The 57,671-nt window shown below is 41.0% G+C and carries 51 protein-coding genes (2 of these 51 only partly in view); 35 read left to right on the top strand and 16 right to left on the bottom strand.

Annotation, left to right across the window (positions count from 1 at the left end; translation table 11 throughout):
• The 4 genes from CLV32_RS04045 to CLV32_RS04030 all read left to right on the top strand — a co-directional run.
• A protein-coding gene (locus CLV32_RS04045) for a S41 family peptidase (protein ID WP_166641875.1) crosses the window boundary here: on the top strand, window positions 1-398 show its 3' end. The gene continues 1,222 nt to the left of window position 1, outside the view; the window shows 398 of its 1,620 coding nt (coding positions 1,223-1,620); its start codon lies beyond the left edge, outside the window; the stop codon is at window positions 396-398.
• A gap of 4 nt (window positions 399-402) precedes the next feature.
• Entirely contained in the window at window positions 403-1,557 is a 1,155-nt protein-coding gene (locus CLV32_RS04040) for a TlpA disulfide reductase family protein (RefSeq protein WP_133552632.1), read from the top strand.
• A gap of 121 nt (window positions 1,558-1,678) precedes the next feature.
• Window positions 1,679-2,572 (top strand): bestrophin family protein, encoded by an 894-nt coding sequence (locus CLV32_RS04035; RefSeq protein ID WP_133552630.1) that lies wholly within the window; start codon window positions 1,679-1,681, stop codon window positions 2,570-2,572.
• A 14-nt stretch (window positions 2,573-2,586) separates the two neighbouring features.
• On the top strand, window positions 2,587-3,210 hold the full coding sequence (locus CLV32_RS04030; RefSeq protein WP_133552628.1) for a carbonic anhydrase family protein: 624 nt from the start codon (window positions 2,587-2,589) through the stop codon (window positions 3,208-3,210).
• A gap of 86 nt (window positions 3,211-3,296) precedes the next feature.
• Here CLV32_RS04030 and CLV32_RS04025 read toward each other — a convergent pair whose 3' ends face one another.
• Window positions 3,297-3,782, bottom strand: a complete 486-nt coding sequence (locus tag CLV32_RS04025) for a hypothetical protein (protein ID WP_133552626.1) — start codon at window positions 3,780-3,782, stop codon at window positions 3,297-3,299.
• 292 nt (window positions 3,783-4,074) lie between these two features.
• On the opposite strand from CLV32_RS04025, the gene CLV32_RS04020 reads away from it, so the two are divergent.
• The 17 genes from CLV32_RS04020 to CLV32_RS03940 all read left to right on the top strand — a co-directional run bounded on the left by CLV32_RS04020 (window position 4,075) and on the right by CLV32_RS03940 (window position 30,031).
• On the top strand, window positions 4,075-5,091 hold the full coding sequence (locus CLV32_RS04020) for an LLM class flavin-dependent oxidoreductase (protein WP_133552624.1): 1,017 nt from the start codon (window positions 4,075-4,077) through the stop codon (window positions 5,089-5,091).
• 133 nt (window positions 5,092-5,224) lie between these two features.
• The gene (locus CLV32_RS04015) at window positions 5,225-5,818 is read left to right on the top strand and encodes an RNA polymerase sigma factor (protein ID WP_166641874.1); all 594 of its coding nucleotides are present in this window, start codon (window positions 5,225-5,227) and stop codon (window positions 5,816-5,818) included.
• 107 nt (window positions 5,819-5,925) lie between these two features.
• On the top strand, window positions 5,926-6,945 hold the full coding sequence (locus CLV32_RS04010; protein ID WP_166641873.1) for a FecR family protein: 1,020 nt from the start codon (window positions 5,926-5,928) through the stop codon (window positions 6,943-6,945).
• 41 nt (window positions 6,946-6,986) lie between these two features.
• The gene (locus CLV32_RS04005; RefSeq protein ID WP_133552618.1) at window positions 6,987-10,577 is read left to right on the top strand and encodes a SusC/RagA family TonB-linked outer membrane protein; all 3,591 of its coding nucleotides are present in this window, start codon (window positions 6,987-6,989) and stop codon (window positions 10,575-10,577) included.
• A gap of 11 nt (window positions 10,578-10,588) precedes the next feature.
• On the top strand, window positions 10,589-11,986 hold the full coding sequence (locus CLV32_RS04000; RefSeq protein ID WP_133552616.1) for a RagB/SusD family nutrient uptake outer membrane protein: 1,398 nt from the start codon (window positions 10,589-10,591) through the stop codon (window positions 11,984-11,986).
• A gap of 60 nt (window positions 11,987-12,046) precedes the next feature.
• On the top strand, window positions 12,047-14,044 hold the full coding sequence (locus tag CLV32_RS03995; protein ID WP_133552614.1) for a TlpA family protein disulfide reductase: 1,998 nt from the start codon (window positions 12,047-12,049) through the stop codon (window positions 14,042-14,044).
• The gene (locus CLV32_RS03990; protein ID WP_133552612.1) at window positions 14,044-15,126 is read left to right on the top strand and encodes an alpha/beta hydrolase; all 1,083 of its coding nucleotides are present in this window, start codon (window positions 14,044-14,046) and stop codon (window positions 15,124-15,126) included. The genes CLV32_RS03995 and CLV32_RS03990 overlap by 1 nt, the downstream gene beginning before the upstream one ends.
• A 124-nt stretch (window positions 15,127-15,250) precedes the next feature.
• On the top strand, window positions 15,251-16,516 hold the full coding sequence (locus tag CLV32_RS03985) for an aspartyl protease family protein (protein WP_133552610.1): 1,266 nt from the start codon (window positions 15,251-15,253) through the stop codon (window positions 16,514-16,516).
• Between the two features lie 77 nt (window positions 16,517-16,593).
• On the top strand, window positions 16,594-17,160 hold the full coding sequence (locus CLV32_RS03980) for a sigma-70 family RNA polymerase sigma factor (RefSeq protein WP_133552608.1): 567 nt from the start codon (window positions 16,594-16,596) through the stop codon (window positions 17,158-17,160).
• Between the two features lie 65 nt (window positions 17,161-17,225).
• Window positions 17,226-18,230 carry a FecR family protein gene (locus CLV32_RS03975; protein WP_133552606.1) on the top strand — a complete coding sequence of 335 codons (1,005 nt, stop codon included), beginning with the start codon at window positions 17,226-17,228 and terminating at the stop codon, window positions 18,228-18,230.
• A gap of 114 nt (window positions 18,231-18,344) precedes the next feature.
• Window positions 18,345-21,410, top strand: a complete 3,066-nt coding sequence (locus tag CLV32_RS03970) for a TonB-dependent receptor (RefSeq protein ID WP_133552604.1) — start codon at window positions 18,345-18,347, stop codon at window positions 21,408-21,410.
• A 9-nt stretch (window positions 21,411-21,419) separates the two neighbouring features.
• Window positions 21,420-22,703, top strand: coding sequence for a purple acid phosphatase family protein (locus CLV32_RS03965; RefSeq protein WP_133552601.1), 1,284 nt, complete (start codon window positions 21,420-21,422; stop codon window positions 22,701-22,703).
• Window positions 22,704-22,855: 152 nt separating this feature from the next.
• Window positions 22,856-23,386, top strand: a complete 531-nt coding sequence (locus CLV32_RS03960; RefSeq protein ID WP_133552599.1) for an RNA polymerase sigma factor — start codon at window positions 22,856-22,858, stop codon at window positions 23,384-23,386.
• A gap of 58 nt (window positions 23,387-23,444) precedes the next feature.
• Window positions 23,445-24,467 carry a FecR family protein gene (locus CLV32_RS03955; RefSeq protein WP_133552597.1) on the top strand — a complete coding sequence of 341 codons (1,023 nt, stop codon included), beginning with the start codon at window positions 23,445-23,447 and terminating at the stop codon, window positions 24,465-24,467.
• A 23-nt stretch (window positions 24,468-24,490) separates the two neighbouring features.
• Complete coding sequence (locus CLV32_RS03950; protein ID WP_243732228.1) at window positions 24,491-27,484, top strand: SusC/RagA family TonB-linked outer membrane protein; 2,994 nt, start codon at window positions 24,491-24,493, stop codon at window positions 27,482-27,484.
• 18 nt (window positions 27,485-27,502) lie between these two features.
• The gene (locus CLV32_RS03945; RefSeq protein WP_133552595.1) at window positions 27,503-29,023 is read left to right on the top strand and encodes a RagB/SusD family nutrient uptake outer membrane protein; all 1,521 of its coding nucleotides are present in this window, start codon (window positions 27,503-27,505) and stop codon (window positions 29,021-29,023) included.
• A gap of 3 nt (window positions 29,024-29,026) precedes the next feature.
• Window positions 29,027-30,031: a metallophosphoesterase gene (locus CLV32_RS03940; protein ID WP_133552592.1), complete on the top strand. Its 1,005-nt coding sequence runs from the start codon at window positions 29,027-29,029 to the stop codon at window positions 30,029-30,031.
• A 125-nt stretch (window positions 30,032-30,156) separates the two neighbouring features.
• Here the strand turns inward: CLV32_RS03940 and CLV32_RS03935 are convergent, their stop codons facing one another.
• From CLV32_RS03935 to CLV32_RS03920, 4 genes are all read right to left on the bottom strand, one after another.
• Window positions 30,157-30,525 (bottom strand): VOC family protein, encoded by a 369-nt coding sequence (locus tag CLV32_RS03935; RefSeq protein ID WP_133552590.1) that lies wholly within the window; start codon window positions 30,523-30,525, stop codon window positions 30,157-30,159.
• Window positions 30,526-30,619: 94 nt separating this feature from the next.
• On the bottom strand, window positions 30,620-31,192 hold the full coding sequence (locus CLV32_RS03930) for a Crp/Fnr family transcriptional regulator (protein ID WP_133552588.1): 573 nt from the start codon (window positions 31,190-31,192) through the stop codon (window positions 30,620-30,622).
• A 121-nt stretch (window positions 31,193-31,313) separates the two neighbouring features.
• On the bottom strand, window positions 31,314-33,506 hold the full coding sequence (locus CLV32_RS03925) for a TonB-dependent siderophore receptor (protein ID WP_133552586.1): 2,193 nt from the start codon (window positions 33,504-33,506) through the stop codon (window positions 31,314-31,316).
• Between the two features lie 133 nt (window positions 33,507-33,639).
• Window positions 33,640-33,903: a hypothetical protein gene (locus CLV32_RS03920; RefSeq protein WP_133552584.1), complete on the bottom strand. Its 264-nt coding sequence runs from the start codon at window positions 33,901-33,903 to the stop codon at window positions 33,640-33,642.
• A 682-nt stretch (window positions 33,904-34,585) separates the two neighbouring features.
• On the opposite strand from CLV32_RS03920, the gene CLV32_RS03915 reads away from it, so the two are divergent.
• From CLV32_RS03915 to CLV32_RS03895, 5 genes are all read left to right on the top strand, one after another.
• The gene (locus CLV32_RS03915; RefSeq protein ID WP_133552582.1) at window positions 34,586-35,281 is read left to right on the top strand and encodes an ABC transporter ATP-binding protein; all 696 of its coding nucleotides are present in this window, start codon (window positions 34,586-34,588) and stop codon (window positions 35,279-35,281) included.
• Window positions 35,278-36,693: an ABC transporter permease subunit gene (locus tag CLV32_RS03910; RefSeq protein ID WP_133552580.1), complete on the top strand. Its 1,416-nt coding sequence runs from the start codon at window positions 35,278-35,280 to the stop codon at window positions 36,691-36,693. Before CLV32_RS03915 ends, CLV32_RS03910 begins: the two co-directional genes overlap by 4 nt.
• Before the next feature lies 1 nt (window position 36,694).
• On the top strand, window positions 36,695-38,125 hold the full coding sequence (locus tag CLV32_RS03905; protein ID WP_133552578.1) for a DUF3526 domain-containing protein: 1,431 nt from the start codon (window positions 36,695-36,697) through the stop codon (window positions 38,123-38,125).
• Window positions 38,126-38,308: 183 nt separating this feature from the next.
• Window positions 38,309-39,082, top strand: coding sequence for a CPBP family intramembrane glutamic endopeptidase (locus tag CLV32_RS03900; protein WP_133552576.1), 774 nt, complete (start codon window positions 38,309-38,311; stop codon window positions 39,080-39,082).
• A gap of 51 nt (window positions 39,083-39,133) precedes the next feature.
• Entirely contained in the window at window positions 39,134-40,465 is a 1,332-nt protein-coding gene (locus CLV32_RS03895; RefSeq protein ID WP_133552574.1) for a putative sensor domain DACNV-containing protein, read from the top strand.
• A 13-nt stretch (window positions 40,466-40,478) separates the two neighbouring features.
• On the opposite strand, the gene CLV32_RS03890 is transcribed toward CLV32_RS03895, so the two are convergent.
• The 6 genes from CLV32_RS03890 to CLV32_RS03865 form a co-directional block, all read right to left on the bottom strand.
• Window positions 40,479-41,528 carry an aldo/keto reductase gene (locus CLV32_RS03890; RefSeq protein ID WP_133552572.1) on the bottom strand — a complete coding sequence of 350 codons (1,050 nt, stop codon included), beginning with the start codon at window positions 41,526-41,528 and terminating at the stop codon, window positions 40,479-40,481.
• Window positions 41,529-41,602: 74 nt separating this feature from the next.
• The gene (locus tag CLV32_RS03885) at window positions 41,603-42,598 is read right to left on the bottom strand and encodes a Fic family protein (protein WP_133552570.1); all 996 of its coding nucleotides are present in this window, start codon (window positions 42,596-42,598) and stop codon (window positions 41,603-41,605) included.
• Window positions 42,599-42,620: 22 nt separating this feature from the next.
• Window positions 42,621-43,082: a hypothetical protein gene (locus CLV32_RS03880; protein ID WP_133552568.1), complete on the bottom strand. Its 462-nt coding sequence runs from the start codon at window positions 43,080-43,082 to the stop codon at window positions 42,621-42,623.
• Window positions 43,083-43,119: 37 nt separating this feature from the next.
• Window positions 43,120-43,677, bottom strand: coding sequence for a peptidoglycan-binding protein (locus CLV32_RS03875; protein WP_133552566.1), 558 nt, complete (start codon window positions 43,675-43,677; stop codon window positions 43,120-43,122).
• Complete coding sequence (locus CLV32_RS03870) at window positions 43,596-43,970, bottom strand: hypothetical protein (RefSeq protein WP_133552564.1); 375 nt, start codon at window positions 43,968-43,970, stop codon at window positions 43,596-43,598. Before CLV32_RS03870 ends, CLV32_RS03875 begins: the two co-directional genes overlap by 82 nt.
• Window positions 43,971-44,079: 109 nt before the next feature.
• A complete protein-coding gene (locus tag CLV32_RS03865) occupies window positions 44,080-44,724 on the bottom strand; it encodes a DUF6266 family protein (protein ID WP_133552562.1) in 645 nt (214 codons plus the stop codon).
• A gap of 615 nt (window positions 44,725-45,339) precedes the next feature.
• Here CLV32_RS03865 and CLV32_RS03860 point away from each other — a divergent pair.
• From CLV32_RS03860 to CLV32_RS03835, 6 genes are all read left to right on the top strand, one after another.
• The gene (locus CLV32_RS03860; RefSeq protein ID WP_133552560.1) at window positions 45,340-46,257 is read left to right on the top strand and encodes a hypothetical protein; all 918 of its coding nucleotides are present in this window, start codon (window positions 45,340-45,342) and stop codon (window positions 46,255-46,257) included.
• A 26-nt stretch (window positions 46,258-46,283) separates the two neighbouring features.
• Window positions 46,284-46,526 carry a helix-turn-helix domain-containing protein gene (locus tag CLV32_RS03855; protein ID WP_133552558.1) on the top strand — a complete coding sequence of 81 codons (243 nt, stop codon included), beginning with the start codon at window positions 46,284-46,286 and terminating at the stop codon, window positions 46,524-46,526.
• 463 nt (window positions 46,527-46,989) lie between these two features.
• On the top strand, window positions 46,990-47,625 hold the full coding sequence (locus CLV32_RS03850; protein WP_133552556.1) for a DUF6266 family protein: 636 nt from the start codon (window positions 46,990-46,992) through the stop codon (window positions 47,623-47,625).
• Window positions 47,626-47,657: 32 nt separating this feature from the next.
• Complete coding sequence (locus tag CLV32_RS03845) at window positions 47,658-48,743, top strand: hypothetical protein (protein WP_133552554.1); 1,086 nt, start codon at window positions 47,658-47,660, stop codon at window positions 48,741-48,743.
• 122 nt (window positions 48,744-48,865) lie between these two features.
• Entirely contained in the window at window positions 48,866-49,342 is a 477-nt protein-coding gene (locus CLV32_RS03840) for an HAD domain-containing protein (protein WP_133552552.1), read from the top strand.
• 178 nt (window positions 49,343-49,520) lie between these two features.
• On the top strand, window positions 49,521-50,129 hold the full coding sequence (locus CLV32_RS03835; protein WP_133552550.1) for a hypothetical protein: 609 nt from the start codon (window positions 49,521-49,523) through the stop codon (window positions 50,127-50,129).
• An 18-nt stretch (window positions 50,130-50,147) separates the two neighbouring features.
• Here the strand turns inward: CLV32_RS03835 and CLV32_RS03830 are convergent, their stop codons facing one another.
• Entirely contained in the window at window positions 50,148-50,888 is a 741-nt protein-coding gene (locus CLV32_RS03830; protein ID WP_133552548.1) for a ThuA domain-containing protein, read from the bottom strand.
• Window positions 50,889-51,056: 168 nt separating this feature from the next.
• Between CLV32_RS03830 and CLV32_RS03825 the strand changes: the two genes are divergently transcribed.
• Window positions 51,057-51,419 (top strand): VOC family protein, encoded by a 363-nt coding sequence (locus CLV32_RS03825; RefSeq protein ID WP_133552545.1) that lies wholly within the window; start codon window positions 51,057-51,059, stop codon window positions 51,417-51,419.
• Between the two features lie 14 nt (window positions 51,420-51,433).
• Entirely contained in the window at window positions 51,434-51,898 is a 465-nt protein-coding gene (locus tag CLV32_RS03820) for a MarR family winged helix-turn-helix transcriptional regulator (protein WP_133552543.1), read from the top strand.
• On the opposite strand, the gene CLV32_RS03815 is transcribed toward CLV32_RS03820, so the two are convergent.
• The 3 genes from CLV32_RS03815 to CLV32_RS03805 are packed head-to-tail and all read right to left on the bottom strand — an operon-like array spanning window position 51,893 to window position 55,869.
• Window positions 51,893-52,819 carry an AraC family transcriptional regulator gene (locus CLV32_RS03815; RefSeq protein ID WP_133552541.1) on the bottom strand — a complete coding sequence of 309 codons (927 nt, stop codon included), beginning with the start codon at window positions 52,817-52,819 and terminating at the stop codon, window positions 51,893-51,895. The genes CLV32_RS03820 and CLV32_RS03815 overlap by 6 nt on opposite strands.
• Before the next feature lie 29 nt (window positions 52,820-52,848).
• Window positions 52,849-55,362: a tetratricopeptide repeat-containing sensor histidine kinase gene (locus tag CLV32_RS03810; protein WP_133552539.1), complete on the bottom strand. Its 2,514-nt coding sequence runs from the start codon at window positions 55,360-55,362 to the stop codon at window positions 52,849-52,851.
• 45 nt (window positions 55,363-55,407) lie between these two features.
• Window positions 55,408-55,869, bottom strand: coding sequence for an Lrp/AsnC family transcriptional regulator (locus CLV32_RS03805; RefSeq protein WP_133552537.1), 462 nt, complete (start codon window positions 55,867-55,869; stop codon window positions 55,408-55,410).
• 151 nt (window positions 55,870-56,020) lie between these two features.
• Here CLV32_RS03805 and CLV32_RS03800 point away from each other — a divergent pair, with 151 nt between their 5' ends.
• Window positions 56,021-56,953, top strand: coding sequence for an EamA family transporter (locus tag CLV32_RS03800; RefSeq protein ID WP_166641872.1), 933 nt, complete (start codon window positions 56,021-56,023; stop codon window positions 56,951-56,953).
• On the opposite strand, the gene CLV32_RS03795 is transcribed toward CLV32_RS03800, so the two are convergent.
• Window positions 56,950-57,671, bottom strand: partial view of a bifunctional YncE family protein/alkaline phosphatase family protein gene (locus tag CLV32_RS03795; protein WP_133552533.1) — the 3' portion only. 1,717 nt of this gene lie beyond the right edge of the window; 722 of the gene's 2,439 nt are visible here — the last part of the coding sequence; its start codon lies beyond the right edge, outside the window; it ends in the stop codon at window positions 56,950-56,952. The genes CLV32_RS03800 and CLV32_RS03795 overlap by 4 nt on opposite strands.

Genomic DNA, 57,671 nt, shown 5'->3' with positions numbered 1-57,671 from the left:
GGATGGCTAAAACAATGAATAGCGGGTTGACCTTGAAAATAGCCTTTGAGTATGCACAGAAAAACCGGAATTCGCTTTTAGCCACTTACAAAGAGTTCCCGGCATTCAATGCTCAGTTCAACGTCCCTGAATCAGCTTTGGATCTTCTCCTTATTCAGGCCCAATCGGCTGGAATTGCTATTTCTGCTGCAAATCCAGTTGTGCGAAAAGAGCTACGTACACAATTAAAGGCAGAAATAGCCGGGCAATTATACGTTGGCAAGGGATATGAATTACAGGTTAGAAATCAGGCAAGCGAAAGTTTTATACAGGCTGTAGCACTGTTAAATGACCAAAAGACCTATGACTCGCTGCTGCAAAACCAAGATGTAAAACAAAAGAAAACAAGTAAAAAATAACGACATGAAATTGAAATTTAGAATTCTTTTAAACACACTTCTGACTGTTACGCCGTTTTTAGCTACGGCGCAAGGCAGCTATACCATAAAAGGACAGGTTGGTAGACTGAATAAACCTGCTATGGCTTATCTGCTCACCAATAATGACGGCAAAGTTAAGGCTGATTCTACGACCATCCTGAACGGGAAATTCGAATTTAAAGGCTCAGTAGTTTCCATTACTGATGCCGTTATCAGAATCAGACATAATGCCACTGGCGTTACTATGGGTACTAATTCAAGTGATGGAAAAGCATTTTTACTAGGCAATGAAAATATCGAGTTGACTGCTAAGGACTCGATCTCGAAAGCTGTAATAACAGGATCGGCACTTAACGATGAAGTCTTGAAAGTTGACGAATATCTTCGCCCAATTTATGCAAAATACAAGTTGTTAGAAGCTGAATTCAGTGCAAAACCAGAAGCCACAAAACAAGATAAGGCCTATCTTCAGACCCTGGAAGAACGAGCTAAGGTAATTGCTGACGAAATCATCACAGCTAAACTTAAATATGTGAAGGAGAATCCGAATCAGTATATGGCACTGATGGCGTTGAATTCCACTCTGGCACCAGGCTTTGACGCCATTGCCATGGAAAAGGTCTTTGACGGCATCAACCAAAATCTAAGAAATAGTTTTCTTGGTAAAAAAGTTGCCGCAAGGATTGCTACAACTAAGAAAACTCAGGAAGGGGTAGAGGCAGCAGATTTTGCTCAGCCAGATGCAAATGGCAAAATGGTTAAACTTTCCGATTATAGAGGCAAGTATGTACTCCTTGATTTTTGGGCTTCCTGGTGCGCGCCCTGCAGAAGAGAAAATCCAAACCTGATCAAAGAATACGCGCTTTACAAATCAAAGGGTTTTGAAATTCTCGGTGTATCGATGGATAAACCTACCGATAAAGACAAATGGCTAAAGGCTATTGCCGATGACAAGCTCACATGGACTCAGGTAGGGGATATGAAAGGTTGGGATAATGAGGCAGGCCGACTTTATGAAGTAACAGCTATACCAATGAATTTTCTGATAGATCCAAGTGGTAAAATCGTGGCGAAGGATCTCAGAGGACAAGCCTTAACGGATAAGTTAAAAAGCATCTTTGAAGGACAATCGAAATAATAGTTAGTTTAAGTATATAGTGGAATGCAGGTTGATGGATGTCGCCTGCATTTTTTTGTTCTAATCTCGTAGTTCATTTTGGCAAGTATCTTGCTGTATACAGTCTTCTTCAACTGCGTTTATGTTATTAAAAAAGCCCCTTCCATTAAGTTATATCTTTAATAAAGTCAAATACGAATTAACCTATGTGCTGGTTATCGGGCTGGTGGTTTATTATCTGACAACGAGATTTGACTCTTTTATCCCCGAAATGCCGCTCGGAATACCTGCCTTTCTGGGTACTGCAATTTCTGTGATTCTCTCTTTCAAACTTAACCAGTCGTATGACAGGTGGTGGGAAGCCCGTAAAATTTGGGGAAGTATTGTAAACGAAAGCCGAACCTTCATTTTGCAGTTACAGTCATTTGTAGACAAAAGCAGGCATACAGATATCAAGCAGATTGGATACAGGCAAATTGCCTGGTGCTATAGTCTCAGCCAGTCCTTAAGGGGACTAGATCCAGTGGCCAACATTGATGATTTTTTGTCGGAAGAGGATCTTCTGCATATTGGTAAACACAATAACAAACATCTGGCTATCTTACAGTTGAATACCTTACATATTACTGATCTTCGGGAAAAGGACAAGCTCCACATTTTTGGGCACGTTCAGATTAACAACACACTGGTTAATTTTTCCAATGCCATGGGCATGGCAGAGCGGATAAAAACAACAGTATTTCCTGTAACTTACCGTTACTTCCTGCATTTAACTATATATTTATTTCTGATCACACTTTCCATATCTTTACGTGATATTGAAAGTTATTTTGAGATACCTTTGTTGCTGGTAATTTCAGCGGCCTTTTTTTTGCTCGAAAAAACTGCAAGCCACCTGGAAAATCCTTTCAGTAACTTGCCTACCGATACTGCTATGACAACAATCTCACGGACAATCGAAATCAATATTAAACAACTCCTTAATGAGCAGGATATTCCTCAGCCATTAAGTCAGGAATCATTTTACATCCTTTAACCGAATTTATATTTATGCGTACACATTCTAAAGAAACACAAGATCATTTAACGCCCGATCTGGCACTGGAAATCTTAAAAGAAGGAAATCAAAGATTCGTTAATAACCTGAAAGCAAACCGAAACCTTTTACAACAAGTAAACGAGACGTCTACAGGTCAGTTTCCGTTCGCCACGATTTTAAGTTGTATGGATAGCCGTACTTCAGCAGAGCTTATTTTTGATCAGGGCCTGGGTGATATTTTTAGCATCCGTATAGCAGGAAATATTCTGAATGAAGATATCTTAGGTAGCATGGAATTTGCCACCAAAGTTGTAGGTACTAAAATCATCGTAGTTTTGGGGCACACGAAATGTGGCGCCATCGTTGGTGCCTGCAACCATGTTGAAATGGGTAACTTAACCGGACTTTTAGCTAAAATTGCTCCGGCTATCGAACAGGAAAAGACCACGCTTGTAGATCGGGATGGTAAGAATTCCGCCTTCGTCAATAACGTAACTGCAATCAACGTAAAACTGACAATTGACAGAATCAGAAAGGAAAGTCAGATTGTCGCAGATCTGGAAGCAGAAAATGTGATTAAGATTCTTGGCGCAGTCTACGATGTGGAGACTGGTAAAGTCGACTTTTTTGAATAGTTAATGCATCCCTGCTACTGCCACCATTTTACTGGCAGTGGCGTTTTTTGTTGTCATTTCTATATGGCTAATATTAGAGCCACTATCTAGTTAAGAGATTCTTCTATTAATTCTTTAGGTAGGATTTTTTCCATGATTATGCGTTGAGAAGGCTCTACATTAACAAACTTCCATCCATCTTGTCCATTAGTTGAAATTGCCCAGGATCGTTTTGGCGTGGTTATAATATAGGTTTCTGTATTTTCATCGATTGCAACATGATCTGACCCGAACTTATTGGCAAATGCAGCCTTTGTCATCGATATCCGTAGTGCTTTAGTATTTGGAGACTCAGTAGTGTCTGCGTTCATCTTCATACTGATCACAGAAACATACCTGATATGTGCATAATAAGATGAATCAATTTTCCTGCTATTGCTGATTTCTTTGATCTCAAAGCTGATCAGTTTTACTTCCATACTTTTATTATTGAATAATTGCTCAAAAAGAGCTACCATCTGTGCCCGGGGCGCTACAGTAAATATTGCTTCTGGTACAAAGTCTAAGGCCTTGTTGAATTCCCTATCTTTCATATGTTGGGAATATGCAGTGAAACGTTGTTTTATACTAGATTTATAATCCTGTGCAATGCCGGCTAGGCTAAAAAAAATAAAAACAAGAAGGGCAGCTGAATATTTGAATTTCATATGAACGTTTGACATATCAAACATACCTATTTTTGTTTAAATGCATTAATAATGTAAACATTCGATTTCCCGCGATATTTGTTTGTTTAAGTTTCTTAACTTGTCTTCAACTCAGGGATAAAAGCTATGTCCCGAAACCATAGCGACTAATTGCGAATTAACATTTAATAGCAAAAACATGGAAATAGGGATAGACAGCTTTGCCTCGGCAATGTATGGCAGTAATGCATTGAGCAGTGTTGACGCGATGGAGCAACTGTTGGAAAGGATTGTTTTGGCCGACGAAGTCGGGCTGGACGTATTCGGCATTGGTGAACACCATAAAAAGGAATTTTTGGATTCCGCACCTGTAGTGATTCTTGCTGCTGCGGCAGCGCGCACTAAAAAAATCAGACTTACCAGCGCCGTGACTGTTTTAAGTACCTCCGATCCTGTACGGGTTTATCAAAGTTTTGCTACGCTGGACCTAATCTCAAAAGGGCGTGCGGAACTGGTAGTAGGGAGGGGCTCAGCGGTAGATGCTTATCCACTTTTCGGGTTTGATCTTAAAGATTATGATGCGCTATTTCAGGAGAAACTTGACTTACTCCTCCAAATTCGGGATGAAGAGTTTGTTACCTGGTCTGGCAGATTCAGGCCCGCATTAAAGAACCAGCCCGTTTATCCGCGTGCCCTCCAGGAAAAATTACCCATTTGGCTGGGCGTAGGGGGAACTCCAGAATCATTTGCACGGGCAGGTAGATTGGGCCTTCCGTTAATGGTAGCCGTGATTGGCGGACAGACCGCGCGCTTCCGCTCCTTAGTTGATATCTACCGCGAAGCTGGACATGATGCTGGCTTTGCTCCAGAAGATTTAAAAGTTGGCCTGCATTCTCCAGGGTTTGTAGCAGCTAATGATGGTCATGCCCTGGAACAATACTATCCGGGTTATGCTGAGCTATGGACCAGGCTGGGCAAAGAACGTGGTTGGCCACCAGTTACAAAATCTCAATTCAACAACCTGATAGGCCCCCAAGGGGTACTTGTTGTCGGCGGTCCCGAGCAGGTAGCCGAAAAGCTGATCAGGCATAGTGACGCACTGGGAGGTGTAGACCGATTTACCTTTCAGATGGATAACGCCGGACTTACTCACAAGCAACTCATGCAGTCAATAGAATTAATTGGCACTAAAGTCATCCCTTTATTGAACAAATAGCTTATCGTAAGCACTTACAATCTGGTTTTTACCAGATAAACGGATTCTTAAAACTAATACGACTGGTAATTTTATGTGAATCTGCGGATTTAACGTAAAATTTATATTACTTTGAGAATCCGTATCAATCTTAGTGGAAAAGGAATATAACGATTACGACCTCTGGCAGCGTTTGTTGAAAGGAGATAGGTTGGCGTTGGATGAAATTTATAACAAAAATTTCTCCCCGCTCTATCACTATGGAATGCGTATGCTCTATGATGAGGAAGCCGTGAGAGACTGTCTTCATAATCTGTTCGTTAAGTTGTGGGAAAATCACAAAACACTAAAACCAACAGATAACATCAGATATTATCTGTTATCAGCACTCAGAAACAACATTATAAATTATCGGGTAAAAGAAAATAAATACCAAAAGGTCGACCTGGAGAGCAATGAAGTGTTCGATCTTAAGTTTAATGTCGAGTCAGAATACATCAAAAAGGAAGAGCAGCACGAAAAGATGAATCAGCTTAGCGAAGCCATGAATAAACTCACAGGCCGTCAAAAAGAGATCATCTACCTGAGATATTTTGAAGAAATGGATTATGATGAAATCGCTGAAATCATGAATCTCAGTAAAAAAGGGGCTTACAAATTAAGCGCACGTGCACTTGAAGCCCTCCGTGAGCTATTGAAAATCGATAAAGCCATGCTTTTAGCTATTCTATTGGCTGTAAAAAGATGATTCTTTCAAATTCAACAATAAAATTTCAAAATATTAATATTTCCGTGGGGTAATTTTTATTCTCTTACTGTTTGTATAATTGAATGGTCGATAAATCATTCAAAATTATGCTAAACAAAACATTTACATCTTTTACCATTACTGATTTTTTAGATGATGCAGACTTTCTGCGTTATATAAAATACAATGCACCTGCCGATGTCGCTTTTTGGGACAAGTGGCAGGCCGAAGCACCCGCAAACCTGGAAATTTTTCATGCGGCGAAATTGCAGCTCCATCTTATTCTGAGCGATCGGCGTACCGAAGTGCAAGCGAGTTTTAAAGATTCCCTGTTGAAAGACATCAACTTCTCGGTAAATAAATTCCAAAGCAATCAACGGAAAAAAGTTGTCCGCTTAATCTGGACTTCCGGTATCGCCGCATCTATGCTGCTCATTGCCTTTGTTGCCTGGTTCTCGCAATCTATAATTACCGTGAAAGCTGAGTTCGCTCAAAATAAACTGGTACACCTGCCAGACGGTTCGGAAGTGCAGTTAAATGCTAATTCCGTTCTTACTTACCCGCGTGCATTCAATTGGAAAGCCCGCAGGGAAGTTCACTTAACCGGTGAAGGTTATTTTAAAGTAAAACACATCAACGTCAATCCAGAACAGATTGAAAAAGGTGAATTGTTCGTAGCGATTACCAAAGCTGCACATGTTCAGGTACTCGGGACAGAATTTAACCTTAAAGAGCGTCATAACAGAACCAATATTGCGCTGGTAAAAGGTAAAGTGAGGGTAACCGCATTGAAAACTGGTGCTAACTACATGATGAAGCCCGGAGACCTGATCAACCTTGGTGAAGATGGTAAGGAAGTTACCGACGGAAACCAACTTGGCAACCAGACAGCCTGGATCACCGGAAAAATTATTGTCAATCAAACCAGCGTCAACGATATCCTGAAAGAATTTGAAGATCTCTATGGATACAAAGTGGTGCTCGACAATCCGGCACTTGGGAATAAGAAAATAGATGGAGCAATCTCGATAAAAACTGAAGAAAGCCTGCTCTTCACCTTGAAAAATATTTTGAATGTCAACATTAAAAAAGAGGGCAATACGATCTACCTGAAAAACAGACATTAACTAACTGTTTATCAACAAACCAAACCAACTAAACTCACACAATGAAAAAAAGATTTACCCGACTACTCAGTTGCATCTACATGCTATTGTTTACTGTTTTCGCAGTGTCTCCCGCTCAGGCACAGCAATCAGAAAAAACAATGACTGTAGAGGCTGCTCTCAATGCCATTTCCAAAAAATACAATACCAAATTCGCCTACGAACATGATGTTGTTCAGGGTAAGACTACCACTGCTGCAAGCCTGAAGGCAAAAAACCTGGAAGAAGCACTTAAGCAGGTGCTTTATCCTAATAACCTGTTGTTTTTATATGTAAGTGACGGTAACTATACCATCGTTACCAGAGATCAAACCTTGTTTTCTCCAAATAGGGCCAATAATCCTATAGCGGCAACAAATCAGGATGGAATCTACATCACCGGTAGGGTGGTCGATGAAAACGGAAAACCATTACCCGGGACTTCTGTTAAAGGGAATAGTTCCAATAGCGTAGCCATTACAGATGCCAATGGCCGTTTCAATTTGCGTTTGGAAAATGGTGCTACATTGCTGGGCTTCTCTTTTATAGGCTATCAGAATTATTCCTATCCTGTAACTGGATCCATTAGTAATCTGGTTATTAATATGAAGCCTTCAGCGGCAAACCAATTGGAAGAAGTTGCTGTAATATCAACAGGTTTACAAAAAATATCAAAAGAACGTAGTACTGGTGCCGCAGAATTGATTACTGCTGAGCAACTGGGAAAAGTCCAGGTGCCAAACTTGTTATACAGGCTCGAATCTATGGTTCCGGGTGTGAAAGTAACCATCAACGCCGGCGACAATAGCTTTGTGTACGGAAATACCCGTGCTTCGATTAACGGTGGTACACGTACCAGAGGTGCAAGTGATTATAACTTTATGGTTCGTGGCGCCAGTACCTTACAAGCCGAATCCATGCCGTTAGTGGTTGTTGATGGTGCGATAACAGAGAATGATATCTCTTCTATAAACCCTAACGATGTTGAAACTGTGACTTTCCTAAAGGATGCTGCGGCAGCGTCAATCTGGGGTACAAGAGCGGCAAATGGCGTTATGGTAATTACCACCAAAAGTGGTAAAATTGGTCAGGCACCAGCAATTAGTTTTTCTATTACAGGATCAGTTTCAAATCATCCGGATCTTGGTTATTTAAGAATGATGAACTCAGCACAAACGATCGCTTACGAACAGGAACTTGTAGCCAAAAATGTCATCACTGCACCTAGTGCCGGAACTCCGTTTAGCACGCCTGTTGCAGATGTAACCGACCTGACCTTTAAATTAAGAGCAGGCACAATATCCCAAACAGCCTACAACAGCTTGATCGCTCAATATTCGGCCAGAGATAGTCGCGCTCAAATAGAAGATAACCTGCTTAGGCCCGCAACGTCACAAACCTATAACTTCTCCGTAAGTGGCGGTAGTAATGCCTCCACCTATTTTTACGGCGCATCCTACTCAAAAGAAGATCCATACGCTGTGGGAAATAGTGGTAGCCGCTTAACAGTGACCTTAAACAATACGTTCAAACTGTTCAAAGTAGCCACCCTAACAACTAATCTGAAAGGAGCATTCTTAAATTACAAAAATAACGGAGTAAGTCTGAACAGTTTATTCAACCCGAGTTCGGCCACTTTTATGCCTTATAATCAATTAATTGACGATAACGGAAATCGTGTGTCCTATTCCAAACGCTACTACAGTGGATGGGTGAATACGTTATATCCAAGTGGATTTTTAAACTGGGGGTATAATGCACTGGATGAGATTGATAATGCCAGTAACATACAAAAAGACAACAACTACTCGGCAAACTTCAATCTCAATGTGCCCATCGTCAAAGGTCTTTCCGCAAATGCTTTTTACAATACAGAACGGAGCTTTACAACTGCAAGGAATTTCTATAATGAGAACACCTATTATTACCGTGATTATATTAATGGGTTCACACCAATTCCTACTACCGGAAGAGCAACAAACAGCTTAGGACTTGCTTCTGGTGGCGGCGGTATATATAACACTGCAAATGCAAGTACTAACAATTACACCGTAAGGGGACAATTGAATTACGACACCACCTTAGGCACAGATCATCAGATTAATGCAATCGCCGGTTCGGAGATCAGACAGACTCAACAAGGTGAGGGTACGTCTACATTATATGGTTATAATATGGGCACAGGTATTTCCCGTCCCGTCAATTTTTTCACCCCATATACTACCATTGCCGGCTATACATCAGGCATCGGCGGTGCTGCGAATCAACAGGATAAAACCCGTAGATACCTTTCTTACTATAGTAACGCAGCCTACACCTACAAATCAAGGTACACGGTTTCTGCAAGTGTCAGATATGACGACTATAACAATTTCGGTGTAGACCGTTCATTCAGGGCAACGCCACTCTACTCATTTGGAGGTAAATGGGATGCTTCAAGAGAATCTTTCTTTAAAAATGTAAACTGGATTTCTAACTTAAGCTTAAAAGCAACTTACGGTGTAAATGGTAATATTTCAACTACGGTATATCCTTTTACTTATGTAGCCCTGGGAAGTGCAGATGGTGCTACAGGGTTACCAACAGCAAGTATTATTTCGCCAGCCAATCCAGAGCTGCGCTGGGAGAAAACCTATGTCAGCAATCTGGGCCTTGACTTCGGCTTCCTGAAGAACAGAATTACAGGTAGCGTAGATGTATACCGCAAACATGGAAAAGATCTTTTCTATTCTTTCCCCATCAGTGGAACTTACGGTGTAACAGCGCTCACCAGAAATACAAGTGAATTAAATGGTAAAGGAGTAGACCTGTCTTTAGGAGGGGTCTTCCACACTTCTGATGCGTGGGATGTTAACGGACGCCTAACTTATGCCTATAACAACAATACAGTGATAGATACACGTTTTGTGCCTACCTCATCGTTCTATGCCAGCCCGGCCTACAGCTCGTTAATCGCCGGCTATCCTACAGATAAAATTCTGGTTTATCGTAACGCAGGTCTGGATGCTACAGGTATGACACTGATCTATGATCAGAATGGAAACAAAATAGCACCCAACGTGAACCTGAATTCTTTGGACGCCTTAACCTATGCTGGAAGAAGAACAGCGCCACATTTCGGTAGCTATACACAGTCTGTTAGATTTAAAGAATTCACGCTGATGGCAGTCGCTACCTACCAGTTTGGAAGTGTATTTCTAAAACCAACGGTTGCCGCTTACCCATCTGCAAGAACCGGTACTACCTATGATCTGAGTGGAGACGTAGCTAAGCGTTGGCAAAAGGCTGGTGATGAAGCTATCACTAACGTTCCAGGAGTAGCCGGTACCTATGCCACTATCAGTTTAACACGTTACCAGCAGTCAGACATCAATGTGTTGAAGGGCGACTATATCAGGTTAAGGGAACTATCGTTATCTTATAGAATTCCGGTTCAGCACATCAGCAAATCCATTAAAGGTGCAAACTTTGCTTTTGCGGCAAGAAACTTGGGTTTACTTTGGACAGCAAATAAAGAAGGTATCGATCCCGACTTTACCAGTGGCTTAAACACAACCACGCTTGGCTTGCCAGCTACGGTTTCTTATAACTTCTCACTTAATGTTAACTTCTAATCGATACTCAGATGAAACAATCCTATAAACTATTTTTTATCGGTGTAACAGCTTTATTTTCTATGAGCTGTGAGAAATACGTCGACATTAAAACACAAGGGAACCTGGTACCTAATCAGGCTGTAAACTACCGCTACCTTTTAAATAGTACAAATAACTTCGAATCGAATACCAATCTCGGCGACTTCGCTTCTGACGATATTAATATCGTTGATGCAGCGCAAATCAGCTCGCTTTCCGGAAGTTTGTTTTACGCTTATTACTTGAACAGCTATACCTGGAAACCTGTTATTTATACCTTGGGTAGTACTTACGAGCAGGATGACAACTGGAATAGAATGTATAGTTCTATTTTATACAGCAATACCATTATAGCTGAACTACCAGCTGCTCAGGGAACGGATGCTGAAAAGGCAGAAATGATAGCCGAAGCTAAAGTGCATCGTGCAGATGCCTATATGGGCCTGGTAAACCTGTACGCTAAACCTTACATCAGCGCTACCGCGTCTACCGATCTTGGTGTGCCACTAATATTGACACAAACTGTTAGTCAGAAACTCAATCGCCCTTCGGTACAGGCAGTATATGCTCAGATCATCGACGACCTGACCAGCGCAATTCCGGCCTTGCCCAATACGCAGGCCTATAATACGCTGCCCTCAAAAGTAAGTGCCTATGGTGAACTGGCACGGGTTTATTTGTATATGAACGACTATGCTAATGCCAACAAATACGCTGATCTTGCCTTAGCCATGCGCAGTACACTCAATGACCTGGGCGCACTAACAAGTGTAAGCAGTGCCAATTATCCGCGTCGTATTAATGATCCCGAAATCCTCTTATCAAAAGTTGCCTTAGGAAACGCACTCACTTTTAGCCCAACACCTTTGAGGTTAAGTGATGAGTTGCTTACACTACTAGGTACCACAGATCAGCGCTATACTTTATTAACCGTTCCCGCAGCCACCATTTCTACAACATATACAGGTAGATATGCTTACCGCGAAGCGCGTATCGGAGAAACACGTAATGTAGGGCCAAATGTGCCTGAGATGATGCTTATAAAAGCTGAATATTTTGCCAGAACCGGTGATGCAACAAATGCAATGCTTTGGGTAAATAATTTACGCGTTAAGCGTTTCAGACCTGCCGACTATGTTGCACTTACTGCAACATCAGCAAGTGATGCCTTGGTTAAAGTAATAGAAGAGAGAAGAAGAGAATTCTTCGGGCGTATGCTACGCTGGTGGGATATGCGTCGTTTGAAAGCTGAACCGGCTTTCCAACGCATCTATACCAGGACTATTAATGGTGTTACTTCCACATTGGCGCCAAATAGCGATCGCTACGTTTTTCCTATTGCAGAATTCCTTACAAATCTGAATCCTGAATTGGAGAAAAACCCATAATACACACACACACAATGAATATTGCTGCTGAGCATTTGCTCAGCAGCTAACCGAACCAAAATGAAAAAAATACTAAACAGATCATTCCTTATTGTATTAGCACTCTCGTTAATAGTTTTGTTTGCACGTGCACAAGGCCCAGGTACTTATAAAATAGTGCCTGAACGTCCTACGCCTGGTCAGGATATTGAAATTACTTATGATGCAACAGGTACACCCCTGAGTAATAAGAAGAAGGTTACCGCTGTTCTCTATTCGTATCAGAACTACAAATGGTATGCAGAGGATATTAATCTTGTAAATACTGGAAATGTCTGGAAAACTCATTATAAAATCCCTGAAAAGGCCGGTATCATTGCCCTGAAGTTTCAGGCTGATACGCTTACTGACAACAATAACAATCAGGGGTATTTCTCCATGTTCATGGACAAGACCAGACAAGGTGTCCAGGCTCCAGGTGCCTATGCCGGTTGGGGCCTTGCCCGTTCCCCAAAATATGGTATGGATATCCCCGGTTATATTAAATTTAAAGGGGTCAGCGATTCTGCAACCTACCATTGGCTCAATCAGGAAATCAGTTTCAATCAATCGGCAAAGTCTGATTTGGTTTATCCTTACGCGCTAGCCTTAAATGCGACTTTTAAAAATGATGCCGGACCACGCTTACAGCGGGTATTGAATTATTTGAAAAGGCCTGAAGCCAGCGAAAATGATTTGCTAAATGCCAGAAAGATTCTTTTACGCCTGGTACAGGATAAAGTGACGGCAGACTCGGTCGACAAAGTAATGCTTCAAAAATTTCCTAAAGGCAGCCTCGCACGATTAGCGGCGTTTAAAAAAATGCCGGTTGGTTCTGATGTCAATGCCCTTTTAAACGCCAATAAACAGTTTGTGCAGGATTTTCCCGAAGAGGGCTCAAACGCTGAATTCAATACTGAAAACAGGATGAGTTATCCAGGTATCTATCAAAATATCGTCGTACTCAGTACTTATGGTACGCACAACTATGAAGAATTGAATAAATACATCGATAAAGTGCCGTTTAGCGTGTTGCCAACCGTGTATTACAAGGTAGTGGAAATTCAATTCGGAAAAAATGGTATGTCAGATGCGGAGCTTCTTCCTGTATCAGAGTTGATCCTAAAAAGAATGGAATATCTGCGTGCTAACCGCCCTGAAGAATTTGCTTATCTCTCCCCAAAAGAATGGGTGAATTATGTAAATGAGATCATTACACGCCCGATGTACATGCACGTCCACCTGTTAAATTCAGCAGGTAGATATAAAGAGGCATTAGCCTATGGCAACTTAGCCAAACAATACCTGGGCTATACCCGTGCCGCATTAAATGCAGAGCGGGCAAATACACTGAAAGAGCTGAATCAGCAAGTAGAATTGAGAACTTTGCTGGAAAAAAGCGTTTTCGAAAATCAGAGCAGCCCGGAGATGATGGAGATGCTGAAAGCCAGTTATGTAAAAAGAACAGGTACTGATAAAGGATATGACAAATATCTGAATGGGTTGAAAAACAACGCTGATGGACTCAAAATGGTTGAGGAAATCAAAAAAGAAATAATCAATAAGCCCATGATTGATTTCGCAATGCAAGACCTAAACGGTAAAATGGTAAAGCTTCAGGATCTTAAGGGCAAAACTGTGGTGTTCGACTTCTGGGCAACCTGGTGTGTGCCGTGTAAAGCCTCTTTTCCAGGAATGAAACTGGCGGTGGATAAATATGCGAAAGATCCAAATGTGGTATTTTATTTCGTGGATACTGAAGAAACTATCGCAGATTATAAAGCGGAAATTGCAAAGTATATTAAAGAGAAAAAGTATGGCTTCAATGTGCTGTTTGACAATAAAGCGCCAAATGCTAAGGCTACAGGAGAAACGTTCGACCAGATCTGTAAGGCATTTTCAATCTCCGGAATCCCGCAAAAAATTATTGTCGACGCTAATGGAAATGTCAGATTCATCACCGTCGGATTTAAAGGTAGTGCCACTGAACTTGCTGATGAAATCTCAACGATGGTAGAACTTACTAAAGCGGCTAAGTAATGAAGAACTCGATTATAATTATCCTTCTTTGCTGCGGCTTTTCGCTGAGCGCGCAAGACAAAGTATTTCAGATTTCATCTGATAGTGTATCCTTTAAAAGTGCCGATGGACAGCTTACTTTTGGCGGCACGCTGACTAAACCTATCGGAAAAAAATCTTTTCCTACACTGGTTTTTCTCTCAGGAACAGGTAAACAGGACCGCGATGGTACTATGGCCGGGCACAAAATATTTTTGGAAATTGCAACTTACCTTAGTCAGCACGGTATCGCCGTATTACGCACAGATGATAGGGGCGTTGGTAAAACGACAGGTGTGTATGAAACGGCTACTACGGGCAACTTTGCTGAGGATGCGCTGACCGCAATAGCCTACCTGAAAAACCGAAAAGATATTAATCCAGCTACAATTGGACTAATTGGCCATAGCGAAGGTGGAGCGTCAATGTCAATCGCAGCTGCACAAAGCAAAGATGTCAAATTTCTGATCAGTCTGTCCGGTGTTGCTATGTCTGGGCTGGATAATTTATATAAACAAAACGAAGACCTGGTTGCGGCCTCAGCCTTGCCAGACTATGATAAAAAACGCTCCAATGAGATCAATACGATCATGTTTAAGGTGGCCTACAAATATGCGAATTCTGATAGTATGGAGGTCAAATTGAACGAGACTTACCAGACCTGGAAGCTGAAAGATGACGCGTATTTTAAAACCTTAAACATCCAGTTCGATCACTTCAGGTTTCCAATTTACAGTTATGTAAGAACGGCCATCGGTCCCTGGTACCGCTATTTTATTCAGTATGATGCACCAAAAACAATTGGCGCGATTAAAGTGCCCATACTCGCCATCAACGGGGATAAAGACTTGTATGTAGCTGCAGATAGTAACCTGGCCAATTGGAAAAGCTATGCCGCTGCCGGAGGAAACAATAACGTCACGACAATAAAAATGCCTGGACTCAACCACTTGCTGCTGCCTTGTCAAACTTGCGATGCAGCAGAATATACAAAAATACAATCTGGTGTTTCTCCCGAAGTACTAGCTATCATAAAAAACTGGATTGATAAAACCATCCGATAGCGCTTAACAAATCATACAAAATAATTTAGGTAGTAATAATTATGATATAGGCCAGAATGGATGTTCTGGCCTTTCATATTTCTATTACTGATCAAACCATATCGCCGAAAAAGGCACACGCGTCATGAAAACAAAAACCAATATACTTTACAGCTGCCTCATTGCAGTCTTTGCATTTTACAACACAGCGCATGCTCAGGAAAGTAAGTATGAGGCCTTAACAAAAAACCTCGTTGCTGCAATGAATAGCCTCGATAGCAAAGCCATTATCGCTCTAATAGATGATAGTTGTAAAATCTCTACATTTCCGAGAGGGATCAACGATCGCCTAATTCCACTCATCTTTAATCAGAAGTTCTCGGCGATTTCAGATTATACTATCTTGAAGCAAGTAAAAGAAACAACTGGCACCAGAGTATTCATCGCGGCTAAATATGGGAATGGACGGGATGGTAAACCCGACTTTCTTTTCGCCGACAACGGTAAAGCAATTGAGCTTAATATCGTGAAAAGTGTTCCTGTAGCTCCTAAAGTTAATCCAGGTACACAGCAACTCACTGGCATTATCCCTGATAGCATTAACGTACCCTTTGAAATTTTCGATAAGCTAATTTTTTTAACAGTTGAGATTAACGGTAAAAAGGGTCGTCTTCAGTTTGACTCAGGTGCTGCAGTAACCATACTTCAGGGCGATATCCTTTCGCAAGCTAACCTGAAACCTGTAGCAGCAGGCCCAACGGTAACAGGTATTAACGGGGCAAGCCAACTAGGGCAGGTGATGTTGGACAGTCTGACCTTGGGCAAAATGAAAATCCGGGGCTTTGACGTCAATACGCTGGCAGGAGCAAAACGCAGTGATTCCTGGGGATTACTAGGCTACGATTTTTTGAATGCTTTTGAAGTGAAAATTGATTATAAACAAAAAATAATGACACTGATTCATGTAGATAGCGCAGGCAATTATTTAAATCCGGCAATCAAGAGGGTAAAACCCATTTCATCTGCAGCTATTGTAATGCAACGACATATTCCGATAATTAACCTTAGTATTTTAGGAAGGGACTATCCAATGGGTCTTGACTATGGCGCTAACAGCAATCTCTTTTTTTCTGAGCATTATGCCCAACTAAAATCAGCGCTAAAAGACGAAAGCGAAGTTGAAATGTTTGGACTTGGTGATAAGACAGTCATGGTGAAATCGGCCGCATTGACAGGTGCAAAAATAGGGAAGCTAAAATTTGATCCCATGCTTGCTGTGTTCACCGAGAACAATATGGCAAATGCAAATACTCCCGATCAGCTGCGCATAAATGGTATCTTAGGTTATCCTTTTTTAAGTCAATATGTAATTTCTATCAATTTTAAAAAAGGACTGGTTAGTTTTTACTAATTCCATAAGTTCGTTGTAAACATAATGCCCCGTTAATATAGTATTTATACGGTATCGCCAGCTTTGCGTACGATATCATGCAGTTGAACGCAACGCCAGGTTTGAAAGAAATTAATGCCAAGTCTTATGATTTAGCCCAATTTGAATCGCTTTACAATGCTATAGCCAGTTCCCTGCAGAAATACGCTTTCTATTGGGTAAAAGACGTTGAGTCTGCGAATGCAATTGTGAATGATGTCTTTGTCCAGTTGTGGTTTAAAAATGATAAACCAGATCAAATCAAAGGGTACCTGTATCAGTCTGTTAAAAACGCTTCGCTCAACCATCTCAAAAAAGAAAAACAGCTGCCTGTATCTTTTATTGATCAGGACGAACTGACTTTAATTGCTGATTTAACAATGCCTTTGTCGGAGGTTGTAACGGAATCTGACAAACTGAGTTTTTTACAAAATACCATCGCACAACTTCCACAGCGAAGACAAATCGTATTCAGGATGTTTCGTCTTGAAGGGTTCAGCTATATCGAAATTGCAGATTTACTTCAGATCTCCGTGCGTACCGTCGAAGACCATTTGGGAAAAGCCATGCAATTTATCCATGCGCGCGCTAAACATTTAGTTAACGAAGACGTAACAGAACTTTAACCTATCCCAACCCGTATTTAAGGGCCCATTTATTGTCTTTGGTAGTAGTAAAAGTACAATCAGGTATGGAGGATAAAATATGGAATGCGATCGTAAAACGGTTAACCAATACAGAAACGGCAGATTCGCAATCTTTGCTTGAGCAATGGTTGACCGAAGACGAGAGTCACGCGCAAGGTTATCAGGAAGCAAAAGTAGTATGGGAATTGTCAGCTTTGATTCAGCCTGATCAGCCTCATGTTTCTTTTGATCAATTGCAGCCACAGCTGATTGCTAAAACACAAGTTAAACAGCTTAATTTCTGGAAGTATGGAATAGCTGCAGCTTTGTCGGCAGCGGTTCTCCTGGCAGCTCTTTTTCAGTTCAGTCAAGATAAAAAACATAATCCTTCAGAAGAATGGGTAACCAGGAAAGCGGATGCCGGAAAAATGATTCAGGTTAATCTACCCGACAGCTCTAAAATCTGGTTAAACTCCGGTTCTGAAATCCGATTTCATAAATACTTCAGCGCACAGAAATCCAGAACGGTACAGTTGATCGGAGAAGCCTACTTTGATGTTGCCCACGATGAAAAACATCCCTTTGTTGTGGAGAGTGGTAAACTCACTACCGTTGTGTATGGCACAAGCTTTAGCATCAGGGCTTATGGTAACGAAATGAATACCTCGGTAGCAGTTAACTCCGGGAAAGTTGGTGTGTTGATAGCCGACACTAAGGAGGCAAAGGTCCCGGTAATGCTTGTCGCAAACGATAAGTTAACCTTCAACAGGAACCAGCATACATTCACTAAGTTAAGCGTAACGAATTCAGAAGTAAACGCCTGGACCGCTGGCATACTTACTTTCGAACAAACGCCGCTCAACGAGGTCTTTGCAACAATCTCAAGAAAGTTCAATGTGCAAGTTAAAGCCGATCCACTGAAATATCAGGAATGCAGGCTGACCGCGAAATTCCAAAACAAGCCACTTAAAGAGGTACTGCGGACACTGAAAATGGTAATGAACTTACAAACTAAACAAATCGATCATACAGTTTACGTAGAAGGAGGCACCTCATGTAGTAATCCATAAAAAAAAGCCGTTCCTGTTGGCCCGGGAACGGCTTCAAATCCTAACCAATTGGTAGAAACCAAAAGGTTAAACATTCTAATTATTTAAATCTGAAAATTTAAACAACCCAAATTTATGAAAAAATTTAATGGGGCTGACAGCCTCGTGAAAATAATTATGCGTACAAGCCTCATCTACTGTACCCTCTCCGTCTTATTTCTCAACCTCGTGCAGGCTTCTGCAGTTAAAGGTCAGGAAGGATTAAATACCCGAATTGACCTCCATTTAAAAAATGTCAATTTTACCGAATTTCTTAAGGCAATTGAAAAGAAAACCGGTGTCAATTTTGTCTATACCAATAACGAATATATTAATTCCCGCATCTCTGTAAACGATCGTTCTAAAACAGCAAGAACGATATTAACACCCCTGCTTCAAAATAACCAGTTAACGATAATCGAGGATGGTTTGATGGTTGTCATCAAAAGAAACCAGAAAGTTGCACCGGCTGTGGTAGCTAAACCGGGATCTGTTGTAGGCTATGTTAAGGATAAAGAAAATGATAAAGTGCTGCCCTATGCAACTGTGATTTTAAAAAGCACCAATCAGAAAGTGCTTACCGATGCGAACGGCTATTTCGTAATTAACAATATCAAGGCAGGTGAAGCAGTATTGAAAGTAAGTTATATTGGCTATACAGCTACGGAATTCAGCATTAGGATTGAGGATGGGAAGATCGCAAAGGCTGATTTCAAATTGGAAAGCCAAAGCAATGATATGAAAGGGATTACGATCAACGGGATCAGAAGGGGAGAAGCAATCGCCTTGAATAACATGCGGAATGCAGACAATATCAAGTATGTGCTTTCTGAAGAACAAATAGAACGCTTTCCGGATGCAACTGTAGGCGAAGCCATGCAACGTGTACCGGGGATTGCCATGGACTATAGCTACGGACTGCCCCGTAACATTATTATCAGGGGATTGGATCAAAGCATGGGCTCGGTAACGTTGAATGGAAACAGACTCCCATCTACGCAAACCAACTCCAGGGATATCGATTTAAATGGTATTCTTTCTTCTACAGTTGAGGCAATTGAGGTGAACAAAACGCTTACCCCGGATATGGATGCCGACGGAACAGCTGGTTCTGTGAACATTATTTCTAAAACCCCTAAGCAGGGTGCGCAGCAATTACAGGTTAAAGGCTCTTTTGGTCATAATTTCCTGGTCGACAAGCAAAACTTTGACGGTTCGATAAACTACAGCAAACGGCAGAACAAATGGGCCTACTTATTTGGGGTAAACTATAGTAAAACTTTCCGTGGCGAGGATCGGGTACAGAAGGATTACGATACTTACACGATCAACGGACAAGATAGAACGCTGCTGTCAAACCTGGAATTGGAAGGTACAGATCTAAAACGCGAAAACCTGGGTTTACAGGGTGAACTCAAATATTTCCCCACTGAAAAAAGCCAGGTTTATTTGAGAGGCTCATGGAATAAATTCTATGAACTCCAAACCAGGGGCACTAAAAGTTATAGTATCGGCGACTACACAGATATTAATACTGTTACCGGGGTAACCATTGGATCTAGTGGTACGCCCAGGGATTATAACCGTAACCTCACCACATTTTCCATCGGCGCAAAAACTGATGTGAATAATTGGAAGGCTGATATTGACCTCACATTTTCTGCCGGACTATATGATCAGCCGACTTATTACGACGGTTATTTCACCTACGGTGGATTATCTGCAGGTCTTGATGTGTCGAATCCACGTGCGCCTCAATTCAACTTCGGTGGCATCAATGTAAATGATCCGACAAAGTATACAACTTCCTCATACGTAAACAGACATCAGATAGCACATGATAAAGATGGACAGGGATCGGTTAACATTCAGCGAACTTTTGATCTGAGCACAAAGAATAAATTCCTGTTTAAATTTGGTGGTCGTTATAAATATAAAGAAGATGATCATACCAGAAGTTACTTTCAATATAAGTTAAAAACTGGCTCTTTATCAATGGCTAACTTTCTCGGCGATTATTCAAGAAAAAAATATTTTGATGGCAATTATGATTTGTCAGGTGCCATCGGTAACGGATATCTGATGGAACAATATTATCAGAACAACCTTTCACTTTTCCAGAATGATGAAACTTATATCCGTCAGAACACCGATCCAGATTCTTACAGCGGAAAAGAAACACTCGCAGCAGGATATGTGATGGGTAAACTTACGCTTGATAAATTAGACATCATCACCGGTTTGAGGTATGAACGTACAGGTTTTAATTATAACGGTAATATCGTATCATTCGATGATAAAGGTGCGTATGTCAGTACCGCAAAAGTAGATACCAAGTCAGCATTCGATGGCTTCTTCCCAAGTTTAAACCTTAAGCTTGCTTTAGACCAGCGTACTAATCTCCGTGCTGCGGTTACACGCTCCCTGTCTCGCCCCGGTTATTATGATCTTGTACCATGGCAGGAAATTGAGACCAGAAGAAAGCGTATGAAGATCGGTAATCCGGATCTGGATCAGGCAATATCAACGAACGTAGACTTTCTTTTTGAGCATTATCTTAAATCTCTGGGCTTAATTTCAGGAGGAGTCTTTTATAAAAACATTGAAAATTATATCTATGAAAGTATCTATACACAACAAGGTGGGAAATTCGATAAGTACCAGGTTACCCAGACAATAAATGGTGCAAATGCACATGTATATGGTTTTGAGGTGGCATGGCAGCAACAACTTACCTTCCTTCCGGGATTCTTAAATGGTTTCGGGATTTATGGTAACTACACACAGATCCAGTCCAAATTTAAAGTTCCTGGTCTGGTTAGTGAGCGGACAGTACGTTTACCTTCTATGCGCCCTAAGGTAGGAAATGCATCCCTGTCGTACGAAAAATACGGATTTTCAGGAAGGATTTCATTAAACTTCTATGAGACTTTTATCAGCGAACTTGCCGATACGGAAGCAAATGATTTAATGGAAAAAGGACGGGCACAACTCGACTTTTCCGCTTCTCAAAAGATCAGCAAGTCTTTCTCCATTTTTATGGGAATCAGTAACATCAACAACGCACAAACGATCCTGGACTTTGGCGACGGCCGACCAAATGACCATAAATATTATTCGTCTTGGGCAAACATCGGTTTCAAATTTATTCCTTTCCACTAATATTTTAACATGAGATTTTTTAACCCAAACATCATTTTTATATTGTTCCTCTGTGCCCTTTGTAAACGCGCTGATGCGCAGTCATCCAAAGCCACAATGCAGCCAGACAGAATTATTCTAACCTGGGCAGGTGATCCCTCAACAAGCCAGGCAGTAACCTGGAGAACAGATAGCACGGTAACAAAGAGCTATGCTCAAATCCTTGTCGAAGGCAGCTCCCCAAATCTGGAGAAACCCGAGTCAAAAGAATATGGCGCCACCACTTCTTCACTGAAAGGTGCCGCCTATGAAAGTGCAAACTACCATAGCGTCAATTTCACTGAGCTTAAGCCGGATCAGATCTATACCTATCGTGTTGGTGATGGCACAAGCTGGAGCGAATGGTTTCAGTTCAAAACAGGACCGGCAAGTACCAAACCCTTTTCCTTCATTTACCTTGGTGATGCTCAAAACGACATTAAATCCAAGTGGTCACGCGTCATCAGACGGGCTTTCGCTACCTATGGTGATGCGCGCTTTATTGTCCATGCGGGCGATCTGATCAACCGTTCTAACAACGACAGCGAATGGGGAGAATGGCATTATGGAGGTGGTTTTATCAATGGAATGATACCCAGTATCCCTTCTCCGGGTAATCATGAATATTTCCGTGATGAGCAAAAGGTATTGACGCTTGATCCGCATTGGCAGGCACAGTATACACTTCCTGAAAATGGCCCGGAAGGATTAAAAGAGTCTGCTTATTATATCGATTATTCCAATGTCAGGATGATCTCTTTAAATACGCAGATGATCGTTCTTGATTCGAACTCTCTAAAGATTCAGGCTGCCTGGTTGGAGAACGTATTGAAAAATAACCCGCAACGATGGACAATGATTACCTATCACCACCCGATCTATTCAACGGCAAAAGGAAGGGATAACAAAGAGTTTCGGGAACTTTTTAAACCTTTATTTGATAAGTATCATGTTGATCTGTTGCTGCAGGGGCATGACCATACCTATAGCAGGGGTCAAAACCTTCCGACTGGCGTATCGGGCAAGGTAGGCGGACCAATGTATGTTGTTTCTGTGGCCGGACCAAAAATGTATAAGGTAGATGTTACCCCAAAATGGATGGATATTTTTGCAGAGAATACACAGCTGTTTCAAATTATCTCTGTTGACAACGAAAACCTGACTTATACGGCCTATAAGGCATCCGGGGAGGTTTTTGATGCGTTCAGGTTGAAGAAAAAATCGAAAGATAAAGCGGCTGAATTCACAGATCTTAGAAAGGTAAAAACTAAATAAGTAAAAATTGAGAAAAGGGTTGTCAGCACTAACAGTGCATGGCAACCCTTTTCCATTAAAAGAAGATGTTCCCACTTCGCTGAAAGACTTTACACATTGATAATACTAAGTTAAACTGTGTCGCAAATAAAGGCAATAGTTTTGCCTCGTAAATGGACAAGGGTATTATATGTAATATCAAAGCGGATGATCAGTCAGCTTTTAATGATACGTATTTCCGCTATCACGAGCAGATCTATAGCTTTGTTTTTAAGAAAACCCAATCCGAATATATTGCTACCGAAGTAGTTCAGCTTTGTTTTATCCGCTTGTGGGAAAACCGCAAATCTCTTAAAGAAAACCTCGCACTCAATATTCAACTCTTCGGAATGGCCCGTCAGGTCATGATTGATGAACTTAGAAAAGAGGCTACCCGGACTAAATATAACCAGGCATCCGGTGTATCACCATTTACTGATAACCTGATGAAGATGATTGAAAGCAGGGACCTGCTGAAACATTTTGAGCAGGAGATCGAGGCTATGCCTCCAATGCGAAAAATGGTGTTTAACCTGAGCCGCGACAATGGTCTTTCTTACGCTGAAATTGGCGAAATACTTGGCATATCCACTAAAACTGTCGAAAGCCATATTGGAAAGGTACTTTCCCGTCTCAAACACTATATGTATACAATTCTTTTGTAGCCACATTAAGTAATTGTTAAGCCGTAAGGGCAAGGCACGCGGCATACGTAATACCTGTATGAAGCCAAACAAAAGACGGCCTTCCAGACCAGGCAGGAAAGTATTCATCGAAGAGAATTTTAGTAATGAGCAGTGGGAATCTTTCGGATCTGAGCATAATCTCCCCGAAGGTAAATCAGCAGAAATGCTCCGTGCAATTCATGAAGGTATTGCGATCCGTTCGGAAGAAAAATACCAGACAAAATTAACAGTTTTAAGGGTAACAAGATATTTGTCGGCTGCCGTAGTATTCCTGGTTTTAGGTATCGCCATTTATATTGGCTACAATAATATAGGTGGGCAGAACCCCAACCCAAAGTCTGCAGCAACGGCTACGGTTAAGCCCATCAGCGGTCAGCGTATCTGGCTTCAAGTTGCCAACACCGGCAAAAGTACGAGGAAATACCAATTGCCTGATTCCTCAGTAGTGACCATTTACCCGGCTTCTAACATCAAATTCGATAAGGAATTCAATCAAAAACTCAGGACAGTTTATCTGACCGGTCAGGCTAAATTTAAAGTTAAAAGGAATACCGAACGTCCTTTCAGTGTATATTCCGGCGCATTAAAAACGACCGCATTAGGTACCTCTTTTACCATCAACACGGCAGCAGCTGGAGATCGTATTTCTGTTAAGCTCCATACGGGTAAGATCGTCATCGCCAATACCTCAACCCAACAGGCACTGGCATATATTTCTACGCCTGGAGCTACCCTGATGTATCAGCCATCTTCAAAAATAGTGAGGGTCATGCCTGCAGCACCGTCATCAGATCAAGCAGTCGTATCGCTGAAAAAGGAAGGCAATGTCATCCTGATGAAAAACATTCCACTTGCAGAAGTAATCAAGTTGCTAAACAAGGCCTATAAAATCCAGATCCATGCAAATCAAAGCGACATCAGCAGTATCACTTTTACCGGGCAGGTTGATACCGCCAAAGACCGTGCAGAAGATGTGCTGAACATGATCTGTGTGATCAATAACATGACCCTTGATCAGGTGTCCCAACACGAATTTAACATACAAAAATCCAATAAATAAAAACAAACATTATCCACAAAATCATGATGTATTTCACAAGATTGAAAGCCTTAAAACATATGGTATGCCTCGGCATTATCTGTTGGGCAGGACCTATTTTTGCACAGGAGCTACCAGTAAAGGGGATGGTTCTCGATCCTGCCGGAAAGGGCGTTCCTGGAGTGACAGTCAAAGCAGAACATGAACAAACACGCAAATCGGTAGTAACCACATCTACTAATTCAGGATTGTTCAGCTTTTCCAACATTACGCCAGGCGGACCATACCGTTTTATCTTTAGCCATACGGGCTATAAAACCGATACGCTTTCAGGTTATACCATTGCGGCCGGTCAGCAGGTAGCGCTTAGCCTTAAGCTAAAGGAGCAGATGAACGACTTGCAGGAAGTTGTAATTGGTTATGGAAAAAGTAAAAGGAGCGACCTAACCGGAGCAGTGACGTCTGTTAAACCCGAAGAATTTAACAGAGGTGTAATCAGTTCGGCAGGTCAGCTGCTGCAGGGAAAGGTAGCAGGTCTGAACATTACCAGAAGTGGAAATCCAACAGACAGACCTGCAGTCATCCTGCGCGGTCCTTCAAGCTTTAGAGAAGGGGCACAGGAGCCTTTTTATGTGATTGACGGTGTTCCCGGGGCCTCCATAGACCTGGTGGCTCCTGATGATATCCTGAGTATTGAGGTTTTAAAAGACGCCTCGTCTACAGCAATTTATGGATCAAGAGCGGCAAACGGTGTCATCATGATCAATACTAAGAATGCTGGAAAAGGACTAGGTCAATTATCTTATAGTGCTTACGCAGCCACAGAATCCATCTCAAATACCATTACCATGGCTACTGGCGACGAGCTGAGGGCTTACCTAAAAGCCAATGGCAAAACCCTGGATAAAATCAGCGATGATGGCAGCAACACCAACTGGCTTAAAGAAGTGACCAGAACAGGTATTTCACACAACCATAACCTCAATTTTAATGGAGGAGGCGAGAATTCATCTTACGGCGCAAGCATCAACTACCTGAACAATCAGGGAATCATCAAAACTTCGGGAATGGAGCGTTTCATCGCCAGAGCGAATATGGAGCAACGTTTACTTAACAACCGCCTCAAATTAAACCTTAACCTGACCAATAGCAACACGACTAACGATAGGATTGCCAGTCAGGTTTACAACAATATGTTCACCTACCTGCCTACGGTTGGTGTTAGAAAAGCTGATGGTACTTTCTCTGAAGATCCTTCAAGAACAACGGGTACCGGGGGTTATTATAACCCGGTCGCCTTACTGGAAAACAACACCTATCAAGGTAAAACCAACCTGTATCTGATCAATGGTGCAGCAAAAGCAAATATCCTCAACGGACTTGACTTCACGGCGATGGTATCTATGCAGAATGAGCAGATCAATGAAAATCTGTACAACAATAGATTCTCTATGCTTAAGCAAGGATTTAATGGTTACGCAGAACGCTCGTCAGTAAAAAATACGCAGAAAGTGTTTGAAGGATACTTTAATTACGACAAGACTTTTGGTGATCACAGCATGAAATTACTTGCCGGATATTCCTGGCAGGAGAACCGTAATGGTGATGGGTTTCAGACTTCCGGACAAAACTTCATCTCGGATGATCTGCTTTGGAATAACCTCGGGCTGAGTAACGGAAATGGATCAACGGTGGTTAATTATGGTACAAACTACATCTCGACATTGCGTTTGATCTCTTATTATGGCAGGGCTATCTACGATTACAAAGGAAAATACCTTTTCCAGGCTACTTTGCGCCGCGACGGTTCATCTGCCTTTGGTGTAAATAACAGATGGGGAATGTTCCCGTCCGTATCTGCCGGATGGAATATTGAAAAAGAAGCTTTCATGCAAAATGTTGCTTTTGTCGATAACCTGAAGCTGCGTGCTGGTTACGGAGTTTCCGGAAACTCTATCGGCTTTGATGCGTATACCGCCAGACTTGTTTATGGCGCGCAGAACGGCTCCTACTTTTATTCTAACGGTAAGTGGTTAACAGCTATCGGACCGACTCAAAATGATAACCCGAATCTGAAATGGGAACGGACGGCAACCTTGAATATCGGTCTCGACTTTGGTTTGTTTAAAAATAAAGTCTCAGGTTCCGTTGATGTCTACAATAAGAAAACAACAGACCTGATTGCCCCTTACGCGGTATCTACCACGCAATATCCATTCAATGTATTGACGGCGAATGTTGGTGCAATGACCAATAAGGGTATCGAGTTTACGTTGAATACCACACCGGTAAGAACAAAGGATTTTAGCTGGAATACGTCGATAAATCTTTCACACAACCAGAATAAAATTACTTCAATCTCTAACGACTTGTTCCAGGCAAGTGAATTCTACACAGCAAATGTGGGCGGTAGGGGCCAGTCGGGCGCATTAGGCTATCAGATCATCAGAGAAGGACTTCCTTTGGGATCTTTCTATACGCTCAGATATGCTGGAAAAGACAATGCCGGAAAATCTATGTTCTATGATAAAGACGGTAATGCGTCAACAGCAAATACCGGATTTGAAAATTTCACCGTAACAGGCTCCGCTCAACCCAAGCTTTTATATGGCTGGAACAACACATTCCGCTATAAGCAGTTTGATTTCAACTTCTTTATCCGCGGCGTTTATGGCAACAAAATCCTTAATGCCACACTTGCAGATATGAATGCGCCTATCTATGCATTCCAGACTAACATTGCGCAGTCAACATTAACAGAGTCGATCAATGATGATAAAGCACAATTCGTATCTGACAGGTATCTGGAAAGTGGTTCTTACCTACGTTTGGACAATGCAACCCTGGGCTATACTTTTAAAATGAATGGCAGCAGAAGTTTGCGTCTATATGCTTCAGGAAACAACCTGTTTATCATTACCAAATATAAAGGTGTGGATCCCGAGATCAATATGGCCGGGCAAACACCAGGTATCGATTACCGTAACTTTTATCCTAAAACACGTTCGGCAATTTTTGGCCTGAACTTCAATCTTTAACCCGTAATAAGACAGAAAATGAAAAAATATATAACAGCAGCAGCCCTGATCGCCCTAACATTCGGTGGCTGTAAAAAGCTAGATGTAGATGTTGAGTCTCAGCTTACCAGCGAAAATTTCCCGGTAACGCCTGATGCTTTCGTAGCGGCAACAGGGACAGTTTATCAAAAATTCAATGCCAGTTTTGGTGTGGATATCTGGAGAATGTATGAGTTAACGAGCGAGGAGGCAATTATCACTGCCCGCAACGGTGGTTACTATGATCAGGGGAGATATCAAACGCTGCATAAGCATAACTGGCTGCCAGATCACCCGATCATCCAGGGTGCCTGGCAATGGGGGTATGCCGGAATCAGCGATTGTAACAGGGTATTGAATATCTTGGAAAAATCAGCAGATAGCCCAACAAAAACACAGTTTCTCAATGAGATCAGAACCATGCGTGCACTGTACTATTTCTATGTGATGGATATGTTTGGCAATGTGCCGATTACTGCGTTCGGTACTGCAGATGCACCAAAACAGTCTACGCGTGCCGAGGTTTTCAGCTACATTGAGAAAGAATTATTGGCAGTGTCAGAAGGACTGACGGCACCTGCAACGGTAACGATCGAATCCTACGGTCGCCCAACAAAATGGATGGCTTATGCGATGCTGCAAAAGCTCTATATCAATGCCGAACAATATATCGGTAAACCGATGTATGCGGAGTCTCTGGTTTATGCAGATAAGATCATTAATGGAAGCTCAATGGCATTGGTTAGTGATTACAATTCCCTTTTTTCGCCTACTAATGGAGCCAATACAGAAACGATTTTTGCGGCAATCTATGATGCAAATTATTCGGCTGGGAATGCCATGACGCGCTATACCCTGCATGCCTCATTGCGTGCAAAATATAACCTCCCATTTAGCCCAAGTAATGCACAGTGTACCTTGAAAGAGTTTTATGACACGTTTAACCTGCCCGGAGATATCAGGAATGCAACCTGGTTAGCAGGGAAACAATTCCTTGCTGATGGTACTACGCCAATTTTAAACGGATCTGTACAGTTGAATTTTACACCAGAAATTATACTGACCAATACGGAGACGATGGATGTTGGTGCTGAAGTAAACGGGATATCAAGAGGCGTGCGCTCGATTAAGTTTTATCCGGACCCCAATACAAACAGCAGCACGCGTTTCCAGAACAATGATATGCCAATCTTCAGGCTTGCCGATGTTTATCTGTTAAAAGCTGAGGCCTTGTTAAGAACTGGCGGATCTACAGCCGAAGCTTTGAAACTTGTAAACAGAGTGCGTGTTCGTTCAAAAGCAGCTGAAATCAGCACCATAACCCTTGATGGCATATTGGAAGAAAGAGGTCGCGAGTTAGCCTGGGAAGGATGGCGTCGGAACGATTTGATTCGTTTCGGTAAATACCAGGGCAAATGGGGATTTAAAGCAGGTAACGAAGGTGCTTACCGTGATATTTTCCCAATCCCGGCTACGGAACTGGTGCTGAATAAAAACCTTAAACAAAACCCTGGATACTAAAGTATGAAGAGAAGAGATTTTGTGAAGGGGACAGCGCTTACTGCGCTGGGTGCCAGTGTACTCTCGCCATTACAGTCGCTGGCGGAAGTGCCGCAGACCCATTTGGAAAGTGAAGATGTTGCACCCAGGAGTGAATTAAATGATAACTATCCGGTACATTTCATGGCGATAGGTGATTGGGGTAGAAACGGTGCCGATCATCAGCTACACGTGGCTCAGCAAATGGGTAAATGGGCTACCGAAAACCCCAATGACTTTATCATCTCTTTAGGTGATAATTTTTACCCTAAAGGGGTAACAAGTGAACATGATCCGCTATGGCATTACTCTTATGAGAATGTCTATACTGATTTTGCATTGCAGTGGGACTGGTATCCGATCCTCGGTAATCATGATTATATTTCAGATCCTGATGCGCAGGTGAGGTATAGCAAAATCAGCAGACGCTGGAAGATGCCTTCAAGATACTATTCCAAAGAGGTTCCAATCAAAGGGGGAGGTAAAGTGCTCATGCTTTACATTGATACCTGTCCATTGATCCCTGAATTTCACGAAAGTGAACAATATGGGCCATGGGTAAAAGATCAGCAACCTGAAAAACAACTCAAGTGGATAGAAGACACACTGAAAAATGCAGGACCGGATGTGAAATGGAAAATGGTGATGGGACATCACCCAATCTATACAGTTGGCCCCAGGATCAAAAACTATGATACACTTGCGGTGAGGAAGGTCCTGGCTGGTATCTTCGAGCGCCAGCAGGTAGATGTTTATCTGTCGGGGCATGACCACTCCCTTCAGCATTTAACTACAGCGGGACATACCCAACAGTTTATTTCGGGGTCTGGATCTGAAGTTACACCGGTAACATCCGGCGTTCCTTACAGTAAGTTCGAAGCAGCTACTTATGGCTTTATGTATTTCTCGATAGATCAAGCCAGATTAAATGTTAAGACGATTGATTATATGGGGAAGAATATTTACGAAACTACCCTCAGGAAAACTTAATAAGCTGCTTAGGTAAAAAAAGGGTTGCCATTATGAATGACAACCCTTTTTTATAGCAGGCTAAAAAAGGATATTAGATTATTGATCCTTCGAAAAATTGGCATAGAATGATGTTAACACGCTTATTATTTCTTTTGCATTAACTGAAATATATTGCCCTCGGGATCCTCCCCGTCACAAATCCAATAGTCATAGTTTTCAAAAGTTTTAATTTCTCCTATCACTACATTTTGGATCAATAAGGAATTTCGAAGTTCAGCGATAGTATCAGTCTCGAAAACAATTTTAGTATTGTTTTCTTGCTTTGAATCTTCGTTGTTAATGTACTGGTCGCCAATTTTATGCAGGCCTAGAGTACAGCCCCCAGCATTTAATAGTATCCATTCTTCTCCCAAATCTTCGATAACTTCAAACTTAAATATATCTGTATAGAATTTTTTTAATTGATCAACACTCTTAACGAAAAGAATTATGGAACCTAATTTTATTTGCATAGTCAAAAGATAAATTGTGAGTTACAAAAGAAGAGAAAATTACACGACGCAATGAGGACATTTGTCACTAATACTGTAATCCTGAGTTCATCTTTTAACTTGTATTTCGAATACGACTAAGTGTTTTTCTGCTCAGGCCCAGATAAGAGGCAACCATGTGTAGCGGCAGACGATTAAAAATTCCCGGTTGAGTTTCTATAAATTGTCGATACTTTTCTTCGGCAGAACTGCTCATAGAAGTGAATACACGATGCTGAGTTGCAATTTGATTTTTTTCCAGGAGACTTTTCATCACTACTTTTAACGCAGGTATTTGATCTAACAAATATCGGAAATCTTCCTTTTTCCAAATTAAAACTTCACTGTTTTCAATCGCCTCGATACTGTAATTAGAAGGTTGTCCCGTTAAATAACTCTCCCGCTCACTCATCCAGCTCGTTTCAGATGCAAATCTAATGATATAATCATTACCGTTGTCGTCTACTCTAAATAGTCGTAAAAGTCCTTTTGAAACGAATATCATGTGTTTGCAAATCTCACCGGTTTTGAAAATAAAATCTCTTTTTGTAACACGTTTCATCACCGCATAGGACTTGATCAGTACGAGATCTTCATTGGTGAAAAGAGCTTTTTCTAACAGATAATCTGCTAATGTGTCAAAAGTCATGTGTGATTTTTTATTCTGATAAGATGTAAAGTTAAAATGTTCGGTGTAAAGCCGTTATTAAAACAGGTGAAAAGATAGATGCTTCCTGTCTTTTCACCTGTGCATGTTGTTGAAACGGCTCTTAAAACTTAATACCTGCAGAAACTTTGATATTGAAGGGTTCCCCTTCGATAAAATAGTAATTTTTTCCACCGGTATCATTCAGTAGTATATCACCTGATGACATGTAGCGTTTACCGGTTAAATTATCAGCCAACAAACGTAGGAAATACCTGTCGGTAGTATAACTTATACCTGCATCAAATTTGGTGAAATTTGGAATATACTCGTGAGTTTCTGAAGTACTCCTTTTAAGTTGTGTAACCTGTCCAATGCTGAATGCAACGCTTGCCATGTTTTGCAAAGGGATGCTGTATTGCATCCATGTGTTTAAGATCTGTTGGGGAGTTTGAGAAAGTTCTTTGCCTAGTTGCTCCTCATCCACGTCTTTTGTGATCCTCGCCTTTACAAAAGTGTAATTGGTGGAGATTGAAAATTTATCTGTGATATTACCAATAACATCGACCTCTACTCCATTGCTGGTCACCTCTCCAATTTGTTTTACATAGCCGGCATGCTCATAATCTGTAACCAGCACATTCGTTTTTGTAGTATGAAAGCCATTCATCGTTGTTAGCAGCCGAGATTGAAACCAATTTCGCTTAAGCCCAAGCTCAAGGTCATTCCCACGTTGTGGGTCAGCTGCAGATGAAGAACTTACTTCTTTTGTTATCGGATCCGTTGCTGTAGCTAACAGACCGCTTTGTGGAACAAACGACTGGTCAAATAAAAGGAATACCGACGTTGCACTATCAGCAAGAAATGTCAAAGCGGCCCTAGGTGTCACTGCATGCTGTTTAAATGCCTTAACAGGCTGAGCACCCCTGGCGGTTGTGTTGAACCGGTCGTTGTCGTACATGGTATATCTTGCGCCGAGTGTCAGTAATAATTTGTTTTGTAAGGTGATGTTATCATAGAGAAAACCGGATTTCAGAAAAGTATTATTGTTGATCTTAACTGTTCTGGTGGTTTGACGTACAAGCGCGGGATCAACACTATTTATATACGTATTCTTATTGTAGGCAAACTCTACCTTACCATTATTTAATGATATAGAGTCTTTGCTATTGGTATATTCCGCACCAAAAAGAAGCTGGTGTTTAACAGAGCCTGTGCTCAATTTACCATTGATAAATAACTGGGAATTTACAGTGTTCCCATTTCCGATGGTATAGCTGGCCCGGCGAAGGGTGTTGCCCCTTGTGTCAAAATTTACCGCGCTACCCTTTGAGGTCATATACCAGGTTTGGTAAGGCGCTGAAAGATAAGAAGTCTGACTGGTGATTTGCCAGTTATCACTAAATTTGTGCTTGATCACGAATCTGCCTGTTTCATTTTGCGCAAAACTTTTTGGAAGACCTGGAGCGTCGCTGTAGTTTAGTCTGATGGCATCTTTTAGAGCATCATCCTGATTCCTGAATTTGTTGATAGACGCTCCATTTTTTGCTTCACCTCTTACAAGGTTGTATTCGGCCAGTACAAATGTTCCAGGACTGAAATTGTACTGCAAAATGGGAGCTACCACATACTTTTCAGTTTTAAGGAAGTCCAGATATGAATCTTTATGTTGATAGGCGACATTAAATCTGGCAGAGAAACCGCGTGGCTTGACCGCAGATCCCGCATCCACCGCAATGCGGTATAAACCGAAACTTCCGGCTGTCTGCACCACATTGAGGTGCTGCTGTGCCGGTGTTTTGGTAACAATGTTAACGGAGCCACCAGGCTCAGCGTTAGCATTCAGAAAACCTGCAGGCCCCTTCACAAACTCGACATTTTCAATTAGCGCTTCATCGTCAATGGAAGCGCCGTAACTAAATCTTCTGGACATACCATTAAGTGTAGTAAAGCCTTGAAAACCGCGTATCTGCAATACCGCTGAATTATCAAAAGGAGTGCTGTTGTAACCAAAATAAACGCCGCTCGCATTTCTCGCTGCATCTTTAAGTTCCAATGTTCCCTGTTGTTGCAATAATGCTGAAGAAACACTAATCACATTTTGCGGAATTTGCAGTATGGGCAGATCTAATTTTAGGCTGGCAGAAATTGTGTCCTTTCTTATTTTTGCGCTTTTTCGTGCCTTAATATGCACCTCATTTAATTTATTTGTATGTGAAGCAGTGTCAACTGCTATAGTTTTTCTTGCGCTCTGCGCATAGGCAGTGCCGTGTATGATAATAGAGATAATTACTAAGAGGTAAAGCTTTTTATACATTTTAAAAGGATTATTTTTGATATGGTATGGACAGCTCGCTATCAGGGAATAGATAATTCCCTTTTGCAAGAAATGGATAGCCTGGCGTATGCCAGAAGTAAATTAGAAAATATAGAAGGCCGGGTAGCTTAAGCTAGGCGCTTATGTTATCCTGGTATAAAGTTGGTGGACCCCTGTTGACACAAGCGGGCAATTCAGGTTTGATGGAGCTTGCGAAATAATGAATACGCATGGTCATCAGTAAGGGGCGGAGTATGTTTATTCCGCTACGCTGCAGATCGATTCTGTCGCCTTGCATGGCATTGGCAGCCAATGCACAAAATGTACACTTCTCGGTAAGGCAAGACTTAGCAGTATTTTGCCTGACGCCATACCGCTGATGTCCGTGATAATTCATCGTAATAGAATTAATTAGGAAAAGTAAACAGCCCAATATAAGGGCTATCCGTCCTGATGCTTCTGGATATGTAAATTGCTTTGCCAATGCTACAAAGTTGCATATAAATAATCAATAGCACAACCTACTGTTCATATTTTTATGGATGAGTCATTCGACTCTTCGATTTGGAAACACCTGTTAAACCAAGACTTGAAATGATTTTTTTTAATATAGTATTTATCTAATTTAAATTTGCAACTTTGATGCAATTGAAAAATAGATTAACATATCAGGAATCGAAGTGCATAGCAAAACAGCTGGTAGCTGGCTTCCTTTTTATGTTAATGTTGACTATAGCTGTCAATCAATTTTTTCATCATCATGAAAAAGTCAGGTCATCCAAAAATAATTCTGGATTACAGGCCGTCGATGTTCATTCAGCCTGTTCTATTTGTGATTATTATATAAATAGGGTGGTTGATGAGATTTTCTTATCTACTTTGATTTTGGTGTTTTTAATAGAAAAATGCCGTTCCGTATCAATCACTTTTTGCATAAGTCAAACAATTGACCGTTGGTTTTTTTGTTTAATTAATAAAGGCCCTCCTATACTGTTAGGATAATTTTAATTGTCTTTTTTCTTAAATGGGCACATGCAAAACGGCATGTGTGGTTAGCTAATCTTTATTAATTTCTTATTATGCTTCAAGCTGTAGATTTAAACAAATCTTATGGGCAGTATCATGCGCTCAAAAACTTAAACTTAACTATCCAGAGAGGTGAAATCTTCTGCCTGCTCGGGCAGAACGGTGCCGGCAAAACCACCACTATTAACTTGTTTCTCGGATTTATAAATGCGACTTCAGGGGAAGCTAGAATTAACGGAATCGTGGTGAAACCGGAACAACAGACTACAAATAAATTTCTCGCTTATATTCCAGAGGTGGTCAACCTATATGGAAATCTATCGAGTCTGGAAAACCTCGACTTTTTTAGCAGACTTGCAGGTTTCAGATATTCAAAAAAAGAATTGGAATTCTTTTTAACAGAAGTAGGTCTGCAGTCAGATGCATTCGACAAAAGGCTGGCCGGTTATTCCAAAGGCATGCGGCAGAAGGTAGGTATAGCTATCGCATTAGCGAAAAATGCTGATGTACTATTTATGGACGAGCCCACTTCGGGTCTGGATCCTAAAGCAACGAATGAGTTTACTACCATAATACATAAACTTAGGGAAGAGGGAAAGGCCATTTTAATGGCAACTCACGATATTTTCAATGCTGTAAACGTCGGTACTACAATCGGAATTATGCGTCAGGGAGAACTTGCGCACCAAATTCCTGCAGGTGATTTGAATGCGATCGATTTACAGAAATTATATCTCGAAACGATATGATATCCTTAAGAAATATTTATACGGTTGCAAGGAAGGAAATAGTTTCGTCGTTCCGGGACCGAATCTTCGTTACGCTGCTTTTTATACTCTGTGCATTATTGATTACAGCAGCGTTCGCAGGTTTTAAGAACTATTCCCAGATCGAGAAGACTCAGTTAAATGCGAATGCATTTTTTCGGCATGAACTCGAAGAGCAACAGCACAATCCTCATGCTGCCGCGCATTTTGGAACTTATCTTTTTAAACCATTTAGCTTGCTGGTGTTGTACGATCCCGGATTGGTTGCCTTCACAGGAAATACATATCAGGTGGAGGCCCATAAACAACATGAAATAAATTACGCAGCTATCCAGGATCGGGATGCCTCCATGCGATTTGGACAATTGAGCATCGCTCTGATCTTACAATTGTTCTTTCCATTGCTGATTATATTTATTGGTTTTTCAACAATAACAGCTGAGCGGGAACAACAAACCCTAAAGTTGATCCTGATCCAGGGGATCAATAAAAAAGAGCTGGTTTGGGGAAAGTTTTCCGGGATTTATGGTCTTGTGTTGCTGGCTATTTTGCCTGTCTTTGTATTGATGTTGTTGAACTTGCTAATAGCAGGTGGATCAACCAATTTATTTTCAAGATTGTTGATGTTCATGATCGTTTACCTGCTCTATTTTTCTGTGATTACAGGAATTGTAGTATGCTTGTCGGCCTGGAGCGGGAGCTCTAAATCGGCCTTATTAAAAACTTTGGGTATCTGGGTGCTATTTTGTGTATTGCTTCCAAGAATCGGCGCTGCAGTTGCTGATCATGCTTACAAACTGCCAACACGCTATGATTTTAACCGGTCGATGCAACGTGGTTTCTCCAAGGGGATTAATAAAGATGGCAATTACATTCAGAGAGCTGAGAACTTTGATCAAGAGCTAATCAAGCGGTATCATCTGGATAGTATCCAGCAACTTAATCCATCGAAACGCGACGGTTTACAATTGCAATATGGAGAAGACTACAACCTGATGCTTTTTAAAAAATATTCGGCACCGGTAACAGATCACATCAATGCGCAACAGGGACTTCAGGACATGTTCGGCATTCTTGATCCTGTCATTAGCATTAAACAGTTATCAATGTCATTCGCAGGCACAGATTTTTTACATCACCTAGATTTTTTTGAACAGGCCCAGCAGTACAGGAATGAATTCATGGCCACGCTTAATTTCAAAGAACAACAGGGAAAAATGGATCCCAAGGATTTTCCGATCTTCTTCAAGAAAATTAAAAAGTTTGATTATCTAGAGCCTTCGGCTACGTGGCCCGTTAAAAAGCATCTCTTATCGTTATCTGCTCTTTTATTTTGGTTTCTATCAATTATTCTGATACTAAACTTAACTGCTAAATACCTAAAAGTCTCTTAAAATGAATGTCTTTCTCACAGTTTTGAAATTTGAATATCAGCAATTTTTCCGGCAGCGCATCATGCCCTTTAGTTTGCTGTTTTTCCTGATACTGGGTACTTATAGTATCTACTCAGGAAATAGGGTTATAGGCAAACAGCTCATTGTACTTGATAGTCTCAACAGGTCGTACCAAAGAGACTACGCCGAGGCTTTACGTGCTTTTGGCGATTCAGCAAGTGTTGAAAAAAAAGCACAAGCAATACATGCTGGCGACCCCGCTGTGGTGGATTACAGACTGCCGCAAAATGCAGTGAATTATCCCAAATCACTTGCAGCGCTTGCCATCGGACTTCGGGATATCAGCCCATACTACGAACGTATTAAACGCCATATCGTTTTCATGGATCCACAAACGGAGATTTCTAATCCAACATTACTCTATGAGGGTAACTTTGATCTCTCTTTTGTACTTGTCCTTTTAATTCCGTTACTAGTCATATCCATTTGTTATAATGTCCTTTCCCAGGAAAAAGAAAATGGCGTATTTGCATTACTTCTTTTACAAGGCGCTAACATCCATCATATTGTTATCTACAAATTGATTTTTAGAGTACTTGTGGTTTTTCTGATGATTATCTTATTGCATATTCCTGCAATTCTACTGGCAAAGGGATCTGCACTGCAAACATCAGATATGCTTTGCTGGATTACCTGCATAATAGCATATTTGTTTTTTTGGTTTAGTGTATGTTATGCCGCAATTTGGTTCAGGAAAAGTTCATCAGTCACAGCCCTGTTTTTAACTGGTGTATGGTTGTTTTTTGCCATTCTTATACCAGCAATCACAAATATCTATGTAGACCTGATAAATCCTGTACCTATGCGGACAGATCTAGCAGCCTACGAACGGCATGTCAGCTGGCAAGTCTGGGAAACAAAACCTGCAACCCTTATCGGCTCCTTTGCAAGAACTCACCCTCATTATATGAAGTTCTATAATCCACTAAAAGACACCACGAATCAGAATAACTATTTTTTCGCTGCTTATAACCATATTAAGGAGCAGAAGGTGTTGCGTGAAAGTGCCGGGCTGGATGCTGAGATCCAGAAAGGAAATGTTTTGTTAGCCAGGTTAATAATCATTAATCCAGTAACAACCATGCAGGAACTCCAAAATAGTATAGCCGGCACAGGTATGTCGGAAAACCTGGAATTTAAAAAACGGATAATTAAGTACAGAAATCAGTGGCGCGACTTTCTATATACCAGGGAATTTAACGGTGGTAGTTTTGCGCAAAGTGAATTCAAAAACTTTCCGGTATTTGACGCATTGGCCCCTCCATGTTCGGCTAACCAGATTTTGATCGGTACGCTCACATTCTGGTTTTTAGGTATTATAGCTCTGTTGATTGGGTTTTACAGGCGTAGTAAGACAATTGAACAGCTATGATATCTGAGCCTAAAATTGTTCAGCCTTGCCCATGCGGTAGGGGAAAATTGTCTTTGCGGTATGCAACCATTCCGCAGGATCATTCGTCTTGTTATTAATTTTCTTTAATGGCCGGGTGATCGTTTTTAACACACGCTTCGGAAAATCTCTTGGCTACTAAAGCGCTGTTAAAAAAAGTCACGCATGGAAACTACTGAAAAAATAAAATTGAAAAAATTATTATCCTTAATTATCGTTCCCCTCGCGCTGGTATTAGCGTTAGAGATAAGAGATGTCTTTAAATACCTGGGCTTAAAGATACCTGGATTGCCCATGCCATACGGCGGTTCGCTCCTGGATAATTTGCTAGCAGTTTTACTTGTACTGCTTGCTGCCCTATTGTTGCTGCCAAAAAAGAACACGTTACTTTTTAGCTCCTTAGGGCTGCATTGGAATGGATTCAAGGGGCCTTTGTTGACACTGGTTGCGACCGTACCTTGCTGGATAGCGTTTTCATTTCAAGGGAAATTATCCGATCACATTAGCATAAGAGACATCTTTTTCTTAGCTTTTGTTTTTCCACTTGCCGAAGAGCTGGTATTCCGTGGTTTTGGATTTGTGTTAGCAAGGAAAAGACTAGGTTGGAATTATTTTGCCGCAGTAATGCTTCAATCTCTTGTTTTCGGATGGATCCACTGGATGGGTGCTGGTGGAGCGGGACCTGTTGCAACGCAAATCTTTTTAATTACTTTTTTCGGAGCAATAGTTTTTGCCATATTGGATGCGTTGGATGGCTTTACCATCTGGAGTGGATTTGTGTTTCATGCTTCCCTCAATGCCATGTGGAATGTATTTGTCATATCTGATACCGCCGCTACCGACTGGGTAGGGAATGTAACCAAATTCGCAAGTGCGGCGCTGGCGATAATACTACTATTTTATTTCGTTCGAAAAAGACAGAAGTTACCTGCTTATTAAAAAACCCGATGGCTCTATTTTTGCGTTAATACTGGATACACATCAGGATAAATGGAGCACTCAAAACCGCAGGATCTCGCAATTCTTGTTCAGAAAAAACTAAAGTTGACTAAGGGAAACCTGCCAACGCCGCAGTTAAGTGTTTTGGAAGATCTTTTTACCTGTCTTTTTTATACCAGTATGTGTAAAGAGGAGAGTGACCTGATCAGAGTTACCGTTACGATTATAGACCCTGAAAATCCGGATCCCAACCCTCCCAAAAAAATTGTTTCCGAGCGATGGAGCTTTGTCAGGTTTGAGAAGCCCATTCCCATGAACACTAAATCGCTGGCAAAATTATCTAAAGCAGCAGATCCTTCAAGTTCTTCCCTCGCTGCCTATCATGATGAAAAAGGGAATTTGTATGTCTGGGGGATGATTGATCAGGCTATGCACTATCAGAATTTCCTGAATTACGAGTCTGATACCAATTCGGAACAGCCTGGCCTTTTTCAGGTATCCATTAACGACATTGGTACGCTGGAAGTTCTTTTTGATTATGAACTTTTGGCAACTTTAAAACAGAATGTGCTGGTAAAACGCTACCTGGACGTTCTAACTATTGGACCCATTTCAAAGATCCTGCGGAAAAATGCAGAGTTTTTGAAGTCAACCCTCCGCCAATATATCGAAGAGGCACACCCTGATGAAACCTATGCTGATTGGGAAGATTTCCTGGATAATCTATGGATCCAGACTTTTTCCCGTTTACTTTTAAAAATACAAAACTACCACCATGGTGGCGCAATTCTGATTGCCGACGATAGCGCAGACCTCGATGTCAAATATAGGATTCACTACGACCGGTTAACGCTAGCCATGGTTTCACATGCTAAGGCTTCAATCGACAATTTCGTGTCAGACAGGACTATTGTTTCAGATATGAAAGCAGGTAAAAAAGCGGTGAGCAGAAGCCTTTACTTGAAGGAATTAGGCTCATATTATATTAAAACAGGTACTGCAGATGAGATTAAAGGGGCGATCAGCTTTATAGCTTCACAAACCTGTGTTGATGGGGTAGTTTTATTTGATCGACGACTGGTTACAAATGGATTCGGAGCCGTTTTGCGTGCTAAAAAAATGCCTAGAAAGATCCATTTATCTTCAACTGCGACAGCCACTGCGAAGTCACTTACGCCACACGATCCAAAACATTATGGAACCAGACATCGATCGATGATTGCCTATTGCTGGAATCACCCTACAGCCCTTGGGCTGGTAATTTCTCAGGACGGAGATATCCGCGTTTTCTCTAAAGTTGAAGATAAACTGATCATGTGGGAAAATATAAAAACCCAGCAATTTCTCAGCAACAATAGATCCAGGAGGAAAATTGGTGAATAAGTGCGCTTACTGATTAACCCTTACCGTAAAAATCTGGAGTTGGGTTCAGCGATTTGTTCTGCCACTGATGCCAGTACGGATAAATAGGAGGTACTATACTAGCCTCGTCCAGTTTCTTAACTTGTTCAATACTCAGGTTCCAGCCTACGGCACCGAGATTTTCCTGTAATTGCGCTTCTGTTCTTGCACCGATAATGATACTCGAAACAGTAGGTCTCTGTACTAACCAGTTGAGTGCTACCTGTGCAACATTTTTACCGGTTTCTTCTGCTAACTCATGCAAAACATCTACAGTATTGTAAAATACTTCTTCCTTAATAGCCATTTCGGGCACCGGACTGCTTCCTTTGGCAACCCTTCCATCACTAGGGATCGGCTTATTACGCCCATATTTACCCCCTAATCTTCCGGCAGCAAGCGGAGACCAGATAATTGCACCAACATGCTGATCAAGAGCAAGCGGCATCAGTTCCCATTCGTATTCGCGGTTGGCAAGCGAATAATATACTTGATGCGCCACGTATTTATTCCATCCGTATTTTTCTGAGATCCCCAGCGACTTCATCAAATGCCAGCCAGAAAAATTCGAAGCAGCTATGTACCGTACTTTACCACTTTCTACAAGGTCGTCAAGAACCCGCAAAGTTTCTTCAACTGGCGTATTGCCATCAAAACCGTGCATGTGATAAATGTCAATATAGTCTGTTCCAAGTCGCTTTAAGCTACCTTCTATTTGCTTTAAAATATGAAAGCGTGAGGAACCCTGATTGTTGGGGCCTTCACCAAAAGTAAATGTGCTTTTTGTGGAAAGTAATAACTTGTCTCTATTGTGGCCTGAAATGGCTTTTCCTAAAACTTCTTCGGCCAGTCCGTCTGAATAAATATCAGCCGTGTCAAAAAGATTGACACCGGCATTAAGACAGATGTCGATCAAATTCTTCGCTTCTTCTACCTGCGTGCTGCCCCAGCCCTTGAAGAAGTCGTTTCCACCACCAAATGTAGCTGTACCGAAACTCAACACGGGGACTTGCAAACCCGATGCACCTAATTGTCTGTATTCCATTTTATCTATTTGATTGGTAAATTTAATCAACTGAATTAACTTTTACTACGACAGAAAACCATCTAAAATGATATTTATGGATTGTACATGTAAGTGCTAAGTCGTTTTTCTCCATTTCTTTTTAGAATCCCTTTTGCGGTTGCAGACTTTAGGTCGCGGCTAGCTGTTGCCGAAGATATTATTTTAAAGTGTTGAAGATAATCTTTGCGAGTAAAAGATTTTTGACCAACGATTTCTTTAAAAATAGAAACCCGGTCTTCTACCTGCAAAGAAAGATTCGGTAAATGATATAAAGAATTTAGCGATTGAAGAATCGTCTCGAGCATAAATGTTATAAAAGGTGTACAATGTCCCACGCTGTCAGATTTGTTTAATGCCTCATAGTAATTAACCTGTTCCGCTTTAATTATACTTTCTACTGGAAGGTATTCAAAGACAAGGTATTGTTGCATGAGTAGCAAATTCTGCCATAGCCTACCCATCCGGCCATTTCCGTCATTAAATGGGTGTATGTATTCAAATTCATAGTGAAATACGCAGCTTTTTATTAATATATGATCCTGATCATACTTAATATAGTCCAGCAAATTGTTGAGTAAGCCAGTTACCATATTTCCCTGTGGTGCTACATGGGTAATTTTTGAGCCCTTAACAATGCCTACGTTTCCTGTTCTAAATTTACCGGCATTTGGAATTAAATCGCTCATTAGGATTTTGTGCGCATCTAAAAGAGATCTAAGTTTGAGCGGCTTAAATTGATTAAGCATTTCATATACCTTAATTGCATTTTTCACTTCCAAAATATCTTTTTTAGGAGCGAGTATTCTTTTATTGTTGAGTAGGGCTGTAATTTGCTCTTCCGTCAACGTGTTACCCTCAATTGCCAACGAGGATTGTATAGTCTTTATACGATTAGTTTTTCTAAGTTCAGCCGGAGGCCTATTTAACTGGATTGCATTTAGTTCGCCAATTTTTTCGGAAATCCTTAACAATAGGGAAATTATTTCGCTGTTGATAGTGTATGGAGGCTTTACATAACGCATAATGATAGTATCATATGATACTATCAAAGTTAGCTGCATTTATTTTATTTCACAAGTTCCTACGCCGAAATTTCCTGTATAAAAGATAAATCAATAGCATTGCCCCCACGGCGAGCACAAGCGCTCTCAGTAAACCTGATGCCTTAGGAATGCTGGCTGATTGCTTTGATTCTTGGCTATGGGTTGCAGACTCCTTTTTTGCAATGTTCTTCTTTGACACAGAATCCACTGCTAGCTGTGTGAGCTGTTTCTTCAACACTTCCGCACTGCGTTTTCCTTTAAAAGCTTGTTCAACACGATCTGCCTCACCAATAAACCCGCTATCCGGCGAAAGCTTAAAAACACCCCTCGGCCAAATGATAGTTCTGGTTTCAGAATCTGAACTGTCCCTACTCAAGTATACCAGTTGATTTGTCGATTCCTTTTTAAGCACCTGCTGTTCGTTGATCGAAGTATTTGAACTGGATCGAGAACTGCTTGTTGCGTTTTCCGAACTTGTTTTCTTGAACATATTACAACCTAGGCACAGGAGGATGCATAGCGAAAACTTACTGGATCTTAACATGATTAACCTCCTTTCTTACTTTGCTAATTCGCCATTCTGCAAATCTGCTAATGGTTTTGATATGTCTAAGTCTGCGGTAAACACCATCGCCTGCCCTGCTGCCAGCAAGGTTTGTGTTGCCTTCGATACTGGAAACCCAGTCGCTCCGGATCCCCGTAACGATCCCGCAATGTGCAATCCTTTTCAATTCTGGAAAATAGATGCCAAGCACCAGTCCGGGAACAACTTCCTTAACCCGCAAGCGGGTAGGGAAGAGGTATGGCGACCAGGCCGTTTTGGGCTGATTGTAGCCGGCTTCGTTGAATACCCAGGAAACAAAAGCAGCGCACCATGCAGCTCCCTTTTTGAAACCAACGTATTGCAGATAAGCCTCAACCTGCTTGCCATCATTGTTTCCCGTTGCTTCGCGAACGCCTAACTGACTTTCGGCGACACTGATAATCTGATCTGCGGTTGATGTTAGCAGATGGCGATGAGGCACATTGCCCCGGCCAATAGCAGCAAGGCAAAGGATGCCCAGAAAAAGCTTAGCTGTTGCCATAACTCAAGGGATCTAAATTGTATAACCATACAGGAAAGACCAGGTAAACCCAGGCCATTCCAAAACCATTTTAAAATAAACCAGCTGATGCCGGTAATAAGCAGAAAGGACATGAGGCCGAGTAAGATCAGGAGCCAGATGGAGGGGTCAATGCTGCCTGCCGTTTGATCATAATGACGGATTAATAAAGGGCTGAGCTGCCAGAGCAGTAATAAAAAACCCGCCAGCGCCGTGATTTTAAGGAAGTCGGGCTTAATCGATGCCTCATTTTTTAAAGGATGTACTAAGTTCATGATGTTAAATTTTAACAAGCCTCCCAGTCTGGTGCTGCAGCGCGTCACGATGATTACTGTCCGCCTATGCATACTACCCAGACCTGGAGGATTGTGGTTAGTTAATTAATTAAATAGCTGTAAGCGTTCCGATATACAGGGTTCCCGAAGCCAGATTCTTAGTTGTTGTAGAAACAAAAGAGATATAGCACATCACCGGGTTGCCCATCATACCAGCCGGCATTTGCAGGGTAAAGGTTTTTGCCGAACGCGGTGCAGCATTCTGCAGTTTCACCCATTTATCTAGCGACGGGCAGTAGACCACTAGCGTAACCAAGTCTGTAGGGCGCTCTTTGGCGTCATTAAACACATCTGCCCAGCTGTACTTGATCTTTGACCCGGTAACAGTAGTGATCTGCGCATCCCTGGCATTTTCCAGGCTGCCTTTACTAAACTGCAGCTTTTCGTAATCAAAACTGAAGTTTGACGATACACCGGTAACCGCTGTCTGAAAGTTAGCTGTGAAGGCCGCATTTCTTGGCGTTTGAACACTGCTATACGCTTTAAAGCCGACATCAATCACGCTGGCTAATGGCGTAATGGCATCTGTAACCAACTTGAACTTGGCCTGTTGATCCTGCTGCGCCTGGGTTGGTGGCTTGCTGCTCTTTTTTGGATAAGCTTTGATCACATCCAGCGTACGCCATGATGATCCAACAATGTTTCCAACTTTGTTTTTGAATCCGCCGAGGATTCCGTTTCTGATAATTCCCATTTTAATGGTTTTTAAAATTTAATATTCTGTGAATTTGCAATTGCTCCACAAAAAGACATGATTTTAAAAACCTCTGGCAGTACAGGGGATACAGTATCCACCGGCAAAAATCGTCGAAATTAGCCTTGAACCTCACTGAAACCCGGAAGCATTTTAATAAAAAAAAGAAAAATAGATTGATTTGAATCTCAAAAGCACAGTATATATGACCGGATGGTTTGATAAATTAAGCTATTTAGAATATTTTGTTGCCTATTTATATATAAAATACAATGCTTAAGTAAGTGATTATAAAGAAAATGATAGTTTTTTTGGTCGTTTTTCGAACTATTTCTGTAAAAACAACATTTTGTGCTTAAATCACTGTCTGTCAGTATCTAATTGGTAAAATATACGCTCTAATGACCTTTAAAGGCTGTTTTTTAACGCGGCGGAATTTTTCTCAAAAACAACATTTTACACGTTTGAAATCCGAACGCTCGTTGTAGTTGTCAAAAACGGGGTTTATTAACTGTGAGTCAGTTGTTTATGAGGTTGTTGGATTTGAAGTTTAATTTATTTGTTTTTAAATTTATTCAATAAAATTTACCAACTAATAACTTAAACCAACTTGTTATGAAAAAATCTTTTCTTCAGGAAATCTTTGATCCTGCCAATTTCAAAGCTCAGTTTACCCTTCTCATGGTTTCTTTTATACCTGCTCATGTTGTTACTACGCATAACCGTAGCATGATCTCCATGGATGTTATTAGGTTACCTCAGTATCCCCGGGCACTTTTTTACAGTACCCTTATTGCTTTCATCGTTACAGAACTGATCTTTTTAGCGATAAAGGATTCACACAAAAGGTACCCCATTTATGAAAATAAGCAGAAGCATTGGATGTATCGCATTTCAGTCGGGGTTATTATTCCCTTGATTCTTGCGCCATTCTTAGCCGATTTATATTACTGGGCGGTTGGAAAGAACATGTTTGTATATGCAGATTATTTCAGGGACGATTACCCTGTGGTGATTGGCTTCATCTTTTTTGGCAATGCGCTGATCGAATTCTTATTCTGGGCGCAACTTGTTGTTAGGTATGATAAGGCAGATCACCAGTTTCCAGAGGTTCCGGAGATGTATCCCATCCCGGAAGACGCAATAAACATTGAAGAGGAACGTGAGAAAACTCAGAAAAGTAAAAAAAAAGACTGCGATTTTTCAGATTTTAAAAAAGATCCTAGGTTTAGCCTGATAGTCTTAGTCGGGAAGAGGTTGATTCCCTTTAATCGGCAGGGAGAGATTGTTGACTGGCCCGAGCGAAGTATCAAAGCGAGTATCAAGAAACTGCCCGACACCTATTGTGCAATTAGCGGATCCTGCATTATTTTTTGTGGAGCGGTGGATAAAGTGTGGTATGACAAAGGCAAGAAGGAATTTTCCATCAAATTGAATTGTTATAAAGAGATAATCACCGTAGCTCACCGGGGTAGTGAAGTTTTCAAAACATGGTGCTACAATCGTGGAATTGAAATCTTTTATGATAAATAAAAATGTAGACGCATAAACTATGGACTATGAATGTGGTAAGGAACTTAATTTCGATCTTAACTCAACTGCTGGTCTGCCTCCAGGACATTAAGAGCCTGTTGGCCTCCAGTGAGGCGCAACGGGTAGAAGAGCCAGAATGGCTAGATGTACCACAGGCGATGCAAAGATTTAATGTGAGCGAACGTACATTGCGTCGCTGGCATAAGGAAGAACGTATCTCAGCTATTTCCATAGGACATAAACGATTTTATTCTGCCCGACTCAGTTAACAACCAATGATAGAACCGATCTGAACAAATCAATTAACCCGGCATCAACAGCCGGGTTTTTTAATGACCAAGAATTTTGACAAAGGCTTGCTAAGCGGACATTTTTATACGAGTTCCGGCCATATCAATACGAGTTCCGGTCATCATTTGTTTTTGATATACAGCGAGTTATATATTTGATCTATTAAACGAAATATAAAAATCTAAAATATATTGAACATGAAAACAATACCGAAAAAAATAGGAAATCGAACCGAAACTGGATCTGAAATCGGGAGTTCAGCTCGTGGCGTCATGATGGCACCCTGGTCCGCACCTTGTTCGACCAGTTCCGAAAAAATCAGGAACCAGGTGGTCTGGAAACTGATTCCTTCATTGCTTAAAAAAATAGGTATCTATTACTGTATTTTATCGGTTCAAATCAATCAAATCAAATTTCTAACAGTTTTAAATTAATAACATCATGGCAAAGTTAATCAATGGTCTCCTTGGAGGTATTAGCGGAAAAGTTGGTCCCATAGTAGGCGCAACATGGAAAGGGGTAGAATATGTACGTGCAGCAGCAGCCCCAAGTACAAAGCCGCGTACAGAAAAACAAATTGCACAGCAGGTTAAATTCAAGTTTTTGCAAAACTTCCTCAAGCCTTTTCAGAAATTTATTGTAGTTGGTTTTAGAAATGATGCCATCAGGCGTACTGAATGTAACGTTGCTTTCTCGCTCAATTATAAGTCGGCAATTATTGGAAGCTATCCAGACTTCGAAATCGACTATTCAAAAGTGATCATGAGTAAAGGCATTTTACCTAATCTTTTTGAACCTAAAATTAAATTCCTGACAGCGGGAACGCTTGAGCTCAGCTGGAGTGTTTTTGAAGAATGTGTGGGAAGTTTTGAAGATCAGGTTACGCTATTATTGTATAATCCCAGGTTGGAGAAAATAGACGGTTTTATTGGTGGTGTTGAGCGCGCTGCGGGTCGATGTACTTTTGATATCAACCCAAGGCTGATTGGAGAGAGCTTGGAAGTTTACGTGAGCCTAACCTCTAATAACCGGAAACTAATCTCCAATAGCCTATATGTGGGAAGGTTGTCAAGATGAATGCTGCGCAAATAAACTTCCCGAATCGTCTGATGGTAGATCAGCCAGACGAAACAAAAATGAAAATCGTGATGGATGAGTTGTTGATAATAGTACGGGAGGTAACTTTAACCAATTCCAACGCTGATTTTTCGGAACGGTTTATTCGATATGTGCAGTTGGCCTGTGCCGAACTGATGGATCAGCTGCACCTTATTGGTTACGAGGGCGACTACACTAAGGCTGAGCGAACGTTATTATGTACATGGATAGCGATTTTTTTAGAGAACTTACAAAAATACTATCCGGCGTTTTACAATTTGCATTCGCAGGTGCCGGTATGGATAGGGGAGCATGGGATTCTAAAATTGGAAAAGGCAGCGAATTTAAGTTACTCGAAATTGAAACTGAAAATTCAGGACCCGCAGTTACTTGCAATTTTAGTTCACGATGGCAAGCTTTCTTTGCCCCATGAAAGTTTAACGTATTACAAGCTACAACACCGGCTGTTGGTTCATCAATCAATCATTCAATTTTGCTTACAAACGCAATCAGAAGATTTTGATAAGCGGCTGATCGATCATTTGATTGGGCTCAATTATGATGAAAGCGCATTTATCAATTATTATACCGAAGGTGTAGAGCGGGAGGTTGAATTGGAGTCTGGTTTGCAGGCTCAGATGCAGATTTTGCAGTGTTACCGAAAGCGACTGTTCCTAATTTCGATCAGGAACAAACAGGGGCAGGATAACAGGGCGCTTGAGGTTTTAAGTGACTATGTTCTTGAATTGCTGGAAGAAAGAAGAGCTCAACTGTTTGGGCAAACCTCGGTATCTTCAGGGCCACAAAAACTACACACTCAGGAAATCGGGTGTTACAAAATCAAAGTATCCTTTTCTGCAAACGTGTTGGCCTATCTTACCAAACTGTACATTAACTGCGGATATATGACAGCTGGTACGAAGACAGACCTCTTCAGCTTTTTGGCGGCACGTGTTCAAACTGCAGGAATCAAAGACAATACATTGTCCGCATTGAGCCTCGGTGTAAAGTACCGGCAAGTTGTGTATACCACGGCGGTGCAAACCAGGGCAATGTTAGTGAAAATGCTGAAGCAGATAGATTTGGAATTTAAGTGATTGAAACAATGTGTAATGTAATTGAGTCGTATACTAAAAATAAATAAGGTTTTTAGAGTGTAATTATTTAACTTTATTTGAAATAAATTATTGTCTGATGTATTCTAAATGCTGTTTGTATTATGCTGATTTTGCTTGACATAGACGGTGTTATGGTTCCTGCAAATTCTTGGAAAAAGCCGGAGTTTCATGAAGATGGGTTTCCTGTTTTTACTAGAAAATCTGTGGATGCTCTTAACAGGATTATTTCTGAAACCAATGCTCAGGTTGTTCTAACTACGTCACATAAATCGAACTACAGTTTGTCTCAGTGGAAAAATCTGTTTAAGAACAGAGGCATATTAGTTAAGACCATAAAGCGACTAGATCAGAATAAAGCCAATCATGATCGTAAAACAGAAATAGAACAATGGTTTTCTAAAAGTCATGTTGACCATGAAGATTTTGTGATCATTGATGATGATAAAATGCTTAATGCTCTGCCGGTTTATTTAAGAGAGAATTTAGTGTTAACAAGCTCATCTGTGGGACTTACAGATGAGTTGGCAAGTATCGCTATCGCGAAGCTAATGAGCCATTCTACTGATTTTGTTTTTTAAAGAAGTTGGCCAAATGGGGTACTGGTTCTTTCATACACTTTAGGGGAGATTTCATAACGGGTATTAAACCTTTGAGTTTTTTTTGGCGGCGCGTGTTGTGCTTTTTCAAAACAATTAAACAATTCAAATCATAATTAGGTTAATCAGGTCTCTCCCTTAACGTTTAAAAGAAATCAAAATGATTATATCTTCCCTGGAATTTGAGCAATACACCGCATCTATTAAGCAAATTTTATATAATAAGGGGCTGGAGTTAACAATCCATAATGTCGATTTAGTTACAGAAATTACTGACGACCGTAAGCGTAAGGCCTGGTATGAAAATAATTTTGTTGCCTTTCCACTTCGAACGGAACCGGCTACAGAAAACATTGTAATCACTACGCGTTTTATTCAGAGCTACAGTATTCATCTGCACTATGAAAATAACGAAACGCCGATACAATCATTGACTCAAATTAACGAAAAGATCAAATCGCTGGATGAGGAGGCTGTTCGGGTCGAGATTGATGATTATATCGAAGAGCGGATTACGAATATGTTGTATTGTTTTTCTGGTGCATTGAAGGATATCAAAAAAAGTTATGTTTTTGCCGGGATAAAAGACAATGTCCTGATCATGAAAGAACTTCTTCTATATTATCGGAACATTCGTGCAAGTAAGGAAATTCAACTACAATATTTTGTTTATCTGGCATTACCCAAACGGATATCAGACCTTATGACTGATGTCCTTATAGCTATTTTAGAAGATAAACTTCGTATTGTTGGAGAAGTAGGTTTGTAGGAAATAAGCTTAGATTAGTTATTCCATTTTCTTTGTACCTAAAGCATACTGAAGGCCGCCTAAAAGATGTTTCAGATATAGTGGATCGCTGTAAGACGCTTCAGTATGACCTAACTCCGTATAAAATGATCGACCGCCATCAAAATCATGATACCAACTCATTGGATGGTTATCTCCCATAGCACCAACACCGGGTTTATAACTTTTCTCGTCAATGGCAATCAGTACGTATAAAGTTTCTTTCGTCATCCAGTTGAAGTTATACCATTCGTCCTTTCTTTTCCATTGCTCAGGCAAATGTTTTGTCGCAATGCTCTTCCGGTTAACAACATTTAACGTTGCTTCCTGCTGTTCAGGGTGCTTAACAAAATAAGCACCAACAAGATTGCCATACCAAGGCCACTCGTATTCTGTATCTGTAGCGGCATGGACACCAACAAATCCTTTTCCCGAACGGAAATATTGTTCAAAAGCCTGTTGTTGCAGATCATCCAGCGCGTTTCCTGTAGTGTTCAGGAATACAACTGCCGCATAAGGTTTCAAGCCTTCTTTAGTGAATCGGTCTGCGCTGCTCGTAGTATCAACGTCGAACTTATTTTCCTGGCCGAGTTTCATGATCGCCGCTTTACCAACTTCAATAGAAGAATGGTGGAAACCAGCGGTTTTACAAAATACAAGGACTTTTTTCTTTTGAGCCATGCTGTTAAAGCTTAAGAGTAAAAACAGGCCTATAAAAGCTGCGATATTTCTATTCATCATACAATGGATCAGGTTTATAATTGGTTGAATAAAGTAAGCGATTTTTTTTGACAATGATCATTGTTGTTTGAAAGAACTCGCCAGACTGCGCGATTTTTATAAAAATAAAATATAATTAGCTTATTGTTGTCGCGAATACTATATTTGCGACAACAAAATAGATATAGTATGAGAAAGTTAGATTTTGCCTCGCTTCAAGTCACAAACCTGGAGGCTTCCAAAGAATTTTATACAGCAAAATTGGGATTTGAGTTGTCACCATTTTCAAATCCGGACGCTTGTATTTTTACATTCAATAAAGGTGAAGCCAGTTTTGCTATCCGTAAACCGATTGGTAATATTGAGGGTAAAGAACTTGGCGTTGGCGCGTCACTTTGGTTTGCCATAGATGAGAATATCGAAGACCTGCAAGCCAGACTTATTGAAAAAGAAGTAGTTTTACCGGGGCCTATTCAAAATACGCCGTTTGGAAAAGCGTTAATGGCGAAGGATCCTGATGGCTACAATATTACTTTTTTACAGCCTAATTAAACGTATACGAGCACATGCCTAAAAAAATTGAATTCCATTTCAACAGCCCTGAAGACAGTCCGGGCTACCTCCTCGGCCAACTTACCATACTGTGGCAAAGAAAACAGAAGCGTGTGTTGGATCCATTGGATTTAACACAGACTCAATTTGTGTTGCTCTGTGCCTTAGCCTGGCTTTCGAGGGAAAGTGACGCCGTTACCCAGGTTGATATTGCCAACCAGGGTAACGCCGATAGAATGATGGTTTCAAAAGTGCTTCGCACATTAGAAGAAAAGCAGTTTATAACCAGGTCTGAGCACAAAGTGGATACACGTGCTAAAGTAATTACACTTACCTCATTAGGCGAATCTGTACTCCAAAAAGCTTTAAAGGCTATCGAGGCAGCAGATCTTGAGTTCTTCAATAACCCTACGTTTGAGATGCCTGCTTTAAATAAGATGATGGTTAATCTGATCGACCAGAATAAAGACGTATTATAAAATCGGGATGTAATAATCGACAATACATTTTTTCTCAGGATGTGTTCTGTAGTCATTATGATAGAGCTCAAAGGGATCTCTGTCCGCTTTTCTATAGCCGTTTTCGGCCATCCAGGCAAACAGACCATTCCATGATTTTTCAAATTCACTCAATCCAATCGAGAAGCTTCCAACAATAAATTTCCCTTTTTGTATTGTTCTTAGCCCAATGTTGCCAGACACTTTTAGAGGTTCTGCCAGCGTGATACAGGTGCTGATCCGAACTTGATGTGGGGCCGTTGTTTTAAAGCTGTCATGGTAAATGGTTACCATTTTTGTGTCTGCATTGTTTAACAACTCCAACGGTGTAGCCCACCTCATAAGGGTGTCATAGGAAGACGTGATGGCATGTACACCAATGCAAGTTACATAAGCCAAATCCATGTCGGCTATCTCTTTGATTTCAATTTTAGCATTCATTTTGATCCAGTTTTTAAGGTGATCTATGCTGCAAATGTATGCCTCAAATGTAGTGTGTACTTGTCCAATCTTGCTTTGAATTTTACTGATCTTGCTAAATCTGTTGCCACTCTGTTTACGAAACTCGGATGGTGTTAACTGATAATATTTTTTGAATGCTCTGGTGAGGGATGAGTTACTGGTAAATCCAAATGACATTGATAATTCGGTAATGGTAACTTCCGGTTTGCGCATCAGGACAGCTGCTACCTTTTCAATTCTTTTCCTGTTGATGTAAGCATTTAAAGTTTCACTGGTTATCGTCTTAAATATTCTGTGAAAATGGAAGGGTGAAAAACAGGCTATTTTTGAAACTTCTTCCAGAGACAAATTGGTATCGAGATTTTGATCTATGAACTCCAGCGCTTTGTTTACGCTGCTGGTGTAATCTGATTGTAGCACCGACTTATTTAAAGTTGCCATTTTCTGTAATTGAGTTGTTCAAATGTACATTAGGTTTTACTAAAAGTCACTGTTGCACTTGTTCCAATACTGCTATTGAACATGATCTCGCCGTCTAATTGTGCAACCAGCCCCTTGATGAGGGTGATTCCGAAGGAATCTTTCAGATCATCAAGTGCTTCTGACTGCATTCCGATGCCATTATCTGATATTGTAAGCGTAATCAATTGTTCGACCTTTGTTAAAATTACTTCTATAGTACCGGTCTTATTGTCGGGAAATGCATACTTGATTGCATTGGTGACAAGTTCATTAATAATCAGTCCAACAGGAACGGCTCTGGCAATATCTAACATAAAATTGTCTGCTCGTAAATTGTAGTTGATCTGACCTTTAACGTCAAAACTATTTTTAAGATATTCAATTAATTCGTGTGCATAACCCGACATTTCTATTTGATCTGTGCTCTCATCCAGATATAACTTTTGGTGTACTAGAGACATCGCTTGCAGACGATGCTGACTGGTTTTTATCGCCAGACTGGCGTCTTCATTCCCGTTGTAATAACCCTGGGATTTAAGTAAGCTCTGCATCATCTGCATGTTATTTTTTACCCTGTGATGGATCTCTTTAATCAGCCATTCTTTTTCTTTAATAAGCTTCTCCTGTTCCAGGTTCAGGCTGTTGAGCGATTCATTTTGTTCGTTGATTTTGTGCTGTTTTTCCTCCAGCATTTTATAGCTGTTTTGCTTCAGCCTGTATCTATTGTAGCCAATCCCAATGATGATGACGAACATGACTATTGCTGCATAAGCAAATCTCCTTGATTGGGTAGATTGGGAGATCTTCCTTTTTTGAATAAGGGATTCTTGCTGCAGCAATTTGATGTCCTTGACCTTTTGGTTGGTCTCATACTTGATCTGCATATCGGCAATCCGCCCGGTATTGGCAATGTTGTACATTGAGTCTTTGTACGCAGTATAGATTTGGTAATTGCGGATTGCAGAATGATAGTTTCCAGATGCGGAATCAATTTTGAATCTTAGTAAAGCGACATCCTTTAAAATCAGGGAGGTGGTATTTGGTAGGGTCTCGAATTTATTCAACAGCGATGCTGCTGAACGGTAATCTTTTTTGTCGATATAAAATCTGGCCATCAGATAATGTGCCTTTGCGCCAGCTATGGTGTTGCGCCTGTTGAAGTCGGCATAAGCAATTGCTGCGGGATCCATGCCAATCATTTTTTTATAATAAAGCTCCGCGGCATTCATGTTGCCAACACTTGCATAATATTCACCTTTAGCGGCGAAAAGATGTTGTAACAACCGGGGATCAGTTGTAGAATTGGTCTTTTCGAACGACGATAAAAAGTTCTTTGCATCCTTCATTCTATTCAATGCAACCATGTTATCTATTATTCTACGTGCAATATAATAACCATCAGCAGCATCAACATTGGCCAAAACATTGATGATATCCTTGTAATATTTCAGACTATTTGCATAGTCACCCAGACTATAATAAATATCTCCCAATCCAATGTATATTTCACTTTTCCATCTAAAGTCTGGAAATTCCTCTAGATTGTTGACTGCAAGTATGGCGTACGATAGGGCTTGGTGAAAGTTTCCCTGGTCATAATAAACATTGGATAGGTTGCAATAGTACTTGTAGAGTTTTCTGTTTCCAGACTCTTTTCGCAGCTGAATGGCCGATTGTGCATAGTATCTGGCGCTGTCGATCTCAAAAAGCTCATAATGAAAGGTAAAGCTTATTTCTAAAGCACAGGAAGCCATTTGTCCGATGTTGTTGATGCTTCTATAAATACGAAACGCATTTTTTAAATATTTCAGTTGCAGAACTGCATTTTTTCGGCTGCCTGCCGGAAGGTATGCAGCAAGATCCGACCACCAATGCGCTTCAGCGCTGAGATCTCCGTTTTTCTGACAGCTTTTTATCACTTCCATGAAGTAGGAGATCCCTTTGTCAACGTTATCGCTGCTAAAATAAAACTTACCCAAGGCTATTTTACTCTCTATTTCCCATCGGCTGGATTTTATCGCATAGCTTACTTGCAGTGCTTTACTTAAATAAGCATAGCTCCTTTCAAGATTAGATTTCTTGTCATTTGGCCTATTGTGAAAGTGTTCGGCCAAGACCAGACTCAATCTTGCCTGCTGTTCTCCGCGTGCAATATTGGTCAATTCTTCTGCAGCTTTGACCTTGTTGAGATCTAAAAGGGTCTTTACGGTGATAAATACAGATTCTTGTTCTCCAAGTTTATAACTTAATCTTCGGCTTAAAGCTGTACCCTCACGGGCATAATACAGGGCACTGTCTAAATCCTTTGATCCGGCAGATTGCCGCCACCAATAAGATGCTGCAAGTTTATTGAGCAACCATACCCTTCCAGTATCCTGTTGGGAGCGCGAGAGGCTGTCCCGGAGCAGGCCAGGTTTAAACTCTGCAGGTTTGGGTACGGATAGTGTATTTCGGTTGTTTCCCTGCCCATATGAAACCATGGATATCAGTAGCAACAGAACACTGAGCTGTATTTTATACATTATAGGTTATCGTTATACTAAAACGCCATTATCATAAATAACGGCTTAAAATGGTAAGGCAGATTGTTGCTTAATGCAGCGCATTACAAAGGAACTTTGAATTTTACTGATATGCGGTATTGCAGACAGTTTTTGTGCGATAAAATCTGCATAGGCTTCATGATCTTTTACAATTACTTTTAAGACAAGGTCAAAAAGGCCACCGATTACATAAGCCTCCATAACCTCCTCAAGAACAGATATGCGTTCCAGAAATTCATCTACATATTCAAGCCTTTGGCTTTCCAGAGATACATTGATAATCACAGTAAAATTTAAGCCTACCATTTTTTGATCAATCAATGCAATGTAGCCTTTAATATAGCCCTCTGTTTCGAGTTTTTTTATTTTATCGTATACCGATGTCCTTGACATATGGAGCTTATCGGTTAATTCTGAAATTTCAAATCGAGAGTTATGTTGCAGTATCCTCAGCAACTCAATTTCCTGCTTACTTAATTGTTCCATCGGATTATTTCCGGCAAAGGTAGGTTATAAAGTTTGTTTTCGGATGAAATACGTTGTAGTAGTCTTAAATCTGACTGATGTTCGTATTTGGAAATAAATAGGTGAACTGAATACTGTAATGGATAGTTTTGCGCCTATAAATCACAATCCTATGTTTAGATATTCAGCAATAGTGGCAATAGGAGCACTTAGTTTTGGTGTATTGTCGTCATTCGCAAAATTGGCCTACGCACAAGGTTATACCGCAGGGGAAATCACATTCGCACAGGCGGTATTAGGTGCTGTAATTCTTTGGGCAATGGTGTTTTTTAAGAAATTTAACAACAAGACATACCGGATTAAAGCAAATTGGAAGTTATTTGCCATTGGTGCTTGTATGGGTATCTCTGCATATACTTATTACCTGTCTTTAGCGTATATACCAGCTTCATTGGCAATCGTATTACTGATGCAAATGACCTGGATGAGTATTGTTGCCGAATCCTTGTTTTTTGGAAAAAAGCCGGATAGGGTAGCGGTAACCACAGCAATTCTTATTCTCCTTGGGACAATTTTTGCTGCAAACCTATTGGATGTCAAAAGTCTGAATTTTTCCCCTATCGGGATAGCCCTTGGGTTGATCTCGGCCATGTTGTATACCCTGTTCGTAATGCTGACCAGTAACCTGGATAAGGACATCCCGAGCTTTGAAAAAGGTGCCATGATGACTACGGGTTCGGCACTTGTTATTGCACTGGTCAATTTTAAATCTCTTGCACTGAGTACCCATATCGATGTGGGACTATTTAAATGGGGTTCTGCGTTAGCTTTGTTTGGCACTGTGATCCCACCAATCTGCTTTAATGCAGGTATGCCGAAGATCGGTCCGGGTTTAAGTTCGATATTGTTAACATTGGAACTCCCGGCTGCAGTGTTTTGTGCGCATTTAATCCTTGGTGAGGATATTGCTATTGCTCAGGTCTTTGGCATATCCGTTATCCTGCTGTCGATAGCATATTTAAACATAAGTAAAGCGAAATCGCCTCAGCAACCAGGTCGTTCAGCGAAGGACCGATTAACTACCGACTGCGGCAGCGCGATTTAATCGTCGTCGTCCTTTTTCTTTTTTTGCAGAATTACGAATGCACTTCTTTTAGGAGCAGGCATGATAGCATGCTCGCCTTTTATCGATTTCCAGATTACTTCGTTTAGATCAAGGTCGGGTGCTGCGTCCTCTTTGCTGAAGTCGAATAACTCCGAACGTCTGCTGCTTTCGTTGATTGCTACATTTCTATTGTCAAGGTTGATCTGTGGCTGCTTAACAATGAATGTCCTAAGATCAGTTTTATTGGTAAAGCATTCGAACAGTGGAACGGCAGCGGCATCATACTGGCTCATTGGGGGCAGTCCGAGAATTAATTCCATTGTTCTGAGAAAGCCAGAAGTTGAATACATCGTGTGTATAACAGTATTTCTTTTAACATGTGGGCCAATAACATAAGCCGGGGAACGATGCGCATCTACGTGATCGGGACCATTTTGGGCATCGTCTTCCAGGATAAAGACAACAGATTCTTTCCATATTGGGGAGTTCGACAAATGTTCTATAATTCTGCCGACTGCCAAATCATTATCTGCTACAGCTGCCTGAGGCGAAACTTTGCCTTTCTTCTGACCACTGGTATGGTCGTTGGAAATCCGTAGGGTACTAAACTGCGGGACTGCATCAGCACGTAGCAATGAGTCAAAATCATGTGTCCAGGCGTCGGCCCGTACCTGGTCCGTGATATCCATATCAAATCCTGAAGAATGCGGCGACATAT

It is taken from the genome of Pedobacter duraquae, from assembly GCF_004362245.1.
GTDB lineage: Bacteria > Bacteroidota > Bacteroidia > Sphingobacteriales > Sphingobacteriaceae > Pedobacter > Pedobacter duraquae.
This window is presented reverse-complemented; position numbering and strand designations above follow the sequence as displayed.

What these genes read in the sequence shown, in the direction of transcription:
- CLV32_RS03910 (WP_133552580.1), top strand. Translation starts at nt 35,278, where the DNA reads ATGATATCCTTAAGAAATATTTATACGGTTGCAAGGAAGGAAATAGTT.
- CLV32_RS04030 (WP_133552628.1), top strand. Translation starts at nt 2,587, where the DNA reads ATGCGTACACATTCTAAAGAAACACAAGATCATTTAACGCCCGATCTG.
- CLV32_RS03850 (WP_133552556.1), top strand. Translation starts at nt 46,990, where the DNA reads ATGGCAAAGTTAATCAATGGTCTCCTTGGAGGTATTAGCGGAAAAGTT.
- CLV32_RS03990 (WP_133552612.1), top strand. Translation starts at nt 14,044, where the DNA reads ATGAAGAACTCGATTATAATTATCCTTCTTTGCTGCGGCTTTTCGCTG.
- CLV32_RS03920 (WP_133552584.1), bottom strand. Translation starts at nt 33,903, where the DNA reads ATGAATTATCACGGACATCAGCGGTATGGCGTCAGGCAAAATACTGCT.
- CLV32_RS03935 (WP_133552590.1), bottom strand. Translation starts at nt 30,525, where the DNA reads ATGCAAATAAAATTAGGTTCCATAATTCTTTTCGTTAAGAGTGTTGAT.
- CLV32_RS03825 (WP_133552545.1), top strand. Translation starts at nt 51,057, where the DNA reads ATGAGAAAGTTAGATTTTGCCTCGCTTCAAGTCACAAACCTGGAGGCT.
- CLV32_RS03820 (WP_133552543.1), top strand. Translation starts at nt 51,434, where the DNA reads ATGCCTAAAAAAATTGAATTCCATTTCAACAGCCCTGAAGACAGTCCG.
- CLV32_RS03900 (WP_133552576.1), top strand. Translation starts at nt 38,309, where the DNA reads ATGGAAACTACTGAAAAAATAAAATTGAAAAAATTATTATCCTTAATT.
- CLV32_RS03930 (WP_133552588.1), bottom strand. Translation starts at nt 31,192, where the DNA reads ATGACTTTTGACACATTAGCAGATTATCTGTTAGAAAAAGCTCTTTTC.
- CLV32_RS03835 (WP_133552550.1), top strand. Translation starts at nt 49,521, where the DNA reads ATGATTATATCTTCCCTGGAATTTGAGCAATACACCGCATCTATTAAG.
- CLV32_RS03890 (WP_133552572.1), bottom strand. Translation starts at nt 41,528, where the DNA reads ATGGAATACAGACAATTAGGTGCATCGGGTTTGCAAGTCCCCGTGTTG.
- CLV32_RS03965 (WP_133552601.1), top strand. Translation starts at nt 21,420, where the DNA reads ATGAGATTTTTTAACCCAAACATCATTTTTATATTGTTCCTCTGTGCC.
- CLV32_RS03880 (WP_133552568.1), bottom strand. Translation starts at nt 43,082, where the DNA reads ATGTTCAAGAAAACAAGTTCGGAAAACGCAACAAGCAGTTCTCGATCC.
- CLV32_RS04035 (WP_133552630.1), top strand. Translation starts at nt 1,679, where the DNA reads ATGTTATTAAAAAAGCCCCTTCCATTAAGTTATATCTTTAATAAAGTC.
- CLV32_RS03895 (WP_133552574.1), top strand. Translation starts at nt 39,134, where the DNA reads ATGGAGCACTCAAAACCGCAGGATCTCGCAATTCTTGTTCAGAAAAAA.
- CLV32_RS04005 (WP_133552618.1), top strand. Translation starts at nt 6,987, where the DNA reads ATGAAAAAAAGATTTACCCGACTACTCAGTTGCATCTACATGCTATTG.
- CLV32_RS03855 (WP_133552558.1), top strand. Translation starts at nt 46,284, where the DNA reads ATGAATGTGGTAAGGAACTTAATTTCGATCTTAACTCAACTGCTGGTC.
- CLV32_RS03940 (WP_133552592.1), top strand. Translation starts at nt 29,027, where the DNA reads ATGAAGAGAAGAGATTTTGTGAAGGGGACAGCGCTTACTGCGCTGGGT.
- CLV32_RS03875 (WP_133552566.1), bottom strand. Translation starts at nt 43,677, where the DNA reads ATGGCAACAGCTAAGCTTTTTCTGGGCATCCTTTGCCTTGCTGCTATT.
- CLV32_RS04010 (WP_166641873.1), top strand. Translation starts at nt 5,926, where the DNA reads ATGCTAAACAAAACATTTACATCTTTTACCATTACTGATTTTTTAGAT.
- CLV32_RS03985 (WP_133552610.1), top strand. Translation starts at nt 15,251, where the DNA reads ATGAAAACAAAAACCAATATACTTTACAGCTGCCTCATTGCAGTCTTT.
- CLV32_RS04000 (WP_133552616.1), top strand. Translation starts at nt 10,589, where the DNA reads ATGAAACAATCCTATAAACTATTTTTTATCGGTGTAACAGCTTTATTT.
- CLV32_RS03905 (WP_133552578.1), top strand. Translation starts at nt 36,695, where the DNA reads ATGAATGTCTTTCTCACAGTTTTGAAATTTGAATATCAGCAATTTTTC.
- CLV32_RS03975 (WP_133552606.1), top strand. Translation starts at nt 17,226, where the DNA reads ATGGAGGATAAAATATGGAATGCGATCGTAAAACGGTTAACCAATACA.
- CLV32_RS03970 (WP_133552604.1), top strand. Translation starts at nt 18,345, where the DNA reads ATGAAAAAATTTAATGGGGCTGACAGCCTCGTGAAAATAATTATGCGT.
- CLV32_RS03810 (WP_133552539.1), bottom strand. Translation starts at nt 55,362, where the DNA reads ATGTATAAAATACAGCTCAGTGTTCTGTTGCTACTGATATCCATGGTT.
- CLV32_RS03800 (WP_166641872.1), top strand. Translation starts at nt 56,021, where the DNA reads ATGTTTAGATATTCAGCAATAGTGGCAATAGGAGCACTTAGTTTTGGT.
- CLV32_RS03830 (WP_133552548.1), bottom strand. Translation starts at nt 50,888, where the DNA reads ATGATGAATAGAAATATCGCAGCTTTTATAGGCCTGTTTTTACTCTTA.
- CLV32_RS03915 (WP_133552582.1), top strand. Translation starts at nt 34,586, where the DNA reads ATGCTTCAAGCTGTAGATTTAAACAAATCTTATGGGCAGTATCATGCG.
- CLV32_RS04040 (WP_133552632.1), top strand. Translation starts at nt 403, where the DNA reads ATGAAATTGAAATTTAGAATTCTTTTAAACACACTTCTGACTGTTACG.
- CLV32_RS03815 (WP_133552541.1), bottom strand. Translation starts at nt 52,819, where the DNA reads ATGGCAACTTTAAATAAGTCGGTGCTACAATCAGATTACACCAGCAGC.
- CLV32_RS04020 (WP_133552624.1), top strand. Translation starts at nt 4,075, where the DNA reads ATGGAAATAGGGATAGACAGCTTTGCCTCGGCAATGTATGGCAGTAAT.
- CLV32_RS03805 (WP_133552537.1), bottom strand. Translation starts at nt 55,869, where the DNA reads ATGGAACAATTAAGTAAGCAGGAAATTGAGTTGCTGAGGATACTGCAA.
- CLV32_RS03995 (WP_133552614.1), top strand. Translation starts at nt 12,047, where the DNA reads ATGAAAAAAATACTAAACAGATCATTCCTTATTGTATTAGCACTCTCG.
- CLV32_RS03860 (WP_133552560.1), top strand. Translation starts at nt 45,340, where the DNA reads ATGAAAAAATCTTTTCTTCAGGAAATCTTTGATCCTGCCAATTTCAAA.
- CLV32_RS03955 (WP_133552597.1), top strand. Translation starts at nt 23,445, where the DNA reads ATGAAGCCAAACAAAAGACGGCCTTCCAGACCAGGCAGGAAAGTATTC.
- CLV32_RS03980 (WP_133552608.1), top strand. Translation starts at nt 16,594, where the DNA reads ATGCAGTTGAACGCAACGCCAGGTTTGAAAGAAATTAATGCCAAGTCT.
- CLV32_RS03945 (WP_133552595.1), top strand. Translation starts at nt 27,503, where the DNA reads ATGAAAAAATATATAACAGCAGCAGCCCTGATCGCCCTAACATTCGGT.
- CLV32_RS03960 (WP_133552599.1), top strand. Translation starts at nt 22,856, where the DNA reads ATGGACAAGGGTATTATATGTAATATCAAAGCGGATGATCAGTCAGCT.
- CLV32_RS03925 (WP_133552586.1), bottom strand. Translation starts at nt 33,506, where the DNA reads ATGTATAAAAAGCTTTACCTCTTAGTAATTATCTCTATTATCATACAC.
- CLV32_RS04025 (WP_133552626.1), bottom strand. Translation starts at nt 3,782, where the DNA reads ATGAAAGATAGGGAATTCAACAAGGCCTTAGACTTTGTACCAGAAGCA.
- CLV32_RS03870 (WP_133552564.1), bottom strand. Translation starts at nt 43,970, where the DNA reads ATGAACTTAGTACATCCTTTAAAAAATGAGGCATCGATTAAGCCCGAC.
- CLV32_RS03845 (WP_133552554.1), top strand. Translation starts at nt 47,658, where the DNA reads ATGGTAGATCAGCCAGACGAAACAAAAATGAAAATCGTGATGGATGAG.
- CLV32_RS03840 (WP_133552552.1), top strand. Translation starts at nt 48,866, where the DNA reads ATGCTGATTTTGCTTGACATAGACGGTGTTATGGTTCCTGCAAATTCT.
- CLV32_RS03865 (WP_133552562.1), bottom strand. Translation starts at nt 44,724, where the DNA reads ATGGGAATTATCAGAAACGGAATCCTCGGCGGATTCAAAAACAAAGTT.
- CLV32_RS03950 (WP_243732228.1), top strand. Translation starts at nt 24,491, where the DNA reads ATGATGTATTTCACAAGATTGAAAGCCTTAAAACATATGGTATGCCTC.